Annotated in this window: 52 protein-coding genes, 1 tRNA gene and 1 riboswitch (2 of these 54 running past the window's edge); of the genes, 21 read left to right on the forward strand and 32 right to left on the reverse strand. The window is 71.2% G+C overall.

Annotated features, from left to right (window positions below; translation table 11 throughout):
- From Q9250_RS12065 to Q9250_RS12075, 3 genes are all read right to left on the reverse strand, one after another.
- Positions 1-979: the 5' portion of a hypothetical protein gene (locus Q9250_RS12065; protein ID WP_306232125.1), read on the reverse strand. The gene continues 311 nt to the left of window position 1, outside the view; only the first 979 of its 1,290 coding nucleotides appear in the window; it begins with the start codon at positions 977-979; its stop codon lies off the left edge, out of view.
- Positions 980-1,063: 84 nt separating this feature from the next.
- Entirely contained in the window at positions 1,064-1,723 is a 660-nt protein-coding gene (locus Q9250_RS12070; RefSeq protein WP_306232126.1) for a GNAT family N-acetyltransferase, read from the reverse strand.
- An 80-nt stretch (positions 1,724-1,803) separates the two neighbouring features.
- Positions 1,804-4,095, reverse strand: coding sequence for an LLM class flavin-dependent oxidoreductase (locus Q9250_RS12075; protein WP_306232127.1), 2,292 nt, complete (start codon positions 4,093-4,095; stop codon positions 1,804-1,806).
- 151 nt (positions 4,096-4,246) lie between these two features.
- Between Q9250_RS12075 and Q9250_RS12080 the strand changes: the two genes are divergently transcribed.
- From Q9250_RS12080 to Q9250_RS12090, 3 genes are read left to right on the forward strand one after another with little or no spacing between them, the layout of a single operon-like run.
- On the forward strand, positions 4,247-4,843 hold the full coding sequence (locus Q9250_RS12080; RefSeq protein WP_306232128.1) for a 5-formyltetrahydrofolate cyclo-ligase: 597 nt from the start codon (positions 4,247-4,249) through the stop codon (positions 4,841-4,843).
- Positions 4,844-4,846: 3 nt separating this feature from the next.
- Positions 4,847-5,269 carry an FmdB family zinc ribbon protein gene (locus tag Q9250_RS12085; protein ID WP_306232129.1) on the forward strand — a complete coding sequence of 141 codons (423 nt, stop codon included), beginning with the start codon at positions 4,847-4,849 and terminating at the stop codon, positions 5,267-5,269.
- A 45-nt stretch (positions 5,270-5,314) separates the two neighbouring features.
- Positions 5,315-5,710 carry an MscL family protein gene (locus Q9250_RS12090; protein ID WP_306232130.1) on the forward strand — a complete coding sequence of 132 codons (396 nt, stop codon included), beginning with the start codon at positions 5,315-5,317 and terminating at the stop codon, positions 5,708-5,710.
- A 486-nt stretch (positions 5,711-6,196) separates the two neighbouring features.
- Here the strand turns inward: Q9250_RS12090 and Q9250_RS12095 are convergent, their stop codons facing one another.
- On the reverse strand, positions 6,197-6,514 hold the full coding sequence (locus tag Q9250_RS12095; RefSeq protein ID WP_306232131.1) for a hypothetical protein: 318 nt from the start codon (positions 6,512-6,514) through the stop codon (positions 6,197-6,199).
- Positions 6,511-10,272 carry an AAA family ATPase gene (locus Q9250_RS12100; RefSeq protein WP_306232132.1) on the reverse strand — a complete coding sequence of 1,254 codons (3,762 nt, stop codon included), beginning with the start codon at positions 10,270-10,272 and terminating at the stop codon, positions 6,511-6,513. Before Q9250_RS12100 ends, Q9250_RS12095 begins: the two co-directional genes overlap by 4 nt.
- Before the next feature lie 235 nt (positions 10,273-10,507).
- Here Q9250_RS12100 and Q9250_RS12105 point away from each other — a divergent pair, with 235 nt between their 5' ends.
- Complete coding sequence (locus Q9250_RS12105) at positions 10,508-11,455, forward strand: M23 family metallopeptidase (protein ID WP_306232133.1); 948 nt, start codon at positions 10,508-10,510, stop codon at positions 11,453-11,455.
- A gap of 1 nt (position 11,456) precedes the next feature.
- Here the strand turns inward: Q9250_RS12105 and Q9250_RS12110 are convergent, their stop codons facing one another.
- The 5 genes from Q9250_RS12110 to Q9250_RS12130 all read right to left on the reverse strand — a co-directional run bounded on the left by Q9250_RS12110 (position 11,457) and on the right by Q9250_RS12130 (position 17,070).
- Positions 11,457-12,524 carry a lipid II:glycine glycyltransferase FemX gene (locus Q9250_RS12110; RefSeq protein WP_306232134.1) on the reverse strand — a complete coding sequence of 356 codons (1,068 nt, stop codon included), beginning with the start codon at positions 12,522-12,524 and terminating at the stop codon, positions 11,457-11,459.
- Between the two features lie 128 nt (positions 12,525-12,652).
- Entirely contained in the window at positions 12,653-13,066 is a 414-nt protein-coding gene (locus Q9250_RS12115; protein WP_306232135.1) for a PNPOx family protein, read from the reverse strand.
- A gap of 294 nt (positions 13,067-13,360) precedes the next feature.
- Positions 13,361-15,646, reverse strand: coding sequence for a heavy metal translocating P-type ATPase (locus Q9250_RS12120; RefSeq protein ID WP_422665044.1), 2,286 nt, complete (start codon positions 15,644-15,646; stop codon positions 13,361-13,363).
- Positions 15,647-16,068: 422 nt separating this feature from the next.
- Positions 16,069-16,479, reverse strand: coding sequence for a four-helix bundle copper-binding protein (locus Q9250_RS12125; protein WP_306232137.1), 411 nt, complete (start codon positions 16,477-16,479; stop codon positions 16,069-16,071).
- A 162-nt stretch (positions 16,480-16,641) separates the two neighbouring features.
- Entirely contained in the window at positions 16,642-17,070 is a 429-nt protein-coding gene (locus tag Q9250_RS12130; RefSeq protein WP_306232138.1) for a hypothetical protein, read from the reverse strand.
- Between the two features lie 112 nt (positions 17,071-17,182).
- On the opposite strand from Q9250_RS12130, the gene Q9250_RS12135 reads away from it, so the two are divergent.
- From Q9250_RS12135 to Q9250_RS12150, 4 genes are all read left to right on the forward strand, one after another.
- Positions 17,183-17,572 (forward strand): DUF6153 family protein, encoded by a 390-nt coding sequence (locus Q9250_RS12135; RefSeq protein ID WP_306232139.1) that lies wholly within the window; start codon positions 17,183-17,185, stop codon positions 17,570-17,572.
- A gap of 72 nt (positions 17,573-17,644) precedes the next feature.
- Positions 17,645-18,247, forward strand: a complete 603-nt coding sequence (locus Q9250_RS12140) for a DUF305 domain-containing protein (RefSeq protein WP_306232140.1) — start codon at positions 17,645-17,647, stop codon at positions 18,245-18,247.
- Positions 18,248-18,327: 80 nt separating this feature from the next.
- Positions 18,328-19,176 carry a WD40/YVTN/BNR-like repeat-containing protein gene (locus tag Q9250_RS12145; RefSeq protein ID WP_306232141.1) on the forward strand — a complete coding sequence of 283 codons (849 nt, stop codon included), beginning with the start codon at positions 18,328-18,330 and terminating at the stop codon, positions 19,174-19,176.
- A gap of 68 nt (positions 19,177-19,244) precedes the next feature.
- Positions 19,245-19,517, forward strand: a complete 273-nt coding sequence (locus Q9250_RS12150; RefSeq protein ID WP_306232142.1) for a YHS domain-containing protein — start codon at positions 19,245-19,247, stop codon at positions 19,515-19,517.
- Positions 19,518-19,598: 81 nt separating this feature from the next.
- On the opposite strand, the gene Q9250_RS12155 is transcribed toward Q9250_RS12150, so the two are convergent.
- The 12 genes from Q9250_RS12155 to Q9250_RS12210 all read right to left on the reverse strand — a co-directional run bounded on the left by Q9250_RS12155 (position 19,599) and on the right by Q9250_RS12210 (position 28,640).
- Positions 19,599-20,048 carry a DUF2269 domain-containing protein gene (locus Q9250_RS12155; protein WP_306232143.1) on the reverse strand — a complete coding sequence of 150 codons (450 nt, stop codon included), beginning with the start codon at positions 20,046-20,048 and terminating at the stop codon, positions 19,599-19,601.
- A gap of 53 nt (positions 20,049-20,101) precedes the next feature.
- Positions 20,102-20,332, reverse strand: a complete 231-nt coding sequence (locus tag Q9250_RS12160; protein ID WP_306232144.1) for a hypothetical protein — start codon at positions 20,330-20,332, stop codon at positions 20,102-20,104.
- A gap of 209 nt (positions 20,333-20,541) precedes the next feature.
- Positions 20,542-21,393 carry a macro domain-containing protein gene (locus Q9250_RS12165; protein WP_024355919.1) on the reverse strand — a complete coding sequence of 284 codons (852 nt, stop codon included), beginning with the start codon at positions 21,391-21,393 and terminating at the stop codon, positions 20,542-20,544.
- Entirely contained in the window at positions 21,394-21,903 is a 510-nt protein-coding gene (locus tag Q9250_RS12170; RefSeq protein ID WP_306232145.1) for a TIR domain-containing protein, read from the reverse strand.
- Between the two features lie 80 nt (positions 21,904-21,983).
- Positions 21,984-23,138, reverse strand: coding sequence for an XRE family transcriptional regulator (locus tag Q9250_RS12175; RefSeq protein WP_051137793.1), 1,155 nt, complete (start codon positions 23,136-23,138; stop codon positions 21,984-21,986).
- Complete coding sequence (locus Q9250_RS12180) at positions 23,125-23,907, reverse strand: hypothetical protein (RefSeq protein ID WP_306232146.1); 783 nt, start codon at positions 23,905-23,907, stop codon at positions 23,125-23,127. Before Q9250_RS12180 ends, Q9250_RS12175 begins: the two co-directional genes overlap by 14 nt.
- Before the next feature lie 121 nt (positions 23,908-24,028).
- Positions 24,029-24,334 (reverse strand): helix-turn-helix domain-containing protein, encoded by a 306-nt coding sequence (locus Q9250_RS12185; RefSeq protein ID WP_306232147.1) that lies wholly within the window; start codon positions 24,332-24,334, stop codon positions 24,029-24,031.
- Between the two features lie 240 nt (positions 24,335-24,574).
- Positions 24,575-25,405: a MetQ/NlpA family ABC transporter substrate-binding protein gene (locus tag Q9250_RS12190; RefSeq protein ID WP_306232148.1), complete on the reverse strand. Its 831-nt coding sequence runs from the start codon at positions 25,403-25,405 to the stop codon at positions 24,575-24,577.
- A gap of 51 nt (positions 25,406-25,456) precedes the next feature.
- On the reverse strand, positions 25,457-26,128 hold the full coding sequence (locus Q9250_RS12195) for a methionine ABC transporter permease (protein ID WP_306232149.1): 672 nt from the start codon (positions 26,126-26,128) through the stop codon (positions 25,457-25,459).
- Entirely contained in the window at positions 26,125-26,898 is a 774-nt protein-coding gene (locus tag Q9250_RS12200) for a methionine ABC transporter ATP-binding protein (protein ID WP_306232150.1), read from the reverse strand. The genes Q9250_RS12195 and Q9250_RS12200 overlap by 4 nt, the downstream gene beginning before the upstream one ends.
- 156 nt (positions 26,899-27,054) lie before the next feature.
- Positions 27,055-27,633 carry a PepSY domain-containing protein gene (locus Q9250_RS12205; protein WP_306232151.1) on the reverse strand — a complete coding sequence of 193 codons (579 nt, stop codon included), beginning with the start codon at positions 27,631-27,633 and terminating at the stop codon, positions 27,055-27,057.
- A gap of 74 nt (positions 27,634-27,707) precedes the next feature.
- Complete coding sequence (locus Q9250_RS12210; RefSeq protein WP_306232152.1) at positions 27,708-28,640, reverse strand: aldose 1-epimerase family protein; 933 nt, start codon at positions 28,638-28,640, stop codon at positions 27,708-27,710.
- Positions 28,641-28,850: 210 nt separating this feature from the next.
- Between Q9250_RS12210 and Q9250_RS12215 the strand changes: the two genes are divergently transcribed.
- From Q9250_RS12215 to Q9250_RS12235, 5 genes are read left to right on the forward strand one after another with little or no spacing between them, the layout of a single operon-like run.
- On the forward strand, positions 28,851-29,915 hold the full coding sequence (locus Q9250_RS12215; protein ID WP_306232153.1) for a glycosyltransferase family protein: 1,065 nt from the start codon (positions 28,851-28,853) through the stop codon (positions 29,913-29,915).
- Complete coding sequence (locus Q9250_RS12220; protein WP_306232154.1) at positions 29,912-30,988, forward strand: glycosyltransferase; 1,077 nt, start codon at positions 29,912-29,914, stop codon at positions 30,986-30,988. Before Q9250_RS12215 ends, Q9250_RS12220 begins: the two co-directional genes overlap by 4 nt.
- Positions 30,985-31,992, forward strand: a complete 1,008-nt coding sequence (locus Q9250_RS12225; protein WP_306232155.1) for a glycosyltransferase — start codon at positions 30,985-30,987, stop codon at positions 31,990-31,992. Before Q9250_RS12220 ends, Q9250_RS12225 begins: the two co-directional genes overlap by 4 nt.
- The gene (locus Q9250_RS12230) at positions 31,989-32,969 is read left to right on the forward strand and encodes a glycosyltransferase family 2 protein (protein ID WP_306232156.1); all 981 of its coding nucleotides are present in this window, start codon (positions 31,989-31,991) and stop codon (positions 32,967-32,969) included. The genes Q9250_RS12225 and Q9250_RS12230 overlap by 4 nt, the downstream gene beginning before the upstream one ends.
- Complete coding sequence (locus Q9250_RS12235) at positions 32,966-34,357, forward strand: extracellular solute-binding protein (protein WP_306232157.1); 1,392 nt, start codon at positions 32,966-32,968, stop codon at positions 34,355-34,357. Before Q9250_RS12230 ends, Q9250_RS12235 begins: the two co-directional genes overlap by 4 nt.
- Before the next feature lie 65 nt (positions 34,358-34,422).
- Here the strand turns inward: Q9250_RS12235 and Q9250_RS12240 are convergent, their stop codons facing one another.
- On the reverse strand, positions 34,423-35,394 hold the full coding sequence (locus tag Q9250_RS12240; protein ID WP_306232158.1) for a carbohydrate ABC transporter permease: 972 nt from the start codon (positions 35,392-35,394) through the stop codon (positions 34,423-34,425).
- A gap of 1 nt (position 35,395) precedes the next feature.
- Complete coding sequence (locus tag Q9250_RS12245) at positions 35,396-36,334, reverse strand: carbohydrate ABC transporter permease (protein ID WP_306232159.1); 939 nt, start codon at positions 36,332-36,334, stop codon at positions 35,396-35,398.
- Between the two features lie 149 nt (positions 36,335-36,483).
- Between Q9250_RS12245 and Q9250_RS12250 the strand changes: the two genes are divergently transcribed.
- Complete coding sequence (locus tag Q9250_RS12250) at positions 36,484-37,278, forward strand: helix-turn-helix transcriptional regulator (RefSeq protein ID WP_306232160.1); 795 nt, start codon at positions 36,484-36,486, stop codon at positions 37,276-37,278.
- A gap of 136 nt (positions 37,279-37,414) precedes the next feature.
- Here Q9250_RS12250 and Q9250_RS12255 read toward each other — a convergent pair.
- Positions 37,415-37,488 (reverse strand) — tRNA-Leu (locus tag Q9250_RS12255).
- 29 nt (positions 37,489-37,517) lie between these two features.
- Positions 37,518-37,895 (reverse strand): A1S_2505 family phage non-structural protein, encoded by a 378-nt coding sequence (locus tag Q9250_RS12260; RefSeq protein WP_306232161.1) that lies wholly within the window; start codon positions 37,893-37,895, stop codon positions 37,518-37,520.
- A 34-nt stretch (positions 37,896-37,929) separates the two neighbouring features.
- Here Q9250_RS12260 and Q9250_RS12265 point away from each other — a divergent pair, with 34 nt between their 5' ends.
- The gene (locus tag Q9250_RS12265; protein ID WP_306232162.1) at positions 37,930-38,469 is read left to right on the forward strand and encodes a gamma carbonic anhydrase family protein; all 540 of its coding nucleotides are present in this window, start codon (positions 37,930-37,932) and stop codon (positions 38,467-38,469) included.
- Positions 38,470-38,543: 74 nt separating this feature from the next.
- Positions 38,544-39,038 carry an SRPBCC domain-containing protein gene (locus tag Q9250_RS12270; RefSeq protein ID WP_306232163.1) on the forward strand — a complete coding sequence of 165 codons (495 nt, stop codon included), beginning with the start codon at positions 38,544-38,546 and terminating at the stop codon, positions 39,036-39,038.
- 1 nt (position 39,039) lies between these two features.
- Here Q9250_RS12270 and Q9250_RS12275 read toward each other — a convergent pair whose 3' ends face one another.
- Both Q9250_RS12275 and glyA read right to left on the reverse strand, forming a co-directional pair.
- A complete protein-coding gene (locus tag Q9250_RS12275) occupies positions 39,040-39,927 on the reverse strand; it encodes a bifunctional methylenetetrahydrofolate dehydrogenase/methenyltetrahydrofolate cyclohydrolase (RefSeq protein WP_306232164.1) in 888 nt (295 codons plus the stop codon).
- Positions 39,924-41,270 (reverse strand): serine hydroxymethyltransferase, encoded by a 1,347-nt coding sequence (gene glyA, locus Q9250_RS12280; RefSeq protein ID WP_306232165.1) that lies wholly within the window; start codon positions 41,268-41,270, stop codon positions 39,924-39,926. Before glyA ends, Q9250_RS12275 begins: the two co-directional genes overlap by 4 nt.
- 38 nt (positions 41,271-41,308) lie before the next feature.
- Positions 41,309-41,386, reverse strand: a riboswitch (ZMP/ZTP riboswitch).
- 139 nt (positions 41,387-41,525) lie between these two features.
- Here glyA and Q9250_RS12285 point away from each other — a divergent pair.
- Both Q9250_RS12285 and Q9250_RS12290 read left to right on the forward strand, forming a co-directional pair.
- The gene (locus Q9250_RS12285) at positions 41,526-42,296 is read left to right on the forward strand and encodes an SDR family NAD(P)-dependent oxidoreductase (RefSeq protein ID WP_306232166.1); all 771 of its coding nucleotides are present in this window, start codon (positions 41,526-41,528) and stop codon (positions 42,294-42,296) included.
- Positions 42,297-42,314: 18 nt separating this feature from the next.
- On the forward strand, positions 42,315-42,830 hold the full coding sequence (locus Q9250_RS12290; RefSeq protein ID WP_306232167.1) for a DinB family protein: 516 nt from the start codon (positions 42,315-42,317) through the stop codon (positions 42,828-42,830).
- Between the two features lie 205 nt (positions 42,831-43,035).
- On the opposite strand, the gene Q9250_RS12295 is transcribed toward Q9250_RS12290, so the two are convergent.
- Entirely contained in the window at positions 43,036-46,665 is a 3,630-nt protein-coding gene (locus tag Q9250_RS12295) for a bifunctional proline dehydrogenase/L-glutamate gamma-semialdehyde dehydrogenase (RefSeq protein ID WP_306232168.1), read from the reverse strand.
- A gap of 138 nt (positions 46,666-46,803) precedes the next feature.
- Here Q9250_RS12295 and Q9250_RS12300 point away from each other — a divergent pair, with 138 nt between their 5' ends.
- The gene (locus Q9250_RS12300) at positions 46,804-47,694 is read left to right on the forward strand and encodes a LysR substrate-binding domain-containing protein (RefSeq protein ID WP_306232169.1); all 891 of its coding nucleotides are present in this window, start codon (positions 46,804-46,806) and stop codon (positions 47,692-47,694) included.
- Positions 47,695-47,742: 48 nt separating this feature from the next.
- Here Q9250_RS12300 and Q9250_RS12305 read toward each other — a convergent pair whose 3' ends face one another.
- Positions 47,743-48,966, reverse strand: a complete 1,224-nt coding sequence (locus Q9250_RS12305) for an MFS transporter (protein ID WP_306232170.1) — start codon at positions 48,964-48,966, stop codon at positions 47,743-47,745.
- A 36-nt stretch (positions 48,967-49,002) separates the two neighbouring features.
- Here Q9250_RS12305 and purU point away from each other — a divergent pair, with 36 nt between their 5' ends.
- On the forward strand, positions 49,003-49,854 hold the full coding sequence (gene purU, locus Q9250_RS12310; RefSeq protein WP_306232171.1) for a formyltetrahydrofolate deformylase: 852 nt from the start codon (positions 49,003-49,005) through the stop codon (positions 49,852-49,854).
- A gap of 111 nt (positions 49,855-49,965) precedes the next feature.
- The gene (locus Q9250_RS12315) at positions 49,966-52,509 is read left to right on the forward strand and encodes an ExeM/NucH family extracellular endonuclease (protein ID WP_306232172.1); all 2,544 of its coding nucleotides are present in this window, start codon (positions 49,966-49,968) and stop codon (positions 52,507-52,509) included.
- Between the two features lie 80 nt (positions 52,510-52,589).
- On the opposite strand, the gene Q9250_RS12320 is transcribed toward Q9250_RS12315, so the two are convergent.
- Both Q9250_RS12320 and Q9250_RS12325 read right to left on the reverse strand, forming a co-directional pair.
- Positions 52,590-56,030, reverse strand: a complete 3,441-nt coding sequence (locus Q9250_RS12320) for an error-prone DNA polymerase (RefSeq protein WP_306232173.1) — start codon at positions 56,028-56,030, stop codon at positions 52,590-52,592.
- A gap of 87 nt (positions 56,031-56,117) precedes the next feature.
- Positions 56,118-56,313, reverse strand: the 3' portion of a protein-coding gene (locus Q9250_RS12325) for a hypothetical protein (RefSeq protein WP_306232174.1). It continues 56 nt past the right edge of the window; 196 of the gene's 252 nt are visible here — the last part of the coding sequence; the start codon falls outside the window, past its right edge — the gene reads right to left on this strand; the stop codon is at positions 56,118-56,120.

Genomic DNA, 56,313 nt, shown 5'->3' on the forward strand with positions numbered 1-56,313 from the left:
GCGCCGTCGGCTGCAGGCGCCGCTCGGTCGTCGTCGTCTCGATCTCGCCGGTGACGATCTCCTCGAAGCTCGCCTCGAGCCGCGTCACCCTCGCGAGCGGCCCCGAGATCGCCTTGCGGTCCTCGGCGAGCTGCGCCCGCGCACGCTGCAGCAGGTCGTCGCCGGGGCGCGGCGCGTACTGCACGCGCACGCGCTGCTCGGGCACCGGCCGCGGCGACCACGAGCGCGACGCGAGCGCCTCGTCCGCGGGCGCCTCGTCCGCAGGCACCTTGCCCACCGCCGCGACGACGCCCGTCGTGCGGCGAGCATCCGCTCCCCTGCCGCCCGAGCGCGCCACGACCTCCGCCGTCATGCGCGCCTCGGCCGCCACCGCCTCGGCCGCGACCTGACGCGCCTCGACCAGTGTGCGCACCTGCGGCGCCGTCGTCTCGGCGACCGTGCGCATCCGCTGCGACGACGCGTTGACCGCGATCAGGCCCACCGCACCCAGCACCGCCACCGCGGCACCGACCGCCAGCAGCACCTCGAGCCCCGGCACGATGAAGCCAGCGACGACACCCGCGAGCGCCGCGACGACCAGCGCGAAGCAGGCGAGGCGCGTGCGCCGCAGCCGCTGCGCCCGCGACACCGTCGACTTCACCGCCGCGCGCACCTCGCGCTCGACCGCCTTGATCTGCTCGTCGAGCTCGCGCGCGCGGGCCACGGCCTTCGCGTGCTCGAGCGCCTGCTTGAGCCGCTGCTCCTTCGCGACCGCGCGCTGCTGCACCGCGATCGTGCGCGCGTCTGCCTCGAGGCGCACCTCCTCGGGCGCCTCGGCCGACTCGGCCATGATGCGCAGCGTCTGCTGCAGGCGGATGGCGTTGCGCTCGGTCGCCAGGTACTCGCGCTTCCGGGTCCATACCGGCACGAGGTAGGCGACCCAGAGCACGACGGCGACGAGGAGGACGAGCGACGTCCCGAGACCTGCGAACTCTGGCATGTCCAGCACGGTAGCTTTCGCCGCGCCCCATCTCGGGACGGCGCACGGCAATTCGCCGGTCCGGTCGTCGAGATCGTGCCGCCGCTACCCGTTGCGGTCGGCGCGAGGGTCGCCGCCGACCTCCATCGGGTAGACCGAGCGGTCGAACTTCGGCACCTGACCCTCCAGGTAGCGGGCGAGGATCGGCTGCGGCAGCTCGTCGCGCACGAGCGCGAAGCAGAGGTGGTCGCGCCAGTCGCCGTCGATGTGGATGTAGCGGCGGCGGCAGCCCTCGTAGCGGAAGCCCAGCTTCTCGACCACCCGCAGGCTCGCGAGGTTCTCGGGCCTGATGCAGATCTCGACCCGGTGCAGGCCGCGCGTGAAGAGCAGGTGGTCGGCCACCATCGCCACCGCGATCGTCGTCGCGCCGCGGCCGGCGAAGCGGCGGGCGATCCAGTAGCCGAGCGTCGACGAGGCGAGCGCGCCGCCCGAGATGTTGGCGACGTTCAGCTGCCCGGCGAACTCGCCGTCGACCTCGATCGCGAAGGCGAGGCCCGTGCCGTCGCGGTCGGCCTCCAGCAGCGACCGGATCGACGACTTCGTGTCGAAGTGCCCGCTCGGCCGCGACCCGGGCAGGGTCGCCTCCCAGCGCTCGAGCCAGGGCCGGTTGATCATCAGCTCCTGCTCGAGCGCCTTCGCATCGCGCAGGCGGATGCCGCGCACGGCGACGGCCCCGTACGAGAGCCGAGGGGCGCTGTCGAACACGGGGTCAGCCTACGCGGCGAGGCGGCGCGCGGCGCGCAGCGGCGGCGTGCAACGGCGGCGTCCGATGCGGCCCCGCACGCCTACTCCACGACCGGGTGGGCCACGACCGCGGCGGTCGCGACCACGTTGAAGTTGTCGCGGAAGAGGTTCTCGGGATCGACCTCGGCCTTCAGCGCCCGCAGCCGCGCGAGCGTCGCGGGCGGGAACGCCTCCTCGAGCCGCCCCGGCCGCTGATCGGTCTCGAACGAGAGATAGAGGCCGGATGCGTGGGGCGCGACGAGCGTGTCCCATGCGGCATCGAGGCGCACACGGTCCATCCCGAACGCGATCACCGAGAACTTCGCGTCGCGGTGCGCGAAGGCCGTCTCGTCGCTCGGCACATCGGCGACCGCCCCGCCCATCGCTCGGATCTGGAAGAAGTAGTGCGCGCCCGCGTCGAGGAACCGCGCGAGCCCCTTCGCCACCTCGGGCGTGATCGAGCCGATCAGCGCCGAGCGGGTCGCCGGCTCGCCCTGCCCCTGGTGCGCGCCGCCCGGCGCGTTGTCGATCACGCCGGCATAGCGGGTCCTGATCACCTGCTGCCCGACCAGCGGCGCGATCATCGCGAACGGCTGCAGGTGCTCGACGATCTCCTCGGGGTCGGATGCGTCGACCGCGATCATCGCCTGCGCGACCCTCCCTCGGCCGCTTCCGCCCTGCCCGGGCCGATCGCGGCCAAGCAGCAGGAACGGCGTCACCACGCGGTCGCTCGCCTCGGTCGCCGCGCCCCAGCCTGCGAAGAACTCGGCCGTCTCCCCCGCATCGAAGGCGAGCTGGGCGAACCCGATGTCGCCGACCGGCTGCGCGACGAGCTCGAACGCCACCGCGACGCCCAGGTTGGCGCCCGCGCCGCGCATGCCCCAGAACAGCTCCGGGTGGTCGTCGCGGCTCGCCCGCACCAGGTCGCCGTCGGCCAGCACCACATCGACCGCCTCGAGGTGGTCGATCGTCAGCCCGTGCTCGCGGCCCAGGAACCCGACGCCGCCGGCCGTCGCCAGCCCGCCCACGCCCACGCCGCCGAAGTCGCCCGACGAGATGGCCCAGCCGTGCTCGTCGAGCACGCGCGCCACCTCGCCCCAGGTCGCGCCGGCGCCAATGCGCACGAGGCGACGCGACGCATCCACCACATCGATGCGGTCGAGCGCCCCCACGTCGATGACGATGCCGCCGTCGTTCGTCGAGCGGCCGGAGATGCCGTGCCCGCCCGAGCGCACGCTGAGCGGCACCCTGCCCTCGGCCACGCCCTGCCGGCGCGCGAAGTCGATCGCCTCGGCGACCTGCGCGGGGCTCGTCGGGCGCAGCACGATGCCGGGCGCGCCGCCGCGCAGGTAGGTGTTCTGCCGCTCGGGGTACTCCCAGGAGCCGGGCTCGACGGCGGTGGCGGCGAGGCTCGCGGGCACCGCGGCGTAGTCGAGCGCCGGCGCGCGCTTGGCGAGCGCGGCTGCCGACAGGCGCGGGCCGACCTCGGTGCCGCGCGACGCGCGCTCGGCGGCGACCTGCTCGCGCACCGCCGGCGCCACCTCGGCCATGAAGCGCTGCATGGTGCCCGCGTCGTCGGTCGCGACGATGAAGGTGCTCGTGCCGTGCTCGATCGCCAGCTCGACCAGCTGCTCGACCTTCGCCGGGTCGGCCATGTCGGCGCCGACGTTCAGCAGCCGGCGGATCTCATGCGCGTCGCGGCCGGCACGAGCCGCCGCCTCGTCGATCGTGGCGTTGCCGCGGGCGAGGTCGCCGGGCTGCATGTAGCCGAGGCTCGGCAGCCAGCCGTCGCCGAGCCGACCCGTGAGGCGCAGCATGCGCGGCTTGTAGGCGCCGATGTGGATCGGCACCGGGTGCGCCGGCTGCGGCCCGCGCTTCGCGCCCGACGCCCGGTGGTGCGTGCCGTCGACGCGCACGCCGCCGCGCTCGGCCGTGCTCCAGATCTCGCGGATGATCCTGATCGCCTCCGACAGCGCATCGACGCCCTGCCCGGGCGTCAGCTTCGTGCCGCCCATCGCCTCGATCGCATCCCAGAAGCCGCCCGAGCCGAGGCCCAGCTCGACGCGGCCGCCGGTCAGCAGGTCGAGGCTCGCGGCGCTGCGGGCCAGCACCGCCGGCTGCCGCAGCGGCACGTTCGCGACGTTCGGCGAGAGGCGGATGCGCTCGGTCACCGCCCCGACGTAGCTCAAGAGGGTCCACGTGTCGTGGAAGGCGGGCTGGTACGGGTGGTCCTGGAAGGTGGCCAGGTCGAAGCCGGCCAGCTCGGCCGCCTGCGCCAGCTGCACCGGCTGCTGCGGTGCCTGGTTGGTCGGCGTGATGAAGACCCCGAACTCGATCTCGTGCCCGAAGTCCATCGCCTCACGCCTTCCGCTCCGGCGCCGTGCAGCGCCTCTGGATGCAACCGGGCGGCGGGGTGCGAACATTCCCGCGCCGGGCGCGGTGCGAACATCCCGGTGCGCGGCGGGGGTGCCGGCTCGTTCACCGAAGCGCGCTAGATTCCGGGGCGTGACCGACCAGGAGGCCGCTGCCGAGGAGGCCAAGCGCGCGCTGCGACGCCGGCTGCGCACCGAGCGGGCGGCACGCGGGCCCGCGTTCGCCGCCGAGCGCGCCCCCGGGCTCAGCGCACAGCTGCAGGCGCTCACCGAGCAGCTCGGCGCACGCACCGTCACCGCCTACCTGTCGCTGCCGGAGGAGCCCGACACCCGCGCGTTCCTGCGCTGGGCCGCAGCCTCGGGCATCCGGGTGCTGCTGCCGATCATCCGCAGCGACGGCCTGCTCGACTGGGCCGAGCACGACGGCACCGAGACGATCGAGGCGACCCTCGGCATCCCCGAGCCCACCACCGAGGCGCTCGCGCCCTCGGCGCTCGACGAGGTCGACCTGATGCTGATCCCGGCCACCGCGGTCGGCCGCGACGGATCCCGCCTCGGCGGCGGCCGCGGCTTCTTCGACAAGACGATCGCCAGCATGAGAGAATGTCCTCCGGTCTACGCGGTGGTGCATGACGAGGAGCTGTTCGACTCCGTTCCGCACGCGGCGTACGACCAGCCCGTCGACGGCGTCGTGACGCCGACCGGGATCCACCCCACGCTGAGGAGCTGACCCGTGCCCGTCTACGCCTATGCCTGCACCGACTGCGGCAACGCCTTCGACGTGAAGCAGAGCTTCCACGAAGCCGCCCTCACCGTCTGCGACGCCTGCGGCGGCACGCTGCGCAAGCAGTACGGCACCGTCGGCGTCACCTTCAACGGCTCGGGCTTCTACCGCACCGACTCGCGCGCGGCCGCGAAGGGCGGCTCGGGCTCCGGTGGCTCCGGCTCGGGTGGCTCCGGCTCGGGTGGCTCCGGCTCCGGCAGCTCGGGTTCGGGCGGCTCCGGCTCCGGCAGCTCGGGCTCGAGCAGCGGCTCCGGCTCGGGCAGCTCGGGCTCGAGCAGCGGCTCCGGCTCGACGGGCTCAGGCTCGAGCTCGAGCAGCGGCAGCGCCGCACCCAAGGCCCCCGCCAAGTCCGGCGGTTCCGGCCGGGACTGACCGGCAGGCGCAGACCCGACGAGAGTCACGACCGAGGAGGACCCCATGGAGGGCTTCAAGAAGTTCCTGATGCACGGCAACGTGATCGAGCTGGCCGTCGCGGTCGTCATGGGCACCGCGTTCGGCGCCGTCGTGAGCGCGTTCGTCGACGGCATCATCACGCCGATGATCTCGAGCGCGTTCGGCGCGTCCGAGATCGAGGACGCCACCGTCGGCATCTTCAAGATCGGCCTGGTGCTCGCCGCGCTGATCAAGTTCGTGGCCATCGCCGCGGTCGTCTACTTCACGCTCGTGCTGCCGATGGCCAAGCTGAAGGAGCGCAACGACCGCCGCAAGGGCATCTCGCCCGAGGCGCCCGCCGAGACCGACGTCGACATCCTGGGCGACATCCGCGAGCTGCTGCGCACGCAGAGCGCCCCCGGGGCGGCCCCGCGCGCCTGACCGCAGCCGCGCCCCACTGCGCGCGGCGTCACCGCGTCGCGAAACGCGGACGCATCCGCCGAACGTCACCGAACGCGGACGCATCGCCCGCCTTTGGCGACCGCTCCGCGTTTCGGAACGGCGGCGCCGCGGCCGCCCAGCCCCGCCGCGTCGCGAAACGCGGACGCATCCGCCGAACGTCACCGAACGCGGACGCATCGCCCGCCTTTGGCGACCGCTCCGCGTTTCGGAACGGCGGCGCCGCGGCCGCCCAGCCCCGCCGCGTCGCGAAACGCGGACGCATCCGCCGAACGTCACCGAACGCGGACGCATCGCCCGCCTTTGGCGACCGCTCCGCGTTTCGGAACGGCGGCGCCGCGGCCGCCCAGCCCCGCCGCGTCGCGAAACGCGGACGCATCCGCCGAACGTCACCGAACGCGGACGCATCGCCCGCCTTTCGCGACCGCTCCGCGTTTCGCCACGGAAGGGACCGCAGGGGCGGATGCGTCAGCCCCAGTGCGGCGGGACGTCACCCTTCAGGCGCTGGTCGTTCTCGGACGACTGGTGCTGCTCGCGCGCCGGCTCGCCGATGTAGCCGGGCGCGGGCTCGGTCGAGACGCGGCGGCCGCGACGCTTGATCACGAGCGGGGCCTGCGCGGGCACGGCCTCCCGTGGCTCTACCTGCTCGGGCGAGGCCGACTGCGGCACGACCTCCTCGGGCACGGAACGCTGCGGCTCTACCTGCTCGGAGTCGGCCCCCGCCACCCCGGCGGGCGCCACCCCGACGGGCTCAGCCCCGTCGGCGACCGGATCGTGCGCGGTCACGACCGCGACGCATCCGCCCCGACGAGCTCGGCGATGCGGTCGGCCACGCCCTCGGGATCGGTGAACAGCTCGAAGGCGTGCACGCGCATCGTGTGCCAGCCGAAGCGGCGCAGGATCTCGGGCCGCAGCCGCAGCGCCTCGCGCAGCGTGCGGTCGCCGTCGTCGTGGTCGGCCTCGATCGCGGCGCAGATGCCGCCGTTGGCGACGACCAGCGGCAACTGCCCGTCGTAGGAGACGTCGGCGCGCAGTCCCCGCCGCCGCAGGCGCGTCGCGAGGTCGACCATCAGCGGGTCGCCGCCGAAGAACGACTTCGGCGGACCCTCGGCGGCCGCGTCGAGCAGGATCTCGCGCAGCTGCGCCGCGCCGTGCTCGAGCTTGTCGGGGTCGAGCGCCGCCGCATCGAACGCGGTGACGATCTGCAGCGCCTTGCGCGCGCGGGTCATCGCGACCGCCAGCAGCCGCTCGCCGCCGGGCTGCCCGAGCGTGCCGAAGTCGACGTTGCGGCCGTGCTTCGTGTGGCCGTAGCCGACCGAGAAGATCACCCGGTCGCGGCTCAGCGCGCTCGCGTGGGTGACGTCGACGATGACGAACGGCTCCTCGCGCTCGGCGACGACGAAGTCGGTCAGCGGGTTCGACGACGCGAGCGCCGCCATCACCGCCTGCTGCAGCCGCACCTCGTGCTTCTCGTTGGCCGTGACGACCATGAGCGACTCCTGCGGCCGCGAGCGCGCGTGCTGGGTGACCAGCTGCACGACCCGGTCGACCTCGGCGTCGGGGCTCTCGATGGTCGCCGCGCCCTGCTCGGGCAGTCCGTGCGCGCCGTGCACGATCGAGGCGGTCAGCGACGCGTGCCCGAGGTAGGCGCCCGCCCACGGCAGCGCCTCGATGCGACCCTCGTAGAAGCGGTCGTTCACCGCGGTCGCGAGGTCGGCGCCGCCCGTGCGGTACGAGCGCGTCAGGTGCAGCTTGGGCAGCACCTGGCCGAGCCGCGACAGCGCCGACTCGGCGTGCAGCTCGTCGGGCGTCGAGAGCTCCTCGGTGGGCCGCACGCCCAGCGTCGAGATGCCCACGTCGAACGGCGACGGCGTCTGCGTCACCGAGTCGCCCAGCGCGATCACCTGGCGGGCACGGCTGATGGCGCCCGCGGCCTCGGCGATCGTGATGGCTCCGGCGTCGGCGATGAGCACGGCGTCGAAGGGGATGCGCTTCGGCACCCGGTGCAGGTCATAGGGCGACGACAGCCACACGGGCGCGACCGAGCGGGTCAGGTGCGGCGCGACGCGCTGCAGCTCGTCGGCGTCGACCGCACCGGCCTTGATGAGGCGACGCAGGGCATCCGCCTCGTCTGCGTGGTCCTCGACCGCGAGCCGCCACTGCTGCGCCAACTGGTGCGCGAGGCGGGCACTCGAGGCGTCGACGTGCGCCTCGTCGACGAGCGCGAAATCCTGCTCAAGGCGGCGCAGCACGTCGGTGTTGCCGCGCAGCAGCGCCCGCTCGCGACCGATCATCGCCTGCAGCGCCGACTGCCACCAGGCGAGGTCGAGCTCGTGCTCGACCTGGTCGTCGGCGACGTGCCGGTCGGCGAAGTCGGCCAGCAGCGCGTCGAGGCCGAGCTGCTCGACGCTCGTCATCAGCTCGGCGCGCTCCTGGATGTTCTGCAGCGCGTCGCTCGGCGCCGCGAGCTCGGCGATGCGCTGCTCGAGGTCGGCGAGCGGCAGGTCGATGCTCTTCGTGCCGGGCGTCAGCGCCAGGTCGAGCCGCTCGAGCCTGCGCTCGACGTCGCGCAGCTGCGCGTCGAGCGCGCCGAGGCCGGCCGGCACCGAGGGGATCGAGCCGTCGGGCGCGAACTTCGCCCACAGCCGCCGCTGCTGCTGCGCGGCGAGCAGCACGTCGTGCAGATCGCCCACGTGCGCGCCGGGGCGCACGTACTCCTCGGCGAGCTTGCGCAGCCGCCTGCGCTGCATGCCGCCGAGCGACTGCACGGCCTCGCGGCGCGAACCGGTCGCGGTGATGAGCTCGCCGAGCGGCCGGTCGTAGATCGACGGCGTCATCACGTCGAGCGTCGACCGCACGTCGGTGAGCAGCGCGACCTGGATGCCCAGCTCTGCCAGCGTCGACGCGGGCCGCAGCTTCGTGTCGCCGATGACCTTGCGGGCCGCCTGCAGCAGCGCCTGCAGCTGGCCGCCGGCGAGCTCCTGCGAATCGGTCAGGGCGGCGGATGCGTCGCCAGAGCTCTCGAAGGACGCCCCGTACCAGGGCGTGTCGGAGGGCCCGTAGCGGAACTGCCCGAGCGCTGCGGCCTTGCGCATGGTCGCGGCGATGCGCGGGCGGTCGGTCGCGAGCCTGCGGGTGGCCTGCTCGCTGAGCCGGGCCCTGGTCGACGGAGGCGTCGGCAGCATCGCGAGCCGCGAGAGCTCCTTGAGCGCGTCGAGCACGCTCACCTGCAGCTCGGGGTCGACGCGGCGGAGCGCGGCGCGGTAGTCGAGCAGCACCTTGCGCAGGCGCAGCATCGCCTCGTCGATCTCGGCCGTCTCGGGCCGCGGCGACTGCTCGATGCGGCGGATCGCGGCGATCAGGTCGCGGCGCAGCGTCGCCTCCGACACCGCGAGGCCCTCGAGCTTGGTGCTGGCGAGGCGGTCGCCGATGTCGCGCAGCGTCGCGCGGCGGGGGCTGACGACGAGCACCCGCTTGTCGTCGCCGACGAGCGCGGCGACCACGTTGACGATCGTCTGCGTCAGGCCGGTGCCCGGCAGCGCCTCGACGACCAGCGAGTTGCCGGCGGCGGCCTCGGCGATCACGGCGTCCTGCTGCTGGTCGGCGTCGAGCACGAGCCGGTCGACCTCGGGATCGCGCCGGTCCTGCGGCGTCTCGTCGAGCCCCGAGCGGCCCTCGCGCACGCGCCACGCGGCCTGCTCGTCGCCGCGCACCGCGTCGAGCACGTCGTGCGGGCTCTGCTGCAGGTCGACGGCCATCGGCTCACCGACGTCGGCGAAGGTGGATGCGACCAGTCGCGCCTCGACCGAGAAGCCCGGCACGTGGGCGGCCGCCTGGCGCACCGCGTCGAGCACGGCGTTCGGCGTGCTCGTGCCCTCGCCGCTGGCGAGCTGCGACAGCTGGCGCTCGTCGAGGCGCACGCCGTGGTGGCCGCGCAGGATGCTCGACATGCGCGGGTTCACGAAGGGTCGGCCGAGCAGCTGCAGCTCGAAGTCGCGCCCGCGGCGGCGCACGACCAGCGGGCGCAGCAGCACGGGGCCGAACACGTCGCGATCGCCGTGCGGGAACCGCGCCATGCCGATGCCCAGGTGCACGGCGTCGATCGAGCGGGCGGCGGCCAGCTCGATGCCCTTCGAGGCGATCGCGGCGGCGGCGCCGCGCGCGGCGCGCAGCGCCAGGTCGTCGCGGATCAGGCTCGACAGCGCGGTCGGGCGCCCCGTGATGAACTGCGCAAGGCCCCCCGGATGCGTCGTGGAGAGCTCGATGCGCGTCGCGGTGGTGTCGATGAAGTCGGTGAGGGGGCTGCGCCCGCCGACGCGACGCAGCGCATCCGCCCACGCCTGCCACTCGCCCTCGGGGCGGCGGGGCTCGGGCGCGGGCTCCCGCTCGACCGTGGGCTCGCCGGTGAGCGAGCGGTCGGGACCCGCGCCGGCAGCGCCTTCCGCGGGCCGCTCGCTCCCGCGCTCGTCGGCTGCGGCGGCGGCCTCGTGCGTCGCCTGGCCGACGAGCTCGTCGCCCTGGATCTCCATCTCGTTCTCGCGCACGTCGTCAGGGTAGTCGGGCTCCCGCGGCGCGGCCGGGTGACACTGCGGGAGAGCGCAGAATCGGGCGGCGCGGACCGACGGGCGGACTAACCCTTGCCGAATCGTTATCACGTTGTTATATTTGGTGGCTGGACGTGCGAGGAGCGCACTCCTCGCTGCATCGTCACCGGTGCGTCCGATCGTTCGCGTGCTGGGCAGAGGGGGCCGACGCCGTCACCCCGATCCCCGACGAAAGATGCCCTCCCTCTTGCTGCAGCGCCCGATCCGATCCCGTTCGCCCTACGCCGGCGAGACGCCCCCTCCCGCAGCACCGCGCTCACCGCGCGCTGCACGGGGAGCCGGGCACCTCTCGCGGCAGCTCATCGCAGGAGGATCGCTGCTCGTCACGGCCTCGATGGTGCTCGTGCCCTCGCTGCCTGCCGCGGCCGTGCAGGCGCCCGACCAGCTCGACGCGATCGCCGCCCAGCTCGAGGAGCCGCAGCCGCAGGCGCAGGCCCAGGCCCAGGCCCAGACGCTCGAGCCGACCGCTGCCGAGCCGTCGGTCGAGTTCGCCCGCGACGACATCATCGTGCTCGAGGCTCCTCCCGAGCCCGAGCCCGAGCCCGAGCCAGAGCCCGAGCCCGCGGTCGCAACCGGCGCCGTGACGCCCAGCCAGCTTCCCGACCTGCAGGCGGTCGCCGACTCCGAGACCCCCGGCCCCGCCTACGGCGGCGATCCGGCCTACCCCCGCGTCTGGAGCATGCTCGAGACGAGCTACACCCAGACGCCGTTCCCGGGCATCGCTCAGCTGCCCATCTCGAGCGGCTTCGGCTACCGTTCCGGGGGCTTCCACGGCGGCACGGACATCCCCCTGCCTGCCGGCCAGGAGATCCGGCCGATCGCCAGCGGCGTGGTCACCGCGGTCTACCAGGGCAACACCCCCGGCGGCGGCGGCTACGCGGTGTGGATCGACCACAACATCGACGGCCAGTTCGTGCAGTCGTGGTACCCGCACATGACCGCAGGCTCCATCCAGGTCGAGGTCGGCCAGGTGGTCGACATCAACACCGTCATCGGCCAGGTGGGCAGCACCGGCAACTCGACCGGGCCCCACCTGCACCTCGAGCTGAAGAACAGCGACTACGTGTCGTTCGACCCGATGCTCTGGCTGCAGACGCGCCAGATGCGCCTCGAGTACAACTAGCTCAGAACCAGGCGTCGCCCGTGCGCCGCGTGTAGACCGCCCGCAGCCAGCGGCCCGCCTTCTGCCAGAGCGGGTAGCGGCCGCTGAGCGGCAGCTCGAAGGTGGGCATGTAGCGCACGGGCTCCGGCGCCCAGGCGGTCTTGAACGTGTAGAGGCCGCGGATGTCGCTGGTCTCCCACTCCGCCGGGTCGGGGATGTTCGCGAGCTCGTAGAGCGTGACGCCCTCGGCGTGCAGCTCCTGCATGATCTTCCACTGCATCAGGTAGGGCGCGAAGATCTTCGCGTTCTCGCGGATGCTGCCGGCGTCCTTGTACCAGGCGGTGTGGCCGAAGCGGATCACGAACGCCATCGACTGCACCTCGCCCTCGTAGTGCGCGACGTAGAAGTGGCCCTGGCCGACGGTCTTGTAGACGTCCCAGATGCGCTGGAAGTAGTCGGCGTGGCGGAAGTAGCCGCCCGAGCGCACCTTCGTCTCGTCGATGAGGCGGTGCATCTCGGCCTCGTTCTCGGGCGTCATCTCGGTCTTCGTGACCGTGACGCCGAACTTGTTCTCGGCCGCGCGGTACGAGTTGCGGGCGCGCTTCTTGAAGCGCGCGGCGACCTCGTCGAGCGTGCCCGACAGGTCGACCGCGACCGCGTGCTGGTACTGGCTCGAGGCGGCGGGCACCCAGCCGTTGCGCTCGAAGGCGGCGATCAGCTCGGGGTCCTCGGCCTGGAAGGTCTCCATCTTCAGGCCGAACCAGCGCTTCGGGTAGGCCTTCGCGCGCGCCGTGATCGCGTCGATCGCGGCGACGTCGATGCCCGAGACGCGCGGCAGGAACAGGATCCGCCCGGCGAGCGGCGCCGTGCGCTCGAAGAGCTGGATCGGCAGCTCGCGCGTGCCGCTGCCCGTGGTCGGCACCGTCACGACGTCGCGCAGCGCCCTCCAGGGGCTGTCTTCGCGGGTGCGGGCCCACGCATCCGACTGCATGTAGTGCGCGCGCGACTGGCCCTCGAGCACCTGCTGGTCCCACGCGGCGCCGTCGGTCGCCTTGGCGGGCTTCGGCTGGGCTCCAGCGGTGATGCTCATGCGCTCGCTCTCGTCGGTCGGGTGCGTCGGGGCTCGGATGCGTCGTGGTTCGGATGCGTCGTGCCGCGGATGCGGTCGGGTCGCGGATGCAGATGGTCGCCGCAGGCGCCGCCGCACCACCCTCGATGCTACCCGCGCTCGGTCGCAGCCCCGGGCGCCGCGTGCCCCTCGGCGCGGAGCAGCCGGAACTCGCGGCGGCGCAGCAGCTGCAGCACGAGCCGCCGGACGCCGCCGAACGCGCGCAGCCCCGCGTCGGTGCCGTAGGGCTCGACCGCGACGATCTCGTGCGCGGTCCCGTCGACGACCAGGACGCATCCGCCCGCCCTGACGATGTTGCGGTACCAGTCGACGTCGTCGCCGTAGGTGAGCTCGCAGACGAAGCCCTCGGGCACGCGCGCCACGACGATGGGCGTCTCGAACGCGCGGCCGGAGCGGCGGCCGACGTGCCGCACGATCGAGAACGGGCCGCCCGGGGTGCGGGCGATCCGCATGGTCAGGTGGTTCAGCGTGCGCTGGATGAACCAGAGCCACGCGCGTCGCATGCCGCCCATCCTGCTCTCCTGCACGGGCCGGCGTCGATGGTGCCCGCGCCGCTCGCCTCGCCCCTGCGGGCGGCCCGCCGTCAGCGGCGGCGCGGCATGTCGCTCGGCGTGTCCGCGCTGCCAGACCGGCGGCACCGACCACAGCACGATGCCTCAGAGCCAGAGCGCGGCGATCAGCTGGTGACATCCACCTGGGCCGCGCGAGCTGTCTGGCTTCGTCGGTGATGCAGGCCTACGCTCCCAGATCGCAGACCGCCGCGACGCGTGTCAAGGTTCTCTCCCGTCCCGGAGCGCTCATCGGTGGAGGATGGCCCGTGTGGTGGACTCGGGCCGCAGGTCGAGTCGGCGCAGCAGCTGGGCGTTGAGGGCGACGACGATCGTGGACAGCGACATCAGGACCGCGCCGACCGACATCGGCAGGATGAACCCGATGGGGGCGAGGACTCCGGCCGCGAGCGGGACGGAGATGAGGTTGTAGCCGGCCGCCCACCAGAGGTTCTGCTTCATCTTCCGGTACGCGGCGCGGGAGAGCTCGATCACCGAGAGCACGGAGCGTGGGTCGTCGCTGGCGAGAATGACGCCTGCGGAGGCGATTGCGACGTCGGTGCCGGCGCCGATCGCGAGCCCGACATCGGCCTGAGCGAGTGCCGGGGCGTCGTTCACGCCGTCTCCGACCATCGCGACCTTCCGGCCCTCGTGCTGCAACTGCTGCACCTTCGCGGCTTTGTCCTCCGGGCGAACGCCCGCGAAGTACCGGTCGATGCCCAACTCCTCCGCGACCGAGCGCGCCACTGCCTCGGCGTCACCGGTGATCATGACGACCTGCACGTCGAGCGCGTGCAGCGCTTCGATCGCATCGCGCGACTCCGCGCGGATCTCGTCAGCGAGCTTGAGCGCTCCGATGACCTGGCTGTCCTGGATGACGTGGAGGATGATCGCCCCGTCGGAGCGCCACTGGTCGGCGATGTCGAGCTCCTCTGCTCGCTCCTCGGTGAGCAGGTGCGGTCCGCCGACGCGGACGGTTGCTCCGTCGACGGTGGCGGTGACGCCGACCGCGGGGGAAGAGGAGAAGTTGTTGCTGCCCGGGACGGCGAGGTCTTTGGCGGCCGCCGCGCGGACGATCGCCTTGGCCAGCGGGTGCTCGCTGTCGGCTTCCGCGGCGGCGGCCAGCCCGAGCACGCGATCGGGGTCGTGCCCGTCGACGACGGCGACGTCGGTGACGGTCGGCTCGCCCTTGGTGAGGGTGCCGGTCTTGTCGAACAGCACCGTGTCGACGGTGCGCATGCTCTCAAGCGCGAGGCGATCCTTGACGAGCACGCCGCCGCGGGCAGCACGCTCGGTGGCGATGGAGACCACCAGCGGAATGGCGAGGCCGAGCGCGTGGGGGCAGGCGATGACGAGCACGGTGATCGTGCGGATGACTGCCTGGTCGGGGAGTCCGACAAGCGTCCAGACGACCGCGGTGATCGCTGCCGCGCCGAGCGCGAACCAGAACAGCCAACCCGCGGCTGTGTCGGCGAGACGTTGCGCTCGGGAGGAGGAGCTCTGGGCATCCGTGACCAGCCGTTGGATGCCTGCGAGGGCGGTGTCGTCGCCGGTAGCGGTCACTTCGACGCGCAGGCCGGAATCGGTGGCGACGGTGCCGGCGGTGACGGATTCGCCGATGGTGCGCGTCACGGTCTGCGATTCTCCGGTCACCATCGACTCGTCCATGGATGCGCGTCCATCCACGATCCTGCCGTCGGCGGGCACGCTGCCGCCGGGACGGACGACGATGATGTCGCCGACGACGAGCTCGGATGGTGAGACCGTGACGATCTGGTCGTTCTCGACCCGCTCGGCCTCGTCCGGGAGCAGAGCCGCGAGCGAGTCCAGAGCGCTCGTGGTCTGCGCGAGCGAGCGCATCTCGATCCAGTGGCCGAGCAGCATGATGACGATCAGCAGCGCGAGCTCCCACCAGAAGTCGAGCTCGTGGTGGAGCAGTCCGAGGCTGGCGCCCCAGGACGCGATGAACGCGACGGTGATGGCGAGGCCGATCAGCAGCATCATCCCCGGTTTGCGCGAGCGCAGCTCACTGACGGCGCCGGTCAGGAACGGCTTGCCACCCCACGCGTACATGACCGTGCCGAGCACCGGGGAGACCCAGGCGAGACCAGGGATGTCCGGGAGCCTGTACCCGATGATCGTGGCAAACATGCCCGAGAGCGCGACCGTCGGGACCGCCAGGGCAAGCATGATCCAGAACAGGCGACGGAACTGCCCGACGTGATCCCCGTGATCCCCGTGGTCCCCGTGCCCGCCGTGGGCGCCGTGTTCGTCATCTGTGCCGTGGCGCTCGTGCGACATGCGGCTATCGCCGAGAGCGTCGGCCGAGGCGGCACCATCTGTCGCTGTGGCCGCTTGGCCTCCCATCCGATCGTGCGCACCTGCTGGCCCGTGGTGCTCATGGGGCTGATCGTGACGATGCGGGGCATGGCCCGACACATCGGCTCCGGCAGTTTCCACCGGCGCGGAGGTGTGCTGCGCGTGGCGGTGCTGGGGCTCCGTGTGATCGGGTTGGTGCTCGTGCGGGTGGGTCATGATCTCATCCTCTCGGGTTCGGGTCAGGCGAGCCGATCCGCGGACCGGCTCGACACAGTGCCATCCGGGCCGCGGATCTCATCCGCGCCGCGGCGGCGTGCAGGTACCGCCCGGCGGTCGGCGCCTCGGCGCTGAACGTCACGGTCGGGCCGGCGAGGCCCCGGGCCGCGTTCGTCACTGTGCGCGGGCACGTGCACGTGCAGAATGGCTCACGATCTCTCCTGACTTGATACCCCCGGGGGGTATCTCTCCATCGCACGAGGTATACCCCCGCAGGGTATTCGCTGTCAAGACCACGTACGACCCCACACGACGGCTGTTCGTCGTCAGCGGGACTGCGGTTGCACCGCGGACGCGCACCGGTCGCCACGAGGAGGCTCAGGACAGCTCGCTGCGAGCCGAGATGCTGGTGCGCTGTGATGTCAGTTGAGCGTGGCGAGCAGATTGGCGCACGAGAGCTCGCAGCGCCGACAGGCCTCGGCGCACACACGGCAGTGCTCGTGCATCTCAGCGTGCCGCTCGCACTCATCCGCGCATGCCTCGCACGCCGTCCGGCAAGCCTCCAGGATTGCACGAGCGGTGTTTGCGTCGTAACCCGTCCGGCGCGAGAGCACCCGAGCCGTCGTCTCGCACACGTCGGCGCAGTCGAGATTGATGCGGATGCAATTGGTGAGCTCAGCGACCATGTCCTCCGCCAGGCAGGCGTCGGCGCAGGCGGTGCACGTCTGCGCACACTCGAAGCACGCCGCGATACAAGCCGCGAGCACTTGCTTGTCGATGCCGCCGAGATCCTTCGGGTAGGTGTCGAGCATGGCTTCCACGTGGTGACTCATGGTTCTCTCCTTCGAGCGTCGGTCGGTGGTGCGTCTCATCCAACCCGCCGCTGCGGCGATCGTCACCCCCTGAGTTCTGAGGGCGGGCTCTCGCTGGTCGCTGCGTCGCCGCTGCGGCGGCTATCGACGGATGCGGCGATCCCTGGGAAGATCGCCGGGAGATCAGCGACCCCGTGTCGACCGCTCGACGTTGAGTTCCTGACGGCTTCGCCGCGAGGGATGGAACTGCCGCAGCTCGACCTCGATCGGCACGTCGGCCGCTCCCGGTCCCCCCGAGCGAACGTACTCGCAGAGCGCCGTGTTGACGTCGGAGTCGTTCACATCGCTGACCCACACCTGCTCGCTCTCGAGTGCTTGGGCGCCAGGCACCACGACGACGACGTTCGAGTACTCGCACGCATCCAAGCACTTGCTCGGCAAGACTCGCGCCGCCCCTGCGACCAGCTCCTTCGTCTCGCGGAGCAGCGCGACATGGTCTACACCGGGGTGCTTCACTCGGCTTCCGCAGTCGCCGCCCCGGCACACCACCACCGTCAGTGCCTGCGCATCAACGGCACGCTCCCGACGCTTCTTCTCCGCCCGCGCTGCCACAAGGACACCGTACCGGCGTCGACGAGCCCGTCAGTGTTCGCGATGGCGGGGCGTTGGCGCGGCGCATAGGCTCACCCGGTAGCGTCTCCGATGCAGATCGGAGGAGGTGACCATGGACGCACTGCGTCGCCTGACGCGCGCCCGCACGGTGTTGGCCGTGACGGTCGCCGTGGCCGCCGTCATCGTGGGCCTCCTCGCCATGCATGTCCTTGGCGGGGGACCTCATTCCTCCTCGCATGCGAGCGCGCCTGCTGCCGTCCACACGACGACAGCAGAGCAACCGGGTCCCATCGCGCTCGAATGCGGCATGGAGACGTGCGAAGAACTCAGTCTGATCGTCGTGACCTGTGCGCTTGCTCTGCTGGCCGTCGCGGTGCTCCTCGCCGCGACCCGCGTCCGATGGACGATTCGGCAGGGTGCGCCGCCGCAGCTCACGGCACCCGCCGCGTCCCGCGCAAGGCCAGGGCCGTCGCTCATAGAACTCTCGATCAGTCGGACATGATCGCTCGGCTCGGCTGCACCCGTGCAGCCGATCACCGACCGAACCAACCTCCGACACTGAAAGAGAACCAACATGACGTTCAAGTTCCGTGCGCTCGCAGTGAGCGCGATCGCCGTCCCGCTCGTGCTCACCGGGTGCGCGACAAGCGCCGGCCCTGCGCTGAGCAGCGAGCCGGCAAGCCCCTCCCCCTCCGCGACTGCGACCGCGCAGGCAGCGTTCAATCAAGCGGACGTCGTATTCGCGAGTGGCATGATCGTGCATCACCAGCAGGCGATCATGATGTCCGAGATGCTCCTGGCGAAGGACGACGTCGACCAGGGCGTCGCCGAACTGGCAGAACGGATCCGGGCGGCGCAGCAGCCCGAGATCCAGACGCTCGAAGCGATGCTCGCTGAGTGGGGCGCAGACGCGTCGGAGCACGCCGGCATGGATCACGGCGGCGACAGCGGGATGATGTCCGAATCCGACATGGCACTGCTGGAAGCGACCCCCGGCCCCGAGGCGTCACGGCTCTTCCTCGAGCAGATGATCATGCACCACGAGGGCGCCGTGGAGATGTCGCAGACCGAGCTGACCGAGGGCCAGAACGCCGAGGCGCTCGAGATGGCCCAGCGCATCATCGATGACCAGTCCGCAGAGATCGCCGAGATGGAATCGCTGCTGGCAGGGCTCTGATCCGTTGCGCGGGGCGGCGAGACTCGCCGCCCCGCGCAACCGCGCCTGCATCAATCTCCTCGACGTCAGAAGAACGGATCATGCACACGACTCCTCGAATCGGTCGCCGCCTGCTCGCGGCCGCCGCGCTCTGCACCGCGATCGGCGCACTTGCGTCCTGCGCCGCCCTTGCTCCCTCCGCATCCCTCACCGACGACAACCACGTGCACGAGCTGGCAACCACCGCGGACGGGCAGTCGTTGCTCGTCTCGACGCACGACGGGTTGTTCACTGTCGACTTGACCGACGGGGAGGTAAGTGGTCCCGTCGGCAACCAGAGGATCGACCTCATGGGGCTCACGGTCGCCGACGAGGCGCTCCTCGCTTCGGGCCACCCCGGCACATCCGGAGCCCAGGAGCTCCGCGGTCCCAACGTCGGGCTCATCCGCAGCGACGACCACGGCGAGAGCTGGGATGCCGTGTCGCTCGAGGGCGTGGCTGACTTCCACGCATTGACCTACGACCCCGAGGCCCAGACGATCATCGGATCGCACGCCGCGCAGTTGTACATCAGCGAAGACATGGGCAGCACCTGGCGCGAAGGGGCAGCCACCGATGCATACGATCTGCTCGCCACAGATCAGGGCCTGCTGATGACGAGCTTCGCCGGGCTCTCCAGAAGCCTGGACGGAGGCGGCACCTTCGAGCCGGTCTCCGGCGCTCCGGCGCTCGTGCTGCTGGGTGGCTCCGGCGACGCCGTCGTCGGCGTAGACCAGCAGGGCGCGTTGTGGCAGTCCGGCCCCGACGAGCGCTGGAACGCAGGCGGGACGACTCCGGAGCAGATCTTCGCGCTCACACAGCTGCCTGATGGCGATGTCGTCGTCGCCGGGGCATCGGGTCTCCAGCGCACGAGCGACCGCGGACAGACATGGCAGCCCCTGCTGACATGACCGCGCTGCACCGAGTGTAGACTTCCAAAATACCCCCCGGGGGTATACATCCACGGAAAGGTTCAGTCATGTGCGAAGCGCACTCCAGCCATGCCCGCGGCCACGACCACGGCGACCAGCAGCACGCAGACGGGCACGGCCATGGGCATGGCCTCAGCGCCCCTCCGCCCTCCGATGGCGCCGCGGAGTGCCCGGTGATGCCGGGCAGCACGATCAGCAAGGCGGATGCCGAGGACGCCGGTCTGGTGCGCGACTACGAAGGTCAGCGCTATTACCTGTGCTGCGCCGCCTGCGGGCCGCTGTTCGATGCCGATCCGGCCAAGTACGCGTCAGTCCGCTGACGATGTGATCGGAGAAGACATGGGGGGTTCAGTTCGGCGCGGCCTCGTCGCGGCCGGCACCGTCGGCCCTCTGCTGCACGCTCAGCGCGCCGACTCCTGAGCCTGGTTTCGTCTCCAGCCATGCGGCGTCAGCCCCCGGGGCTTGACGACCGACAACACCAGGGCCGCCGCCAGCACCACGAGCCCACCGATGGAATGCGGCAGCGTGCCCGGCAGCTCTCGTATGTCGGCGCTCGAGAGCGCGGCCGCAGAGAGCGCACGCACTGTGGACACCTCGAACAGCAGCACGATCACCGCGAAGCCCGTCAGCACGAGTTTCGCCAGGACCCAGTAGTGTCTCGCGAGGCCCCACTTCGAACTGAGCGCCAGAAGGGCGCCCACCAGCACCGTGGCAATCGCGAGGGGCACGATCACCGCGGTCGCCAAGAACTCCATCGCAGCATACGAGACGCGCACTGATGCAATCGAATGCCCGAAGGTCGCTGCGATGTCGAATGCGAGGTACGCGAGCAGCGCCCCGAACCAGCCCATCGAGGTCGCGATGTGGACGATGAGCAGCGTTTTTCGCAGGGCCGGGGAGCGTCTCACACCCGAGCGAGCTCCAGAGCAGAAGTCGCGGGCGCGGCGCCCTCACCGAGGTGCCGACCGGGCCCATGATCGCCGCCACTGAGCAGCATCACGGCTGCCGCGACGAGCACGACGATGCCGAGGACGATCACCGACACCTTCACCCAGCGAGGCATCGCCGGCGCGCGCCCGTCGGCGCTACCGGAATCGGTCTGATCTCGGGGTGGCGGCTCGTGTGCGGTGCTCATCCAGTCCCTTCTGCAGTCGCGGCGAAGCGCGTTCGTCGTCTCAGCGCCGATTCACGGAACGAGCCGTGGGGTTGTGCCCCTGGAGGTGTCTGGGTTCATGACATAGGTCTCACTTGATAGGTCCAGCCACCGAGCGGCTACACCACTTTATGGGGCACTACTGCAGAACGCGCACGGCTGCGCGTCAGGAAGCCGAATAGCTGACTCACTCACGACGGCCTCATCGATGACAGGAACGCTTGGAGTTCGAGCCTGTCCAGGCGATCGAAATCCCTCGGATGCACCACTATTCGCAGCTGATCGCACACCTTCTTCGTTCGCGACGCGAACATGAAGGACATCACGATAAAGCGGATCGAGTCTTGCGCCGGCATGACCTGTGACAACCGGGACTGTCCTCCGCCGATGACGGGGACAGCTACCGCAGTTCCGTTCGCGGTCCGCGAGACCTCTTCCCACAACGACGCAAGACTTCGCCAGATCCCATCCGGCGTGCTCTGTGCTTCGTTAGCCTCGTTCATCTCGCTGTACGCCAAGAAGTAGAGGCGGTGAGAACCGTTTCGAAGCGTGGCCACGGCCCCAACGCCGTACTTCTCAGTCTTCCCGTGCTTCTGGATCGTCGCCTTTACCGTCTTGCCCTGCAACGCCGCGGCGAGTTCGCGGTCCAGTTGATCCGTATCGCCACCGTAGAGGCGTTCGAGCGCCTGACCTTGAACGCTGTTCTTCGCGATGATGTTAGGAACGGACGTATCGAACGTGTCGCAGGTACCCACCACGATGTTGCTGTCCTGCGCGAACAAATCGCCCTTCACAATCTCAATCATCGTGTTCGGTGAGTTGTAGTCCTGCCGGATGGGGCGCGGCCAAGCACGGACAAGTCCGTACCCGATCGAAACGACAGCAATGATGATGGCGAGCGGCCACCCCTCGATCGGAAGACTCCCGAAGATGAAGTTGGTCAGTTCGAGCAGAACCGCAAGAACTCCGACTGCGGAGAACGTTTGGATGAGGAACCAACGCCAGAAGCGCCACGTGCGCAGATCGTGTGCAAGGTCTCTCATCTATAGGCCGAGCGTCGCGTAAGTTCCGGACGGATACTGGTGCGGTCCCGAATTATTGCTGGTTCCAAACTGGACTGCGTAGTCGTCAAGCGCATGCTTGATGATCTTAGGCTGGAACGACACTGACACCGTGTAACAGTTTGCGTTCAATAGCGGTGCCGGTATGAAGTTCTTGTTGACGGTACGACCACTATCAAGATTCGCGATGACCACCGGAAGATTGAACTCCATCATCACCTTAATCTCATGCGCGAGAAACGAGACACCGTCTCCGCCTTTTCGTCTAGCGTCACCACTGCCGAGAAGAACCACCTGTTTGGCGTTCTTCATTCGTTCGCGCAGATTACGCTTGATCGTTTCAGGCTGGCTCGTATCGCGCGAAACGTACAGGGTGTGAGCATCATAGAAATTGAAGTCGAAGTTGGGATTTGCTTTCCATGCTTCCATCAGACGGTACTTGCCGATGTCCTCGCTGGCGAAAGCGACATAGGTTTTATTGCGGTAACTCATTGTTTCCTCTTTAAATCTGGAACTGGGTAGGGCTGCGGAAAGATGTAGATAGATCGACGGTCCTGGGTCGATGAGCTGAATCAAACTAGTCTTAGAGTTGGCCGCTCGTCTGCGTCGCCGAGCATGCGGCGGACTTGGGCTGGTTTCCAGGCGAGTTCCTGAGCCAAGGATGCGATGGTGACGCCGTTTGCTTCGGCCATCTCGACGGCGCGGCGAAGGAGCGAAGGAACCTCACCGGGAAACTGGTAAACGGGCTGGGTTGCGATCACACCTTGCTCTGAGAGCTGGTTCAGCTGAATGTATGCGCGCCGAGCGGTGGCGTCGGATAGCAGGCCGACCTCTCTGCTCCTGTAGATGAGGGACTTGATGGATACCCCCCATTGTTCGCTCAACTGGTTCAGCTTTCGAAAGTCGATCCGCCGAGGGAGTAGGTCTTGGATCACCAAACTTGGTGTCAGGAACTCGGCGGCGAATCGGTCCGCTTCTCGTTCCAATGCGGGGTCACCGCCGGCGAGTTCGCCATGCATGACGAGGTGTCCGAGTTCGTGTGCAGCGGTGAAGCGGTGTCGATAGATGTCGTTCGCACGGTCAGGTGACAGGACGATGATCGGTCGCGACAGCGAAAGTGTGGAGAACGCGTCGATGCGGGCAACTTCGTCTTCGGCGAAGGGGACCAAGACTGCGACGATGCCCTGATTCTCGATGGTGCGCACGAGATGCGGGATCGGTTCCGCGCCTAGCCTCCATGCCTTGCGTAGTGCCCGCGCGGCCGCTGTTGGGTCGTTTGGGAATACACCAGGTTCTACCTCACCGCCAACGAAGCCGGGCAGGTTCACGGGTGGCAAGCGGACGTGCTTCTCGACTGCATGAACCAACTCCCACAGTTGCTCCGTATAGGACACTGCCTTGGCGCGCTGTTTCGCCGTCGTGGCTCGAAGGCTCCGGAAGAAGGCATCGGCTGTCTCAAGCCGAGCGAGCGGCCGACCGGCGGCGAAGAACTCTCGCGGAACGTCAAGTTCTCGGGCTAGAAGCGGGATGAGTTCCGCGCGGGGTGGCGTGGCGCCGGATTCATATTGCCCAATAGCGGCTGCCGAGACGCCAAGTGGTTCTGCGAGACTCTGCTTCGTGCGCAACGCGAGTTGTCGAGCTTGCCGCAGACGGTCACCATCGAAGGTCTTTGCGATGTCGAGATCAGTGGGGGGCGCGACCGGTCTGCTCGAATCACGGGAGATCATCTGATGCACCCCCAGTTCCCGTGTCAGGGACGCCCTCGGTCTCCACGTTGGCACTCGGCAGTTCGCCCGGCTTCAGAAGCGTTAGGTCACTCTCAGGAAGAGGTGCGTCATCGAATCGTGCCGAGGAAGGCTCGCCAAGGCCAACCAGGGCAACTCCTTCTCCATCGAGCAGGTGCAGCATCAACTCTTCGCGATAGTGCCAGGTGACGAGCCCGGATGATTCAAGAGTCGCCTCGCCGACATAGACGTGCTGGAGCCCGCCACGAGCGGACACGTCGTAGGCAACGAGGGAGGCCCGCGTAGCGGAGCCGAAGGAACCATCCTTGACAGAGGCGTCTAGGTCACCACCTAGTTCTAGTTCGAACTCCAACTGTTCCTGCATGTTGCGGCTAGCGTCGTCTTCAAGGGAGAAAACTCGGCGACGGAAATCCGAGCGGCCTAGCCTAATTCGGTCAGCGCCGGACGATCCACGTCCACACTTGGCCGGAAAGATCAAGGTGCCATCGAAAACCACCAGGTCGTAACGGCTGCCTGTCGGCCGGATCACCTCGCGCCCAGGCAGGAATGCAAGGTGAGCCGATACCTCCTCAGGCAAGATCACCCAAAACGAGCCGTATGCCTCGTTCGAGGCCAGTTGGCTTCCGGTCTTGGCGTCGAGGGAGCGCTCGTGAGCTGCACGACCGGCCTTAGCGAGCGCAAGCATCACACTCTGGCTGTGCTCTCCGAAGTGACGGTTGAACCACGGAGAAGGTTCGGGCAACTCGTTCATCGACGCTCCTGACGCTAGGTGACACCTCAATCCTAGCACTGGCGCTTTAGAACTGCGCAGAAATCGGTCACTGTGACTTTCGGCGTGTCGAGCCCAGCATCCAAACCTGTTGCCCTTGGTCTCAGGTTGTTGGTCTCCTTCCTCGGGGACGAAGGGTTACGCCTTCAGCAACTACGGCGTTGCGTACGGTCTTCGGGTCGATGCCGAGACGATCGGCGACCTCCTGCAACGTGTGCCCGTCGCGGTAGAGGATGGCCGCGCTCGCACGGCGATCGTTGTTCAGCCCTGTTGACCGCAACTGTCCACCAGAACGTAGGACGAAGGCCGGAACCGTTCCGCGATGCACGCCGTACTTCACGGCGATGATTCGGACGGGCATCCCAGCCTCATAGTCCGCGACCAGTTCCATGCGCTGCTCGATGGTCAATCGTGTTTGAGACTTCGCCGGATTTTTCGCGACCGCGCCTCGCGAATCGTGCCTCTTAGGACTTCGCCCCCTCGGTACGCGCCGCTCGGAACCCCTGAGCACACAGGAAATCAACGATCTCAGCGCCGGGCGCTTGTTTGAGAATCGCTTGGGAAGGCCCACCCATCTGCTCGTGCAGAGCGCCGCACTGTTTCATCCGCTGGTCGTGGGTTCGAGCCCCAGCGGGCCCGCCGCATCGGCTCAGTCGAACGCGACCTCGATCGTCGGGTTCGCCTCGATCACCTCGCGCACCGCGTCGCTCGAGAAGGCGTCGATGAGCGCGGCCGTGGCGTCGGAGTCGGCCTCCTCGCCACGCACCACGAGGTGCAGGGCGAAGGTGTCGTCGAGCTCGGTGATCAGCCCGTCGTCGTCGGGGTTGAGGCCCAGCGCGGCGATGTGCGACGGCCACTGGAAGACCAGGTCGGCCTCCTCGTAGGCGGCGTTCAGCGAGCTGATCGGCACCTGCAGGAACTCGAGGTCCTTCGGGTTCTCCGTGATGTCGTCGACGGTGGATGCGTAGGGGTCGACGGCAGGATCGAGCGTGACGATGCCCTCGCTCGCGAGCAGCTTGAGCGCGCGGCCGGTGTTCGACGCATCGTCGGGGATCGCCACGGTCGCGCCGGTCGGGAGGGCGGCGATGTCGTCGAGCGTCTTCGAGTAGAAGGCGATGACGAAGTTGTAGACCGGCTGCACGGCGGTCAGCGTGCCGTCGTTCGCCTCGTTGAACAGCTCCATGTAGGGCACGTGCTGCGAGAAGTTGGCGTCGACGTCGCCGTCGTTCACGATCGTGTTCGCGGTGACGTAGTCGGAGACCTCGACCAGCTCGATCTCGTAGCCCTCGCCGATCGCGTCGGCCGCGGCCAGCACGACGTCGGTCATCGGAGCGGTGACGGCGGCGACCTCGATGGTGACCGTCTCGGCGGGCGCGCCGCTGGGCTGGGCGGCGCCCGGTGCGGGCTGCGCGGCGCAGCCGGTGAGCAGCAGCGCTGCGGCGAGGGCGGGCGCGAGGGCGCGGGTCGAGGTGAGTCGCATGGTGGTTCCTTGTCTCTGGAGGGGCTTGGGGCCGCAGTGCGGCGGGGCGGGTCAGCGGTGGTCGAGGCGCACCGAGATGCGGTGCCCGACGGCCTGGATCGCGAGCACGAACACGACGATGACGGCGATGGTGAGGTACATGAGCGCGTCGTTGTACTCCTGGTACCCGTAGCGCATGGCGAAGTCGCCGATGCCGCCGCCGCCGACCACGCCGAGCACGGTCGAGAACGACAGCAGGCTGATCGCCGCTGAGGTGAGCGCGTAGAGCAGGCCCGATCGCGCCTCGGGCAGCAGCACCCGGAAGACCGCCTGCGGCAGCGTCGCCCCCATCGAGAGCGCCACCAGCGAGATGCCGGGCGGGATCTCGCGCAGGATCTGCTCGACCAGCCGCGCGTAGATCGCGACCGCGACGAAGCACAGCGGCAGCGTCGCCGCCTGCGTGCCGAAGCTCGTGCCCATCACGGCCCGGGTGAAGGGGATGAGGAACACCACCAGGAGCAGGAACGGGAACGAGCGCACCACGTTGATGTAGAGGTTCGCGATCGACCAGACGGGCCGGTGCTCGGCGATGCCCCCGCGCTGCGTCAGGAAGACCGTCATGCCCAGCGGCAGGCCGATGACCACGGCGGCCGCGAGGGAGACGACGAGCATGTAGCCCGTCTCGGCGAGCGATTCGAGCATGTCGCCGCCGTACTCGGCGAGCAGTTCGGTGAGCCAGGTCACTCCAGCAGCTCCCGTCGCACCTGCTCGGCATAGCTCGGCAGCGACCGGAAGTCGGTCTTCGCCACCGTCAGCACCTCGCGCAGCGCGCCGCGCTCGAGCAGTGCCGCGCGATCGCAGATCGCCTTGACGACGTCGAGGTCGTGCGTGATGACGACCACGGTGGTGCCGAGCTCGTCGCGCGCCCTCGCCAGCACGCGCAGCACCTCGGCGGTGGTGGTGGTGTCGAGCGACGAGGTGGGCTCGTCGCACAGCAGCAGCGCCGGTCGGGCGACGAGCGCGCGGGCGAGCCCGACGCGCTGCCGCTCGCCGCCGCTCAGCTGCGCCGGGAAGCGCTCGGCGCGGTGACCGAGGCCGACGAACTCGAGGATCTCCTCGACCGCGAGCGCCTGCTGCGCACGCGACAACCGGGTCGCGCGGGGCGCGAGCTGCAGGGGCAGGGCGACGTTGGCCGACACGGTGCGGTTGCTGAGCAGGTGGATGCCCTGGAACACCACGCCGATGTCGCGCCGCAGCTCCCGCAGGCCGCGCCGGCCGAGCGCGCCCACGTCACGGCCGTCGACCGTGACCGTGCCCGCCGAGGCTGTGGCGAGCCCGTTGAGGAGCTGCAGCAGCGTCGACTTGCCCGCGCCGCTCTCGCCGATCACGCCGAAGATCTCGCCGCGGTCGATCGTGAGATCGACGGCGTCGAGCGCCGCCCGCTGCCCGTCACCGCGGCGGTAGCGCTTGGTGACGGCGGCGAGCTCGATGATCGCGGTGCCGCTCGCATGCATCAACTCGTCCCGCTCCTGTCACTCGCGGCACCCGCCGATCAGACTTCTTGTACTCAGGTCAACTATAGCCGCAGCCTCGACGCCCGAGCGCCCATGCGCGAATGGCGCCGCGCCGTGCCCGCGCGCCGTCGGAGACCGCCGCCCGTCGGCCGGCCGTCAGTCGACGCGGAGGATCGAGCCGTCGGCGACCGAGACATAGACCTCGAGCTCGTCGTCGAACTTGACCTCCCACGCCTGCCCGTCGGCGTCGTCCTCGAGCGTCGCCGCGGCAAGCGGCGCGCCTGCTGCCGCGGCGACCGCGGCCTCGATGGCGTCGGCGAGCGAGATGCCGGCCGCGTCGAGGGCGGCGCGATCGTCGCCGTCGACCTCGTCGTCGCGCTCGGTCTCGAGCACCGCGGCACCATCGCCGCTGACGTGCACGGTCACCTGCGTGGTGCCGTCGGCGAGCTCGACCTCCCATGACGCGTCATCGTCCTGGTCGTCGAGCTCGTAGGCGACCGCGCCGGTCTCGCTCTCGGCCAGGGCGATGGCTGCGAGCGCCCCCTCCACGCCGTCGTCGGACGCGCTGCCACCTGCCGTCGCCTCCGGCGAGGCCGACGTGCTCGCGGCGGGCCCGCTCGGGGCCGTGCCGCCGGGCGCCGAGGGCGAGGTCGAGCTGCACGACGCCAGCACGATGGTGCCGGCGGCGGCGAGCGTGAGGAGCAGCGGAGTGCGGAGCTTCGGATCGGTGTTCATGCCGCCGACGCTAGCGAGCAGGCGTGAGAGCCGAGTGAGAGGCGAGTGAGCAGCGCTTGGGAGGCGGCGGCGTGCTAGAAGCCGACCGGCGCGATGCCCCACTGGCCGCGCCAGGTCTCGCCCGGCTCGAGCCAGACGAGCCCGTTCCCCGAGTTCAGCGCGTTCGCCGGCGCGCTCATCGGCTCGACGGCGACCGCGTGCCGGTTGCCGTCGACCGACGGGAAGTCGCGCGGCGTGAACACCACCGCGTAGGGGAACGCCGCGTCCTGCCAGAGCTCGACCCCCCTCCCCCGCTCGTCGACGAGCGACGACGTCGCCACTCCGCCGACGAACTCCAGTCCCGCGTAGTTGTGGTCGATGTCGAGCTCCGCCAGGCGACGGCCGGCGCGCAGGTCGGGGGCCGACGCATCCATCGCATCGACGAGCGTCTCCTCCGTCGGGATCAGGTCGACCGCGTTGAACACCCGCGCCGCGGGCACGGTGAGGGTCAGCTGCTCGGCGGGCGTGGCGCCGACGGCGAGATACGGATGCGCGCCGACGGCCCACGGGGCGCGCTCGGTGCCCGCGTTGATCGCCTCGTGCGTGACGGTGAGGCCGTCGTCGGTGAGCTCGTACGCGACGAAGGTGTCGATGAGGAACGGCCAGCCGGACTGGGGGTGGATGGTGGCCTGCAGCAGCAGCTTCGACTCGGTCTGCTCGAGCAGCCGGTAGGGCGAGAAGCGCAGCAGGCCGTGGCTGGCGTTGCCCTTGTCGCGCTCGGTGAGCGCGAGCCGCTGGGTCGCACCCTCGTGCTGCCAGTCGCCGCCCGCGACCCGGCCGCCCCACGGCGCGAGCACGATGCCCTGCGCCTTCGCGGGCCGCGCGTCCTCGGCGAAGGGCTCCACGAGGTCGATGCCGTCGAGCGTGAGCTCGCGCAGGCCCGCCGCGACCTCGGTGATCGCGGCGCGCATCCGCCTGCCGTCGACGTCGCGGGAGATCGTGAACTGCTGTCCTGTGGGCGGTCGCATGGGGCGAGCCTAGAAGACCGGGGCGGCATCGCGCCCGGCCCGGATCCGCTTGTCCCCCGAATCCTCAGCCTCCGCGTGCATACTCCGGAGACATGCGTCTGCAACGGGAGATCCGCTGCGGGGAGCGCCCAACCGCCGCCCAGCGCCCATCCGGCCGCGGGGGCATCCCGGGCTGCTGCCGACCGCCGCCGCACGATCGTCGTGGCGTCGGTGCCTGCTTCGCACGTGTACGTGCAGCACATCACCCCGACCGCCGCCCTCGATGGGCCGCCGGCGATCGAGCGGCTGCTCGACCCCGACCCCGATTCCCCCGACCGCCCGGCCGGCGCCAAGTGGTGGCCGCCGACGATGCTCGAGCCCGAGTGGGTGCTCACGCACCCCGGGTTCGACGTGATGCACCTGCAGTTCGGCTTCGACGCCCGCACGCCGGCGCAGCTGCAGGAGCTGGTGGATGCGCTGCGGCAGACCGCGCGGCCGCTCGTCTACACGGTCCACGACCTGCGCAACCCGCACCACGACACCCGGCACGCGCACGACGCGCAGCTCGACGTGCTCATCCCCGCCGCCGACGCGCTCGTCACGCTCACGGAGGGCGCCGCGGCCGAGATCCGCAGCCGCTGGGGCGCCGAGGCGCGCGTGCTCCCCCACCCGCACGTGGTCGACCTCGCGACCATGGCCCGCGTGGCGGCCACGCGGCCGCGCCGCCGCCACGGCGACCCGCTGCGCATCGGCGTGCACGTGAAGAGCCTGCGCGCGAGCATGAACCCGCTGCCGGTGCTGCGCGCGCTGACCGAGATCGTGGCCGAGCTGCCCGGCGCGGTGCTGCAGGTCAACGGGCACACCGACGTGCTGCACGCCGCCGGCGAGCGCTACGACCGACCGCTCGCCGAGTTCCTGGACGGCGCCGCCGCTGCGGGCCTGCTCGAGCTGCACGTGCACGACTTCCTCGATGACGACGCGCTCTGGGCCTACCTCGCGGCGCTCGACGTCTCGGTGCTGCCCTACCGCTTCGGCACCCACTCGGGGTGGCTGGAAGCCTGCCGCGACCTCGGCACCGCCGTGATCGCGCCAGACTGCGGCTACTACCGCGAGCAGGGGCCGGTCTTCGAGTACCGCAACCACGACGACGACTTCGACCCCGAGTCGCTCCGCTCGGCGGTGCACCGGGCCTACGCCGCCGCATCCCCCGAGCCCTTGAGCGTCGGAGAGCGCGCCGCACAGCGCGACGCGATCGCCCGCGCGCACGCCGAGCTCTACGAGGCGGTACTGCGATGAGCGGCCTGCGCATCTGCCTCATCGCCTCGAGCAGGTTCCCGGTCTCGGAGCCGTTCGTGGGCGGCGTGGAGGCGCCCACCCACACCCTCACCCGCGCGCTGCAGGCTCGCGGGCACTCGGTCACCCTGTTCGCGGGGCACGGCTCCGATCCCGCCCTCGGCGCCCAGCTGCTGACGGCCGAGCCCTTCGAGCCCTCGCACGGCGCGCGTCGCGACCTCGCCGCACCGCCGGTGCAGTGGATGCGTGAGCACCACGCCTATCTCGGGCTGTGCCTCGACCTCGCCGCCACCGGCGCCGCACGCTTCGACGTCGTGCACAACAACTCCCTCCATCACCTGCCCGTGGCCATGTCGAGCGCCATCGGCGTGCCGATGCTCACCACCCTCCACACGCCGCCGACGCCGTGGCTCGAGTCGGCGGTGCGCTTCGCCGCAGACCGCTCGCGCTTCGTGGCGGTGAGCGCCTACACGGCGCAGCAGTGGCGCGGCTCCGTGCGCGCCTCGGTGATCATGAACGGCATCGACACGACGCGCTGGGCGGCCGGCCCCGGCGGCGGACCCGCCATCTGGTTCGGCCGACTCGTGCCCGAGAAGGCCCCGCACGTGGCGATCCGGGCCGCGCTGCATGCCGACATGCCGCTCGATCTCGCCGGGCCCATCCTCGACGACGCCTACTTCGAGGCCGAGGTCGCACCGCACCTCGGCCCGCGCATCCGCTACCTGGGCCACCTCGGCTCCGACGCCCTCGCGCGTCACGTGGGCGGGGCATCCGTCACCGTGGTGACCCCCTCGTGGGACGAGCCCTACGGACTCGTCGCGGCCGAGTCGATGGCGACGGGCACCCCCGTGGCCGCGGTCGCCCGGGGCGGGCTGCGCGAGGTGATCTCGGCCGAGAGCGGGCGCCTGTGCGATTCGGAGGACCCGGCCGAGCTGGCGCGCGCGATGCTGGAGGCCAGCACGCTCTCACGCGCGGAGACCCGGGAGCACGCGGTGGCGCACTGCTCGATCGAGGCGATGATCGACGGGTACGAGCGCTCCTACGCGGCACTGACGGATGAGCGGCGCGCGGCGTGATCGGCTACTACATCCACCACCGCGGGCGGGGCCACCTCTCGCGGGCGCTGGCGATCGCGGCAGAGCTCGAGCAGCCCGTCACCGGGCTCTCGAGCCTTGCCCCGCCGGCCGAGTGGCGAGGCGACTGGCTGCGGCTGCCCGCAGACGGGGCCGAGTCGCCCGTCGACGCAGAGGGGCACGGTCGGCTGCACTGGGCACCCCTCGGCCACGCGGGCCTGCGCACCCGCATGGCGCGCATCGCCGGCTGGATCGACGAGCGGCGGCCGCGGGCGCTCGTCGTCGACGTCTCGGTCGAGGTCGGGCTCCTGGCGCGGCTGCACGGGGTGCCCGTGGTCACGATCGCCATGCCCGGCCAGCGCACCGACGCGGCGCACGAGCTCGGCTTCGCGCTCGCCGACGCCGTCATCGGCGCCTGGCCGCCGCAGGCCACGGGCATGGCGGATGGCCTGCCCGACCTGGGCGGGCGGCTGCACGCCGTCGGCGCGATCTCGCGCTTCGCGCCGGTCGCCGGGCCCGAACCCGAGGGGGGCGTGCGTCGGGGCGGAGCACGCCGCGTCGTCGTGCTCGGCGGTGCCGGCGGCGACACGTTCACGGCGGATGCGGTCGGTCGCGCCCGCGACGCGACGCCCGGCTGGGCGTGGACGCACCTCGGCGCGAACGGGTCCTGGACGGAGGATCCGTGGGCGACCCTCGTCGACGCATCCGTCGTCGTCACGCACGCGGGCGAGAGCGCGATCGCCGAGGTGGCAGCAGCCCGCCGACCGGCGATCGTGATCCCGCAGCCGCGGCCGCACGACGAGCAGCTGCGCACGGCCGCCGTGCTGGCCGATGCGCGCTGGCCCACGACGGTCGTGCCGCGCTGGCCGACCATCGGCTGGCCGGGGCTGCTGCACGCGGCCGACGAGCTCGACGGCGGCGACTGGCAGGCCTGGAACGACGGCGGGGGCGCGCATCGGGCGGCCGCCATCATCGCCGCCACCGCCGACCGGGCGGCGTCGACGTGAGCCGCGTCGCCGTCATCACCATCGCGCACGGTCGGCACGACCACTGGGCGCTGCAGTGCGCGGCGATCGAGCGCTCCTCCCGACGCCCCGACGACCGCATCCTCGTCACGATGGATGATGCCGCGCTGGCGCACCGCGAGCGCCGGGCCGGCGCCGTGCAGGTGGTGGAGACCGACAGCGACGAGCACGCGCTGCCGCTCGCGCGCGCCCGCAACGTGGGCGCAGAGGCGGCGCTCGCCCGCGGAGCCGACGTGCTGGTGTTCCTCGACGTCGACTGCCTCCCCGCACCGACGCTGGTCGACGCGTACGCCGCTGCCGCGAGCGCCGCCCCGACGCGCGACCGGCTGCTGTCGGGGCCCGTGACCTACCTCGACCCGCCGCCCGAGGGCGGCTACTGCCTCGAGGGACTCGCCGCGCTCGACCGGCCCCACACCGCACGGCCGGCGCCCGCGCCGGGCGAGGTCGAGCTGGGCGGCTCGCACGACCTCTTCTGGTCGCTGTCGTTCGCGCTCAGCGCCGATCTGTGGCGCCGCATCGGCGGGTTCCACGAGGGCTACGTCGGCTACGGCGGCGAGGACACCGACTTCGCGTGGACGGCGCGCTCGCTCCGCATCCCGATGGCCTGGGTCGGCGACGCGCGCGTTCCACCAGCATCACCCGGTCGAGGATCCGCCGGTGCACCACGTCGACGCCATCCTGCGCAACAGCGCGCTCTTCCACCGTCGCTGGGGCACCTGGCCGATGCGCGGATGGCTCGACGCGTTCGTCGAGCAGGGGCTCGTCGAACGGTCGGAGAGTGGAGAGTACGAGCGCAGTCGCCGGGCATGAGCGGTCGCCCAGCGTTCGATCGCGGAGCCGCTCGAGGCCGTGCACGCGCATCGCCCGCCATGTTCACGGCTCCAGGGTGTACTTTGCGCCCAATCGCGCGGCGGACACCGGCGTCCGCCGTCCTGGAAGACGTAGAGGCAGGACCATGAGGAGCAAGAGTTCGGTTCGGCGCTTTCCCGCCGCGACGGCAGCAGTCGCGGGAGCCCTCGCGCTGTCCGCGTGCGGCGGCGGCGGCAGCGATCCCGGGGCCGCGGAGTTCTCGGCCGAGTACTCCGGCACGATGGCCGCGTGGGGCTTCGAGAACGCCGACGACGTCGGCCAGTCGCGGCTCGACCTCGCCGAGGGGGTGCTGGGCGAGTCGGACACGACCGTCGAGCTCGACCCGACCTCGTTCGACGCGCAGAAGTTCACCACCCTCGCAGCGTCGGGCCAGGTGCCCGACGTCGTGCAGATGGATCGCAACTTCGTCGCGACCTACGCCGCGCAGGGCCTGATCATGCCGCTCGAGGCGTGCTTCGAGGCGCACGATGTCGATCCCGGCGAGCGCTGGTACGAGCAGGTCGTCGACGACGTGAGCTGGAACGACCAGATCTGGGCGGTGCCGCAGTTCTACCAGCCGCCCGCCATCCTGCTGAACGAGCGCGTGATGGCAGAGGCCGGCGTGAGCGACACTGAGCTGAACCCGGCCGAGCAGGAGGCGATGCTCTCGGCCGTCGAGCGCATGACGGTGCTCGAGGGCAGCACGCCCACCCGGCTCGGCTTCGATCCGCAGGGCGTCTCCAAGGCCGCGCTGTGGATGATGAGCTTCGGCGGCGGCATCATCGACGAGGAGGGCCTGCCGACGCTGGATCGGGCCGAGAACGTCGAGGCGGTGGAGTTCCTGCAGCAGGTCTACGACGCGCAGGGCGGCTACGCCAACGTCAAGAGCTTCCTCGACTCGTTCGACGTCTTCGGCGACGGCAACGCCTACTCGAACGACCTCGTCGGCGCAGCGATCTGGGACCAGTGGTACCCCAACGTGCTGACGCCGTATGCCGGCGAGATCGAGATCAGCGCGGTGCCGATGATGACGCAGGACGGCGAGCCGATCACCGCAGCGTCGGGCTCCTCGTTCGTCATCCCGACGAATGCGCAGAACCCGTCGGCGGGCTGCGCCTGGGCGCTGGAGCTGACCTCGCCGGAGGCCTGGCAGGCCGCCGGTGAGGCGCGCGCCGAGACCACGGCGAACGACCCGGATCGCCAAGGCATCAACACGGGCCTCTTCACCGGCTCGCCGGAGGTCGACACCGACCTGCGCGACCAGTTCACCGACGCGGCCGGATTCGCCGGCTTCGACGAGGCCATCAGCACCTACTACGAAGTGGCCGCCGAGGGCCAGTCGTTCGGGGCATCGCCGGCGGGCCAGCAGATCCAGTCGGAGCTGCAGAACGCGGTGACCTCCGCCCTGCTGGGCGAGGCCGACCCGGCTGACGCGCTGGCGCAGGCCCAGGAGGCTGCGATGCGCGCGCACGACCAGGTGGTCGGCGGCGGCAGCTAACGGTCGGGAGCGCGAAGGAGGGGGTGCCCGACCGGGCACCCCCTCCTTCGTGGCTGCCGCGTCGGTCAGCCCTTGCGACCGGTGGTGGCGATGCCGGTGATGAACGACTTCTGACCGAAGGCGAACAGGATCAGCATGGGGATCGTCACGAGCACCGCGGCGACCATGACGTACTGGTAGTCGCCCTGACCGCCGTTGGTGGGGCTGTACTTCGTCATGGCGCTGGCGATGCCGAGCGGCACCGTGTACCCCTCCTGCGAGCCGGTGTTCAGGTAGATCAGCGCGGCCTGCAGGTTGTTCCAGCTCGCCTGGAACTCGAACAGCAGGATGATCACGAACGACGGCACCGACAGCGGCATCGCGATGCGCCAGAACTGGCCCCACGCGCTCACACCGTCGAGCTTCGCCGCCTCGAACAGCTCGCGCGGCAGGCCGAGGAAGAACTGCCGCTGCAGGAAGATGTAGAACGCCGAGCCGAAGAGGTTCGCACCCCAGAGCGGCACGTTGGTGCCCACGAAGCCGAGCTGGTTCCAGATCAGGTACTGCGGCACGAGCGTCACGGCACCGGGGAGCATCATCGTCGCCAGCACGATGCCGAACAGCACCCCGCGGCCCGGGAACCGGTAGTAGGCGAAGCCGAAGGCGACCAGCGAGCTCGACACCGCGACGAGCACGGCGGCGAGCACAGCGATCCAGATGCTGTTGCCGATCCAGTTCGCGAGCGGCATCTCGTCGAACGCCACCGCATAGTTCTCCGGCATGATCGTGTCGGGGATCAGCTTGTTGTCGAAGACCTCGCCACGGGGCTTCAGGCTCGCCGCCACCAGCCAAGCCAGCGGATACATGAACAGCGCCGCGAAGAGCAGCAGCAGCACCCACCGCACGATCTGGCCGACCCACCCCATGGGCGTCAGCGCCTGGCCGCGGGCGTCGCCGAACCACTTCCGCCGCTTGCGGCGATCGGTGTCGGGCTCGGGTGACTCCGCCGCGATCGCGGCGGCGGCTTGCACGGTCTTGATCGGGGTCTGGGCGACCATCTCAGCGCTCGCTCTCGTAGTAGACGAACCGGTTGCCGACCTTCACCTGGATCAGCGAGATCGCGACGATGATGACGAACAGCAGCCAGCCCATGGCCGAGGCGAATCCGAAGTCGAACTGCCGGAACGCCTGCTGGAACAGGTAGATCGCATAGAACAGCGACGCATCCGACGCCCCCTGCACCTGATCTCGATGGAAGAGCAGGAACGCCTGGTCGAAGATCTGGAAGGCGGCGATCGTCAGCACCAGCACGTTGAAGAAGAGCGCCCCCGAGATCATCGGCAGCGTGATGTTCCAGAACCGCCGGAGGGGCCCGGCGCCGTCGACCTCGGCGACCTCGTAGAGCTCGCGCGGCACGTTCTGCAGCGCGGCCAGGAAGATCACCATCGTGCCGGCGACGCCCCAGAGCGTCATGAGCACGATCGACGGCTTCACCCACGCCGGATCGATCAGCCACTGCGGACCCTCGATGCCGATCGCGGCGAGCCCGCGGTTGATGGCGCCCTGGTTGCCGTTCAGGAGCAGCAGGAACATGGATGCGGTGGCGACCGTCGGGGTCATCTTCGGCAGGTAGAAGACGGTGCGGAAGAAGCCCGCGCCGCGGCGCACGCTGTTCAGCAGCATCGCGAGCCCGAGGGCGAGCACGATCTCGAACGGCACGGCGAGCACGGCGTAGTAGAGCGTGTTGGCCAGCGAGGTCATTACCTTCGGGTCCTCGAACAGCCGCTCGTAGTTCGCGAAGCCGGCAGGGCGCGCCGTGTCGGTGGCCAGCTGGTAGAAGCTGAACGAGATGACCAGGCTGTAGATCATCGCGCCGAGGGTGAAGACCAGGAAGCCGATCACCCACGGCGAGATGAACAGGTAGCCGGCGATGGCCTCCCGGCGGCGGAGCGACGTGCGCCTGCCCGGCTTCGCCGAATCCTTCGCTGCGATCGACATCGAACCCCCCTCTGGGGTCGGATGTGGGAACGGTGCGAGACCCCTGGGAGTGGTGTACCCGACTTCTCTGATGCTTTGCCCAACAGCCTCGAGCCGCGGGAGCGCATCCGCTCTTCCCCCTGCGCGTCGACCGATCTATGCTTCGCGGCATGCGCGCGAACCTCGCCGACGTGGTTGCCGACGTGCTCGACGAGCACGACGTCGACGCTGCGCGCGTGCTGCTGGCCGAGTCGATCCTCGCCGCCACCGGCACCGAGATGGGCACCCGCGTGCGCGTGCAACGGCACCGCTCGGAAGCGATCATGCGCATCCACGGCCACGGCTTCCGGCCCGCCGCCGAGCAGCTGCCCGGCGCTGCGGAGATCCGCGAGCATCCGCTCTACCGGTACCGGATGCACACCGGCGACGAGCGGCCGACGAGGCTCGAGGACGTGCTGCGCGGCGGCTGGACGCTGAGCACCCGCACCCGGCACCTGATCGAGGCGCTGCAGATCACGGTGCACCAGGTCGCCTTCCCCGTCTCGTCGCTCGGCGAGTACGACGGGTGGTCGCTGCTGGCGCCCGAGCCGATCGGCCGGCTGCAGCTGCGACCGCTGGTCGAGCACGCGCGACTGCTGCGCGGCCTCGACGCCCATGTCGAGCTGCTGGCGCGCATCCGCGAGCGCTCCCCCGCCCAGCCGGATGCCGGCGCACCGCTGCTGACGCCTCGCGAGCGCGGCGTGCTGCACCTGATGTACGCGGGCGGCACCGCCGTGTCGATCGGCGCCCGTCTCGGGGTCTCGCCCCGCACCGTGCACAAGCACCAGGAGAACCTGTACCGCAAGCTCGGCGCCCGCGACCGGCTCGAGGCGGTGCTGATCGCGCAACGGGCCGGCCTCCTCCCCACCCACCCAGACGAGGCGGAGGCCGTGCCCACCCGCGCGAGCGGGCTGCGGCGGGACTAGCCGGCGCATTCCCGGGTGCTGAGGTGACCCGAGCCACCACGAGTCTCGCCAGCCGCGCGCGCCGACGGAATGCGCAGAGATGCGTAGACGCGACGGCGGCCGCCCGCGGCACGGCGTCGCCCGTTCGACCACCCGGTGCCCCCGCTGGGATTCGAACCCAGACTGGGCGGAGTTTAAGTCCGCTGCCTCTGCCGGTTGGGCTACGGGGGCCGGGCGCAGGCCCTCCCCCACGGTAGCCCTCAGTCGGCGTCGAGCACGGCAGCGAAGCGCGCCGGCAGCAGCACGTTGTCGCCGGCGCCCCGCAGCAGCGGCGCGACCTGCTCGGGAGTGAAGCCGGCGATGCCGCAGCCGATCTCGGTGACGAGGAACTCGAGCTCCGGATGCGCCGCCGCGAAGGCGAGGAACGTCGCCGCCTCCTCGGCCATCACCGACATCCCGCTCATCGTGTCGATGGCGTACGACTGGCCGTGCAGGCCGTGGCCCTCGCCCCAGACGGCACCGAAGCGCTCCTGGGCGATCCGAGCGGCGCCGCCCCCGTGCATCCCCGACGCGTTCGAGCCGAAGACGAACACCTGGTGCGGCTCGAGAGCCTCGATGCGAGCGGGCGAGGTGTGCATGGGGCCCACGGTACGCCGCGGCTACGCTGAGCGCATGACCGTCCACGAGCGCGCCACGATCATCCCGCTGCCAGGCCGCGTGCCGCACCTGCCGAAGTCGGGCCTGGTCATGCCGGGCGCCGTCGTCGCGGGCGGCGTCTCGCTCGGCGAGCGCGTCGGCATCTGGCCGGGCGCTGCGCTGCGCGCCGAGGAGGAGTCGATCACGATCGGCGACGACTCGAACGTGCAGGACAACTGCTCGCTGCACGTCGACCACGGCTCGCCGCTGCGCATCGGCGCGCGCGTCTCGATCGGCCACAACGCCGTCGTGCACGGCTGCACCGTCGAGGACGACGTGCTCATCGGCATGCACGCGACCGTCATGAACGGCGCCGTCATCGGCTCCGGCAGCATCGTCGCCGCGGGCGCGCTCGTCACCGAGGGCACCGTGATCCCCGAGAACTCGCTCGTCGCGGGCGTGCCGGGCAAGGTGCGGCGCGAGACCACCGACGACGAGCGGCGCGGCATCCAGCGCAACGCCGACGTCTACGCCAAGCGCATCCAGGTGTACGTCGACGCGATCCACGCGCACTGACGCCAGGACGTGCACCCCACGCTGGCGGTGCACAGGGGCGGATGCGTAGGCTCGGCCGCGTCGGAGGGAGCCACATGGCAGTCACAGCGACAGGCACCGTCAAGGTGCACGGCGACGCGGCGGAGCTGTCGCTCGAGCGGCACGTGCCGAAGGACGCGATCGCGGTCTGGCCGTACTTCGCGGAGTCGCGCGAGCTCGGCACCTGGATCGGCTCGTACGTCGGCGACCCCGACTCGGGCGAGGTGGTGCTGTCGATGAACGCGGAGGGCGGCGAGGCGACCAGCGCCGTCGAGATCCTCGACTGCCAGCCGCCCGAGCACCTGGCGGTGCAGACCACCGACGAGTCGGGCCACTGGAGCCTCGAGGTCGAGCTGGTCGACGGCGGGCACGAGGCGGGCTCGGGCACGACGATCCGCTTCACCCACCACGACGTGCCGCTCGCGCAGCTGCCCGACGTCGGGCCGGGCTGGGAGTGGTACCTCGACCGGCTGGTCGCCGCGCTGGCCGGGCAGCCGATGCCGAACTGGGACGACTACTACCCGGCGCTGCGCGAGGCGTACACCCGCTAGCTCAGCGCGAGCGGACCGCCTTCTCGGCCATCTGCACGACGTTGTCGAGCAGCATCACGCGCGTCATGGGTCCGACGCCGCCCGGCACGGGCGACACCCAGCCGGCGACCTCGCGCACGCCCGGATCGACGTCGCCGAGCAGCTTCACCTTGCCGGTCTCGGCCGACAGGCCCCGCGTGATGCCCACGTCGAGCACCGCCGCGCCCGGCTTCACCCAGTCGGCCTTGATCAGCCCGGGCACGCCCACCGCCGCGACGACGATGTCGGCCTCGCGCACCTGCGCGGCCAGGTCGGGCGTGCGCGAGTGGCAGAGGGTCACGGTCGCGTCGATGCCCTTGCGGGTCAGCAGCAGCCCGAGCGGGCGGCCGACGGTGAGGCCGCGGCCGACGACCGCGACCATCGCGCCGGCGATCTCGATCTCGTGGTGGCGCAGCATCTGCACGATGCCCGCGGGCGTGCACGGCAGCGGCGAGTCGATCGGCCCGTCGACGCCCAGCACCAGGCGCCCCAGGTTGACCGGGTGCAGGCCGTCGGCGTCCTTCGCCGGGTCCATCAGCTCGAGCATCGCGTGCTCGTCGTGCCCGGCGGGCAGCGGCAGCTGGATGATGTAGCCGGTCACCTCGCGCGCCGAGTTGAGGTCGGCGATCGCCTTGCGCACGTCGGCGGTCGACGCGCTCGAGGGCAGGTCGACACGGATCGACTCGATGCCTACCTCGGCGCAGTCGCGGTGCTTGCCCTTCACGTACGACTGGCTGCCCGGGTCGTCGCCGACCAGCAGGGTGCCGAGGCCGGGCGTGACGCCCTTGCCCTTGAGCGCTTCGACGCGCTCCCGCAGCTGCGCCTTGATGGCGGATGCGGTGGCGTTGCCGTCGAGGATCCTCGCGGTCATCGGTCGACGCTGCCTCGATCGACGCTGGAGCCCAGCTCGTGCACCATCGCCGGCTGACCCGACGGGCCCACACCGGGGTAGAGGGGGAACCCGTCGGCGAGCTTCGCCACCCGCGCGCGCAGCGCCGGCAGGTCGGCGCCCGGCAGCAGCGCGAGCGCGATCACGTCGGCGACCTCGGTGAACTCCTCGTCGCCGAAGCCGCGCGTCGCGAGCGCCGGCGTGCCGATGCGCAGGCCGCTCGTCACCATCGGCGGGCGCGGGTCGTTCGGCACCGCGTTGCGGTTGACCGTGATGCGGATCTCGTGCAGGAGGTCCTCGGCCTGCTTGCCGTCGATGGCCGCGTCGCGGAGGTCGACGAGCACCAAGTGCACGTCGGTGCCGTCCGAGCGCACCGAGATGCCCGCATCCGCCACGTCCTGCTGCATGAGCCGCTCGGCGAGGAGGTGGGCGCCGCGCAGCGTGCGCTCCTGGCGCTCCTTGAACTCCTCGGAGCCCGCGAGCTTGAACGCCGTCGCCTTCGCGGCGATCACGTGCATGAGCGGGCCGCCCTGCTGGCCCGGGAACACGGCCGAGTTCAGCTTCTTGGCGATGTCGGCGTCGTTCGTGAGGATGAAGCCCGAGCGGGGGCCGCCGATGGTCTTGTGCACGGTCGACGAGACGACGTGCGCGTGCGGCACCGGGTTCGGGTGCAGGCCGGCGGCCACGAGGCCGGCGAAGTGCGCCATGTCGACCCAGAGCAGCGCGCCGACCTCGTCGGCGATCGCGCGGAAGGCGGCGAAGTCGAGCTGGCGCGGATAGGCCGACCAGCCGGCGATGATCACCTTGGGCTTGTGCTCGACGGCGAGGCGACGCACCTCGTCCATGTCGACGCGGCTCGTCTCGGCGTCGACGCCGTAGGCGACGATGTCGTAGAGGCGGCCGGAGAAGTTGATCTTCATGCCGTGCGTGAGGTGGCCGCCGTGGTCGAGCGAGAGGCCGAGGATCGTGTCGCCGGGGCGGGCGATCGCGTGCAGCACGGCGGCGTTGGCGGTCGCGCCCGAGTGGGGCTGCACGTTGGCGAACGCGGCGCCGAAGAGCGACTTCGCGCGCTCGATGGCGAGCGACTCGGCGACGTCGACGTGCTCGCAGCCGCCGTAGTAGCGGCGGCCCGGGTAGCCCTCGGCGTACTTGTTGGTGAGCACCGAACCTGCGGCCTCGAGCACCGCGACGGGCACGAAGTTCTCGCTCGCGATCATCTCGAGGTAGTCGCGCTGGCGGTCGAGCTCGAGCTGCAGCACGGCGGCGATCTCAGGATCGACCTCGGTGAGCGGGCTGTTGAACGTGGAGGGCAGGCGGTCGGTCACGGTTGCTCCTTCGCTGGTGCGCTGGCGCGCGTCGCTGGTTCGGATGCCCAGGCGCGCGGCGGCTGTCGGCCGCTCCCCGGTGGTGCTCCACCTCTGCGCCAGTCACGGCCGCTCTCATCGTAGCCGCGGCACGACGACGACGGCGGATGCGTGCGGTCCGGCAACCCCGTGCAGCGGCTCGAGCAATCGTCATAGTCGCGTCATAGAGAGAGACCGCAGTCTGACGCCAGGCAGTTCAACGACAGAGGAGCACGCATGGGCGTCATCGATCTCACCGGCAAGGTCGCCGTCATCACCGGCGCGGGCAGCGGCATCGGCCGCGCGACCGCGCAGCTGTTCGCCGAGCTCGGTGCGACCGTCGTCGTCAGCGACATCGCCGGGACTGCCGACGAGACCGTCGCGACCATCGAGGCCGCCGGCTGCACCGCATCCGCCGTCATCGGTGACATCGGTGACGTCGCCGTCGCCGATTCCATTGTCGCGGCGGCCGTCGAGCGCTACGGCAAGCTCGACGTGCTCGTCAACAACGCGGGCATCATGGATCGCTTCGCGGGCGCGGCGACCACCGAGGACGATGTCTGGCGGCGCATCATGCGCGTGAACCTCGACGGCCCGTTCTTCCTGACGCGCGCGGCGCTGCGGGTGATGCTGCCGGCCGGTGGCGGCTCGATCGTGAACGTCGCCTCGGCGGCTGGCATCCGCGGCGCGGCTGCCGGAGCCGCGTACACGGCCTCGAAGCACGCCGTCGTGGGCCTCACCCGCAACACGGCCTACACCTACGGCAAGCAGGGCATCCGCGCGAACGCCGTGGCACCCGGCGGCGTCGAGACCAACGTGATGACGGCTGACATCCAGCAGCACATCGACATGGAGAGCATGGGCGCGATCACGCCGGTGCACCAGTCGGCGCTGCGCGTGGCGCAGCCGATCGAGCAGGCGAACCTGCTGGCGTTCCTCGCCTCCGATGCGGCGAGCAATGTGAACGGCGCCATCATCCCGAACGATGGCGGGTGGTTCGCGGGCTGAGCGTGCTTGGATCGGCGCATGGCCGAAGACGACCGCATCCGCTCGCTCCTGCTCGCCGCGCTCGACCGGCAGCGGCAGCACGTGCTCGAGTCGCTCGAGGGCCTCACGGACGCGCAGCTGCGCTCCCCCGCGCTGCCGTCCGGCTGGTCGCCGATCGGGCTCGTGCGGCATCTGACGCTCGGCGGCGAGCGCTACTGGCTGCACACCGTGATGGCCGGTGAGCCGCTCGACTACTGGCCCGCAGACGACGCCGAGCTCGACCAGGGGCGGCCTGCAGACTGGCGAGTCGGCGCCGACGAGGCGACGGATGCGGTGGTGCGCGAGTACCACGACGCGATCGCCCGCTCTGACGAGATCGTCGCCGGGCTCCCGCTCTCTGCGGCGCCGCTGCGACCCGAGCCGGAGTGGCCCGAGGGCCGGTTCGCCGACCTGGCCGCGGTGCTGCTGCACGTGATCCTCGATGCGGCGACGCACGCCGGCCACCTCGATGCGGCGCGCGAGCTCATCGACGGGCGGCAGCACCTGGTGCTGTAGGAGCCCCCGCGCGCCCCGCGTGCGCCCCGCGCGCACTCCGAGCGCGCCCCGCGCGCACTCCGCGTGCGCTCGACCCATTCCACCAATGGTGACCTGGTGCACCGGGTCGCGGTTGGTGGAAGGGGTCCACGAAAAGCGGCGACGTGGGCCGACGCGCACGGGCCCGCCTCACGAGGAGGCGGGACCGTGCGGCGACCGGACTCGCTCAGATGAGCGCGTCGGTGAGGTGGTTCGGCGTGCCGAAGCGGTGCGCCGTGATGGCGATCGCCTGCTCGCGCAGGAACGGCAGCAGCTCGACGCGGCCAGCCTCGGTCACCGGGTGCGCCACGATCGCGAGATCGGGGCGGCCGTCGACCGCCTCGGCCAGCAGCCGCACGCCTTCAGCGACGGTGCCGTCGGCGGCGAGGTAGCGGATGCGTCCCTGCGGCGGGCGCGCCGCCACGGCCCGGAAGGCGGCGTCGTCGTGCACCTCGACGGCGACTCCCGCCGCCGCGAACGCCGCGCGCACCGCGGGAGCGGGCTCGATCGCCGACGAGACGCGCACCTCGGCGCCCGCCCGCAGCGACGCGGCCACGACCCGCGCGAGCTGCGCGATGCGACCGCCCTCGGCCAGCCGGACGACCACGCCCGGCATCGGCAGGTGCCGCAGGATGTCGCGCTCGGCCGACAGCTGCTGCACGTCGAGCGCGACGCCCAGCTCGCTCGCCCAGACCTGCTGGTCGGAGCCGGCCGCGCGGCGGAGCGCAGCCGCCTCGTCGGCCGTCACGGACGCATCGGCCGTCACCGACGCATCCGCCCCCTTCGACGCCCCGGCGCGTGCCAGCGACTCGACCGCGTCGACGATCGTCTGCACCGCGGGCAGCGCGATCGGCGCGACCGAGCGCGCCTCGGCCGTGCGCCAGTCGACGAGCGGCATCAGGTAGCTCGGCCCGCCCGCCTTGGTGGTGGGGCCGACGACCGAGCGCTTCCAGCCGCCGAAGGGCTGCCGCTGCACGATGGCGCCGGTGATGCCGCGATTGACGTAGAGGTTGCCGGCCTCGACCGTGTCGAGCCACCGGCCGATCTCGTCGGGGTCGAGCGAGTGCAGGCCCGACGTGAGGCCGTAGTCGACGGCGTTCACGAGCGCGATGGCCTCGTCGAGCGTCTCGACGCGCATGACGCCGAGGATCGGCCCGAAGTACTCGGTCTGGTGGAACTCGCTGCCCGCCTGCACGCCGGCGCGCACGCCCGGGCTCCAGAGCTTGCCGGAGTCGTCGAGCCGCTGCGGCTCGACCACCCACGACTCGCCTTCGCCGAGGGTCGTGAGGCCCTCGAGCAGCTTGCCCTCGGCCGGCGCGATGACCGGGCCCATCTGGGCGGTCGCCTCCCACGGCATGCCGACCGTGAGCGAGCGCACGCCGTCGACGAGTTGGTTGTGCAGCCGCTTCGAGCGGCCGGCCTGGCCGACCAGGATCGCCAGCGACGCGGCCGAGCACTTCTGCCCCGCGTGGCCGAAAGCGCTCGCCACGATGTCCTTCGCGGCCAGGTCGTAGTCGGCGCTGGGCGTGACGATGATGGCGTTCTTGCCGCTCGTCTCGGCGAGCAGCGGCAGATCGGGGCGGATGCGTCGGAAGGCCTGGGCGGTCTCGAAGCCGCCGGTGAGGATCACGCGCTCGACCCGCGGGTCGCCGATCAGCCGGTCGCCGAGCGAGCGCTCCCCCAGCTGCACGAGCTGCAGCACGTCGCGCGGCACGCCGGCGGCCCAGAGCGCGTCGACCATCATCGCGCCGGTGCGCGCGGTGGCGCGAGCGGGCTTGACGATGACGGATGCGCCGGTCGCGAGCGCCGCGAGCGTCGAGCCTGCGGGAATGGCGATCGGGAAGTTCCACGGCGGGGTGACCGCGATGAGCTTCGCCGGCACCGCGACGGCGCCGTCGACGCGGTCGAGGTCGCGGGCGCGCTCGGCGTAGTAGTGGGCGAAGTCGACGGCCTCCGACACCTCGGGGTCGGACTGGTCGAGGGTCTTGCCTGCCTCGCTGGCCGCGACCTCCATCAACTCAGCGCGGCGCGCCTCGAGCTCGCGGCCGGCGCGGTGCAGGATCTCGGCGCGCTCGTCGCCCGAGAGCGCGCGCCAGGCGTCGTTCGCGGCGATCGCCGTCTCGATCGTCGTCTCGAGCGCGTCGGCGTCGCGCAGGGTCGCGGCCTCGACGAGGTCGACGCCCAGCGTCGAGGTGCGGGCGCGCTCGCGGATGCCCGCGGCCCACGCCTGGTTGGCCGGCAGCGACGGGTCGGTGTCGGGAGCGTTCTCGAACCCGGTCTCCGAGACGTCGGCAGACGCATCCGCCCCCGTCCTGTCCTGGTCGCGGTGCGTGGCGAGCGCCGGCGCCGCGAGCGCGTCGAGCGAGGCGAGGAAGCGGTCGCGCTCGCGCGCGAACAGCCACTCGTCGCTCGCGAGCTCGAAGACGGCCGACATGAAGTTCTCGCGGCTCGCGCCCTCCTCGAGGCGGCGGATCAGGTAGGCGATCGCCACGTCGAACTCGGCGGGGTGCACGACCGGCGTGTAGAGCAGCAGCCCACCCACGTCGCGGCGCACCACCTCGGCCTGGCCCTGCGCCATGCCGAGCAGCATCTCGAACTCGAGGCCCGAGGCCGAGCCCGAGCCCGACTCGATGCCGCGCTGCTTCGCGAGCAGCCACGCGAAGGCGACGTCGAAGAGGTTGTGGCCGGCGACGCCGAGGCGCACGGCGGCGATGCGCTCGGGGGTGAGCGACCACGCGAGCACGCGCTTGTAGTGCGTGTCGCTGTCCTGCTTGGTGTGCCAGGTGGCGAGCGGCCAGCCGTGCAGCGACGCCTCGACGCGCTCCATCGGCAGGTTCGCGCCCTTCACGAGCCGCACCTTGACGGGCGCGCCGCCGGCGGCGATGCGCTCGGCCGCCCACGTCTGCAGGCGCTGCATGGCGCCCATCGCGTCGGGCAGGTAGGCCTGCAGCACGATGCCGCCCTCATAGCCCTCGAGGCCGGGCTCGTCGAGGATCCGCGTGAAGACCGCCATGGTCATCTCGAGGTCCTTGTACTCCTCCATGTCGAGGTTGATGAAGGTCTTCGTCGCGTGCGCGCGGCGGTAGAGCGGCAGCAGTCGCTCGACGACCTCGTCGACGGCGGCGTCGAAGGCGAACGCCTGGTGCGGCGCGGTGGTCGCCGAGACCTTGATCGAGACGTAGTCGACGTCGGGGCGCTCGATGAGCGCGAGCGTGCCGTCGAGGCGGCGGGCGGCCTCGCGGTCGCCGAGCACGGCCTCGCCGAGCAGGTTGACGTTCAGCCGTGCACCGGTGTCGCGGATGCGCTTGATCGCGGCCCCGAGGCGGGCGTCGGTCGCGTCGATGATGAGGTGGCCGACCATCTCGCGCAGCACGCGGCGCGCGATCGGGACCACGATCTGCGGCGCGAGCGGCGCGACCCCGCCGCCGAGCTTGAGCGCCTGGCGCATCGGCCACGGGAGGAAGCCCGGGGCGTCGCCGGCGATGTCGCGCAGCTTGCGCGCGGCGACATGCACATCCTCCGGGCGCACGACGCCGTCGACGAACGCGACGGCGAAGTCGAGGCCCTTGGGGTCGCGAAGCACGCCGGCCAGCTGCTCGGCGCTCGCATCGGCGGGGATGCGCTCGGCGGCCTCCAGCCAAGTGCGCACCTGCGCGACGATCGCGGGAGCGAGCGCTTGCAGGCTCTCGAGCTCGGCCGCGTCGAGGCCGATGTCGGCACCGGTCGCGGTGGCCTCCGCGGCGGCGGCGTCGGCCGCCTTCGCGGTCGCGGCACGCTGCGCCGACGCGGTGGTGGAGGAGGTGGCGGCTGCGCCCATGCGGCTGCCCTTTCGCTGCTGGATCCCTGAGCGCACGGTGGTGCGTCGCGGCAAGTCTGCACCCGCGGATGCATCGCGTACAGTGACGGTTCACGACGGGTATCCGTCGCGAACCGCGATGCTTCTGGAGGCCGCCCCATGCTCGACGTCCGACGCCTGCGGCTGCTGCGCGAGCTGCGGCTGCGCGGCACCATCGCCGCGGTCGCGACCGCGCTCGCGTACGCGCCGAGCGCCGTCTCGCAGCAGCTCTCGGCGCTCGAGCGCGAGGTGGGCGTGCCGCTCACCCGCAAGCAGGGGCGCCGCCTGGCCCTGACCGCCCAGGGTGAGCTGCTCGCCCAGCACGCCGAGGGCATCCTCACCGCCCTTGAGGCCGCCGAGCGCGCGGTCGCGGCCTCGCTCGGGCGATCGCTGGGCACGGTGCGGATCGCGGTGTTCCAGTCGGCGGCGCTCGGCCTCGTGCCGCAGATGCTGCGGCTGCTCGCCGAGACCGCGCCCGAGGTGCGCGTCGAGATGGTGCAGCGCGAGCCCGAGACCGCGCTCTACGACACCTTCGTCGGCGACTTCGACCTGGTCGTCGCCGAGCAGTACCCCGGCCACGCCGCCCCGCAGCACGCGGGCCTCGACCGGCAGCTGCTGATGACCGACGCGCTGCGGCTGGCCGTGCCGCCCGACAGCCCGATCGAGAGGCTGGCGGATGCAGCCGGGTGGCCGTGGGTGATGGAGCCGATCGGTGCCGCCTCACGCCACTTCGGCGAGCAGCAGTGCCGCGTCGCCGGCTTCGAGCCCGACGTGCGCTTCGCGACCGCCGACCTGCAGGCGCAGATGCGGCTGATCGAGACCGGCCACGCGGTCGGCATCATGAATGACCTCACCTGGGCGGGCGAGTCGGTGGGCTTCCGGTTGATCGACCTGCCGGGGGCGCCGCGCCGCGAGGTGTTCACCGCGGCGCGGGCGTCGTCGGTCGGCAACCCCGCGATCGGTGCGGTGCGGGCGGCGCTGCGCGACGCGGTGCCGCAGGGCCTGGCCTGAGGCCGGCCGGCCCGAGCCGCGGCCGCGACCTCGCCGCTGCCGCTCGCGTCAGGCCGTCGGCTGCGTGCGGCGGCGCGCCAGGCCGCGGTCGATCCCGATCAGCACGAGGCTGACCGCGACGCCCGTGAACAGCACCCACGGCAGTGCGCCGGGGCCGAAGGAGTCGAACACCAGCGCGCCGACGAGGGCGCCGGCGCCGATGCCGGTGTTGAACCCCGTCGTGTACCAGGCCATCGCGGGCTGCAGGAAGCGATCCTCGGCGGCGTGCAGCACGCGGGTCTGCAGCAGCGGCGGCAGCGCGCCCATCGCGAAGCCCCACACCAGCACGGCCGCGAAGGTGATCGGCAGCACGGTCGAGAGCGCGAGCGCGACCATCGTGGCCAGCATGAGCACCATGCAGATCACCACTCCCGCGAGCGCGCGGCGGCCGAGCCACACGGCGATGACCACGATCGCGAGCGCCCCCATGACGCCGTAGGCGAGCAGCGCCGGGCTCAGCCATGCCTCGGGCAGCTGCGCGTGCTGCACGAGGTACGGCGAGATGAAGGTGTAGAAGGCGTACTGCCCGGTCATCGCGAGCGTCGTCGAGACGACCGCGATGACGACGCCGCGCACCGACTTGTCGGGGTCGGCGACCGGGATGGCGATCGATCCGGTCTCGGTCGTCGCCACGTCGGCGAGGTGGTCGACGGCCGGCAGCACGCGCCACACCGCGAACGCCGCGACCAGGCAGGCGACGCCCAGCACCGCGAAGGCGGCGCGCCATCCGACGGCCTGCCCGAGCAGGGTCGACAGCGGCAGGCCGAGCACGAACGCCAGCGAGCCGCCCGCGCTCGTGATCGCGACCGCGCGGCCGATCTGCTCCTTCGGCACGAGGTAGGCGGCGTAGGCGCCCACCACCGTCCAGAAGATGCCGTGCGCGAGGCCGCCGACGATGCGCGAGACGACGACCCACTCGTAGGTCGGCGCGAACGCACCGGCCAAGGTCGCGACCGCGAACACCAGCAGCACGCCGATCACGAGCTGATGCCGCGGCAGCCTGCGGGTCAGGCGGATCAGCGGGGTCGACGACAGCACCACCGTGAAGGCGAAGACCGACACGAGCAGGCCGACGGCGCTCTCGGAGACCCCGAGCTCGCGGCTCATCGGCAGCACGAGCCCCATCGGCAGCATCTCGATCGAGATGTTGACGAAGATCGCCAGCGCCAGCACGAGCAGCGCGCCGGTGGGGAACTTCGACGAGCGCTGGTCGGTCGTCGTCTGCTCGCTCACGTCCGAGAGCCTACGCGGGACTCATAGAATCGCCGGGTGAGCGCGAACCACTGGATCCTGTCGTTCGTGTGCGAGGACCGCCCGGGCATCGTGCACGCGATCACGGGCGCCATCGTCGACTGCGGCGGCAACATCACCGAGTCGCAGCAGTTCTCCTCCGCCGACACCGACCGCTTCTTCATGCGGCTGCAGGTCGAGGCCCAGGCCGACCGCGCCGACTTCGAGGCGCGGCTCGCGCCGGTCGTCGAGCGCTACGGCATGCAGTGGCAGCTCGACGACGTGGGCCGCCCGCTGAAGACGCTGGTGCTGGTCTCGAAGGCCGCGCACTGCCTCAACGACATGCTCTTCCGCCAGCGCGCCGGGCAGCTCTCGGTCGACATCCCCCTGGTGATGTCGAACCACGCCGACCTCGGCTCGCTCGCGGCCTTCTACGACGTGCCCTTCGAGCACACGGCGGTGACGGATGCGTCCACGAAGGCCGCGTTCGAGCGTCGCGTGCTCGAGGTGGTCGAGCGGGAGCAGATCGAGCTGGTCGTGCTCGCCCGCTACATGCAGATCCTCTCCCCGGAGCTCTGCGCCGCGCTCGAGGGCCGCATCATCAACATCCACCACTCCTTCCTCCCCGGCTTCAAGGGCGCGAACCCCTACCGCCAGGCGCACGCGCGCGGCGTGAAGCTGATCGGCGCGACCGCCCACTTCGTCACGAGCGACCTCGACGAGGGCCCGATCATCGAGCAGAACGTCGAGCGGGTCGAGCACGCCCAGTCGCCCGAGCAGCTGATCGCCATCGGGCAGGACGTCGAGTCGCGCACCCTGTCGCGCGCGGTGCAGTGGTTCGCCGAGGATCGCGTGCTGCTCGACGGGCAGCGCACCATCATCTTCCGCTGACCCCCTGACGGCTTCAGCAGCCGGTCACCGGATGTTCACGGAAAGGCGTGCATTGCGTCGTCCGCACTGACTAGGTTGTGCGTGACCCCTGCATCACATCGGAGTGGATCTATGCGTGCACGCACCCTGCTCGGCACTGGAACAGTCGCCGCGCTCGCCCTCACGGGCATCGTCGCCTCCCCGGCAGTCGCCGCGGAGCATCCCGTCATCAACGAGTTCTCGGCCGACGTCGACAGCACCGACACGAACGGCGAGTTCGTCGAGCTGCTCGGCGCTCCTGGCACCGACCTCAGCGACTTCTCGCTCGCCATCATCGAGGGCGACAACAACACCAACCTCGGCAAGGTCATCCGCGTCGACGCCGCGCCCTCGCTCGATGCGACCGGCCGCGGCCTCCTGCAGTACCCGCTGAACGGCATCCAGAACAACTCCGCCTCCCTGCTGCTCGTCTCGGGCGCGATCGCCAACGGGCAGGTCGTCGACGCCGACCGTGACGGCGCGATCGACGCGGGGCTCGGCTTCACCGTGATCGACGCCGTGGGCGTCAGCGACGGCGGCGCGGGCGACCTGACCTATGGAGCGGCGCTCGTCACATCGTTCGACGGCGGCACGGCCACCGTTGGCGGCGCCAGCCGCATCCCCGAGGGCACCGACACCGACGCCGCCGCCGACTGGGTGCGCAACGCGTTCTCCGGCGCCGGCATCGAGGGGCGCACCGGCACCCCCGCTCCCGGCCAGGCCTGGAACACCCCCGGCCAGCCGAACCGCGTCGACGAGGTCGAGGAGCCGCCCGCCGATGTCACCTGCGAGTCGGACGCGGTGGCGATCGGCACGGTGCAGGGCACGGGGGCTGCAACCCCCATCGCCGGCCAGACGGTCACCGTGCGCGGCACGGTCGTCGGCGACTGGCAGGTGGGCGGCTTCAACGGCTTCCACCTGCAGGACGCCGGTGACGGCGACGCCGCGACGAGCGATGGCATCTTCGTCTACGCGCCCGGCGCCGTCGAGGTCGCCGAGGGCGACCTGCTGACGGTCACCGGCACCGCCGCCGAGTTCCAGGGCCAGACGCAGCTGACCAACCCGACCGTGCTCGACTGCGGCGACGGCGCGCTGCCGGCGCCGCTCGCGCTCGAGCTGCCGATCGCCGACGAGGAGGCCTTCGAGGGCATGCTCGTCACGCTGACCCAGTCGCTGTCGATCCTCGAGTACTTCAACTACGGCCGCTACGGCGAGGTCGTCGTGGGCACCGACCGCCAGTTCCAGCCGACCGCCGTCGCCGCGCCTGGCTCGGCCGAGGCCGCTGCGATCGCCGCGGCGAACGACGCCAACCGCATCACCATCGACGACGCGCGCTCCTCGCAGAACGCCGACCCCGCCATCCACCCGGGCAACCTCGATGCGTTCACGCTCGAGAACGACTTCCGCGGCGGCGACACGATCACCGGCATCACCGGCGTGCTGGAGTTCCGCAACAGCCTGTGGAAGCTGCAGCCGACCGAGGCGGGCGTCTACACGGCGGTGAACGAGCGCCAGGCTGCGCCCGAGTTCGAGGGCGCATCGCTCGAGGTCGCCTCGTTCAACGTGCTCAACTACTTCACCACGCTGAACAGCCGCGGCGCGGTCACGGCCGAGGAGTTCGAGCGCCAGGAGGCGAAGATCGTCGCCGCGATCGACGAGCTCGACTCGGCCATCGTCGGCCTGCTCGAGATCGAGAACAACGCTGGGCTCGCGCTCGACACCCTGGTCGCCGCGCTCAACGAGGCGGCCGGCCCGAACGCCGACGGCTCCGCGCACTGGGCGGGCATCGACACCGGCCAGCTCGGCACCGACGCGATCACCACCGCGCTCATCTACCAGCCGGCGCTCGTCTCGCCCGAGGGCGCGCACGCGGTGCTCGACTCGTCGATCGACCCCCGCTTCGACACGTCGAAGAACCGCCCCGCGCTCGCGCAGTCGTTCCGCGACCTCGCGACCGGCGGCATCGTCACCGTCGCCGTCAACCACCTGAAGTCGAAGGGCTCCGTGTGCGAGGGCGACTCCGGTGAGCCGGAGCAGGGCAACTGCAACGACGTGCGCACCGCTGCGGCGGCGGCGCTCGCCGACTGGCTCGCCACGAGCCCGACCGGCGTCGACGCTGACGGCTCGCTCATCATCGGCGACCTGAACTCGTACGACCACGAGGACCCGATCACCACCCTCGAGGCTGCCGGCTGGAGCGACCTGCTCAAGGCGTTCGAGGGCGAGGAGGCGTACACCTACGTCTTCGACGGCCAGCTCGGCTACCTCGACTACGGCCTGGCTGACGCCGAGCTGCTGCCGAGCGTCGTGGGCGCGGCCGCCTGGCACGCCAACGCCGACGAGACGAGCCTCATCGACTACACGATGGCGTTCAAGCAGCCCGCGCAGGACGCCCTGTTCGCCCCCGACCCCTACCGCGCGAGCGACCACGACGCCGTCGTGATCGGCCTGGCGTTCGAGGGTGACGAGCCGGAGGAGCCTGGCACCGGCGGTCACCCGGTCTTCGGCGACGACCACCCGGTGCACGGCGACGACCACCCGGGCCGCGGCTTCGACCGCGGCGGCAGCCACCCGGTGTTCGGCGACGACCGCCCGGGCAAGGGCCACGGCCGCGTGGGAGCGCGCACCGCGGTCTGAGCACCGAGCGCACACGGAGGGGTCCGGCCTGATGGCCGGGCCCCTCCGGCGTTCGGGGGCGGATGCGTGGCGCGCGACGGTCAGGCGAAGTCGCGCGAGCGGGGGCTCGGCACGTCGAAGCGGTCGAGCCGGTCGGCGAGCAGCGCGATCACGCCCTCCTCGGTGCGCTGCAGCATGCCCCGCACGATCAGCGCCGGCGCGTGCCGCGCGACCTGCCGCGCGTGCGCCCACAGGCCCTTCGAGACGATCACGTTGAGCATCCCGGTCTCGTCCTCGAGGTTCATGAAGGTCACGCCCTGCGCCGTGCGAGGCCGCTGCCGGTGCGTGACGATCCCCGCCGCCTGCACCCGCCTGCCCGGCTCGGCCGTCGCCAGCCCGGCGATCGGCAGCACGCCGCGCTCGTCGAGCATCGCCCGCGCGTGCCGCACCGGATGGTCGTCGGGCGCGACGCCCGTCGACCAGATGTCGAGCGCCACCTGCTCGGAGGCCGACAGCATCGGCAGCAGCGGCGGCTGCAGGCTCACCTGCGAGCCCTCGAGCTGATCCTCGCGCTCGGTCGAGGCTGGCCCCGCCAGCCACAGCCCCTCACGGCGGTTCACGCCCAGCCCGTCGAGCGCCCCGGCGGTCGCGAGCGCCTCGAGCTCGCCGCGGTCGAGGTCGGCGCGGCGGGCGAGGTCGTGCATGTCGTGCAGCGGCCGCTCCTCGCGCGCCGCCACGATCCGCTCCGCCGCCGCCCGGCCGACGCCCGCGACGCCCGCGAGCCCCATCCGCACCGCGAACCCCGCATCGCGGCGATGCCGGCCGCGCATCGCCCGCGTCTCCGAGGCGACCGGCGGCACCGGCGGCTGGTCGCGCTCCAGGCAGGCGTCGAGTCCGGCCCGCCCAGGACCGGAAGGCACCGCCGCCCCGCGCGTCGTCTGCCGCTCGAGACCCGCGTCGACACCCGAGACGACCACGTCGGGACGCAGGGTCTCGACGCCGTGCCGCAGCGCATCCGCCACCAGCGACTGCGGCGACCAGAACCCCATCGGCTGGCTGCGCAGCAGCCCGGCGAGGAACGCCGCCGGGTAGTGCAGCTTCAGCCACGACGAGGCGTAGACGAGCTTGCCGAACGCGAGCGAGTGCGACTCGGCGAAGCCGAAGCCCGCGAACGCCTCGATCTTGCGGTAGATCGCCTCGCCCGTCTCGGGCGAGATGCCGTTCGCCGCCATGCCCTCGAACAGCTTCGCCCTGAGCGCCTCGATCTTCTCCTTCGAGCGCTTCGAGCCGATCGCGCGCCGCAGCTGGTCGGCCTCACCGGCGTCGAAGCCGCCGACCGCGACCGACATCTGCATCAGCTGCTCCTGGAACAGCGGCACCCCCAGCGTGCGCTCGAGCACCGGCTCGAGCAGCGGGTGCGCGTACGTCACCGGCTCCTTGCCCGCCCGGCGGCGGAGGTACGGATGCACGGCGTCGCCCTGGATGGGCCCTGGACGGATGAGCGCGATCTCGATCACCAGGTCGTAGAACGAGCGCGGCTTCAGCCTCGGCAGCGTCGCCATCTGCGCCCGCGACTCCACCTGGAACACGCCCACCGCATCGCCCTCGCAGAGCATGTCGTAGACGCCCGCCTCCTCGGCGGGGATGGTCGCGAGCGTCCACGTCTCCCCCAGGTGCTCGGCCGCGAGCGCGAGGGTGTGCGACAGCGCGCCGAGCATGCCCAGGCCCAGCAGGTCGAACTTGACCAGCCCCATCCACTCGCAGTCGTCCTTGTCCCACTGCAGCACCGTGCGGTTCGGCATGCGGGCGGGCTCGATGGGGCACACCGAGCCGACCGGCTCCTCGGTGAGCACCATGCCGCCGGAGTGGATGCCGAGGTGCCGGGGCGCGTGCAGGAACTCGGCGGCCAGCAGCGACACCTGCTCGGGGATCGTGTCGACGTCGATCTTCGAGTACGACTCGACCGACTTCGACCAGGCGTTCTGCTGCCCGACGGCGTAGCCGAGCGCCTTCGCGGCGTCGCGCACCGCCGACTTCGGGCGGTAGGTGATGACGTTCGCCACCTGCGCCGCGTTGCGGCGGCCGTAGCGCTCGTACACGTGCTGGATCACCTCCTCGCGGCGGCCGGCGTCGAAGTCGATGTCGATGTCGGGCTCTTCCTCGCGCATCATCGAGATGAAGCGCTCGAACGGCAGCCGGTAGCGAATCGGGTCGACCGCGGTGATGCCGAGGATGAAGCAGACCGCGCTCGCGACCGCCGAGCCGCGGCCCTGGCAGAGGATGCCGCGGCCGTGCGCGAACTCGGAGATCTCGAACACGATCAGGAAGTAGCCGGCGAAGCCCTTCTGCTCGATGAGGCCCAGCTCGTGCTCGAGCCGCTCGGCGACCTCGGGGCGCGGCAGGCGGCCGGCGCCGCTGGGATCGGGCACCGTGTCGTAGACGCGCGGCAGCCGCTCGGCGACCAGCTCGCGCAACCACTCCATCGGCGTCTGCCCGTCGGGCGTCTCGATCACCGGCAGACGGGGGGATGCGGCACGCAGGTCGAAGGCGAGCTCGCGTCCGAGCGCCGCGGCCGTACCGACCGCGCCTGGGAAGGCGCGGAAGCGGCGGGCCATCACGTCGCCCGAGCGCAGCGACGGGACGCCGCCCGCGGGCAGCCACGCGTCGAGCTCGTCGATCGAGCGGTGGGCGCGCACCGCGGCGACCGCGTCGCCCAGCCACTGCCGCTCGGGGGATGCGACGTGGGCGTTGGTGGTGGCGATCACCGGCAGGCTGCGGGCGCGGGCGAGCTCGGCGAGCACGCTGTTGCGCTCGAAGTCGCGCGGGTCGCCGATGTCGCTCAGCTCGACCACGACGCGGTCGCGGCCGAACAGCGACGTGAGGCGGTCGAGCTCGTGACCGGACGCATCCGCCCCCTGCTCGTTCGCGCCGTGGCGGTCGAGCGCCTGGCGCACGGCCCCCTTGCGGCAGCCCGAGAGGATCATCCACTCGCCGCGCGCCGTCTCGGCGAGCCGCTCGAGCGCGAAGATGGGGCGGCCCTTCTCGCCCGGGCCGTGATGGTCGGTCGCGAGGTAGCCGTCGGTGAGCGCGGTGGCGAGCGCCGTGTAGCCCGCGGGGCCGGTCGCGAGCGCCACCAGGTGGCTGCCGTCGGGATCGGGGATGCCGTTCTGCGGCGTCTCGAGACCGAGCGTGAACTCGGTGCCGAAGACCGTCGGCAGCTGCGCCTCGGCGGCCGCCTCGGCGAAGCGCACCGCCCCGTAGAGGCCGTCGTGGTCGACGAGCGCGAGCGCCTCGAGGCCCAGCCGGCGGGCCTCGTTGACGAGCTCGGCCGGGCTCGAGGCGCCGTCGAGGAAGGAGTAGTGCGAGTGCGCGTGCAGCTCGGCGTAGGGGGTCGTCGCGCCCTCGCCGGGCACGCGGATGCGCGGGCGGCGGGCCTCGTCGAGCTCGGCGGCGCGGCCCGTCCTGCCGGCGCTGACGTCGCGGTCGGAGAGGATGCCCTCGAGCTCGCGCCAGGGCATCGACGGGTTGTTCCAGCCGGCCATCAGGCACCCGCCGTCCCCTCGATCTCAACGTGCGAGGTGCGCACTCGGCGCACCACCTGCGGCGAGTGCGCACCTGACACGTTGAGATCAGGCATAGCGGCCCTCCGCCAGCCAGGCGCCGTCGGCGTGGAGCAGCACCCACGCCTCGCCCTCGCCGTCGAGGATCTGCACGCGGTGCACGGTGTCGCCCAGGTCGCGGCGGCGGATCGGCCAGGGCCCCGCCCACGCGACGACCCGGCGCCGCGCGGCGGCGGGCGGCGAGAACATCGCCGGGCTGCCCTCG

Source organism: Agrococcus beijingensis (assembly GCF_030758955.1).
In the GTDB taxonomy this organism is placed as follows: Bacteria; Actinomycetota; Actinomycetes; order Actinomycetales; family Microbacteriaceae; genus Agrococcus; species Agrococcus beijingensis.

Coding starts and splice junctions, on each gene's coding strand:
- Q9250_RS12075 (WP_306232127.1), bottom strand. CDS start 4,095: ATGGACTTCGGGCACGAGATCGAGTTCGGGGTCTTCATCACGCCGACC.
- Q9250_RS12090 (WP_306232130.1), top strand. CDS start 5,315: ATGGAGGGCTTCAAGAAGTTCCTGATGCACGGCAACGTGATCGAGCTG.
- Q9250_RS12105 (WP_306232133.1), top strand. CDS start 10,508: ATGCCCTCCCTCTTGCTGCAGCGCCCGATCCGATCCCGTTCGCCCTAC.
- Q9250_RS12110 (WP_306232134.1), bottom strand. CDS start 12,524: ATGAGCATCACCGCTGGAGCCCAGCCGAAGCCCGCCAAGGCGACCGAC.
- Q9250_RS12115 (WP_306232135.1), bottom strand. CDS start 13,066: ATGCGACGCGCGTGGCTCTGGTTCATCCAGCGCACGCTGAACCACCTG.
- Q9250_RS12120 (WP_422665044.1), bottom strand. CDS start 15,646: ATGACCCACCCGCACGAGCACCAACCCGATCACACGGAGCCCCAGCAC.
- Q9250_RS12125 (WP_306232137.1), bottom strand. CDS start 16,479: ATGAGTCACCACGTGGAAGCCATGCTCGACACCTACCCGAAGGATCTC.
- Q9250_RS12135 (WP_306232139.1), top strand. CDS start 17,183: ATGGACGCACTGCGTCGCCTGACGCGCGCCCGCACGGTGTTGGCCGTG.
- Q9250_RS12140 (WP_306232140.1), top strand. CDS start 17,645: ATGACGTTCAAGTTCCGTGCGCTCGCAGTGAGCGCGATCGCCGTCCCG.
- Q9250_RS12145 (WP_306232141.1), top strand. CDS start 18,328: ATGCACACGACTCCTCGAATCGGTCGCCGCCTGCTCGCGGCCGCCGCG.
- Q9250_RS12150 (WP_306232142.1), top strand. CDS start 19,245: ATGTGCGAAGCGCACTCCAGCCATGCCCGCGGCCACGACCACGGCGAC.
- Q9250_RS12155 (WP_306232143.1), bottom strand. CDS start 20,048: ATGGGCTGGTTCGGGGCGCTGCTCGCGTACCTCGCATTCGACATCGCA.
- Q9250_RS12160 (WP_306232144.1), bottom strand. CDS start 20,332: ATGAGCACCGCACACGAGCCGCCACCCCGAGATCAGACCGATTCCGGT.
- Q9250_RS12165 (WP_024355919.1), bottom strand. CDS start 21,393: ATGAGAGACCTTGCACACGATCTGCGCACGTGGCGCTTCTGGCGTTGG.
- Q9250_RS12170 (WP_306232145.1), bottom strand. CDS start 21,903: ATGAGTTACCGCAATAAAACCTATGTCGCTTTCGCCAGCGAGGACATC.
- Q9250_RS12175 (WP_051137793.1), bottom strand. CDS start 23,138: ATGATCTCCCGTGATTCGAGCAGACCGGTCGCGCCCCCCACTGATCTC.
- Q9250_RS12180 (WP_306232146.1), bottom strand. CDS start 23,907: ATGAACGAGTTGCCCGAACCTTCTCCGTGGTTCAACCGTCACTTCGGA.
- Q9250_RS12190 (WP_306232148.1), bottom strand. CDS start 25,405: ATGCGACTCACCTCGACCCGCGCCCTCGCGCCCGCCCTCGCCGCAGCG.
- Q9250_RS12200 (WP_306232150.1), bottom strand. CDS start 26,898: ATGCATGCGAGCGGCACCGCGATCATCGAGCTCGCCGCCGTCACCAAG.
- Q9250_RS12205 (WP_306232151.1), bottom strand. CDS start 27,633: ATGAACACCGATCCGAAGCTCCGCACTCCGCTGCTCCTCACGCTCGCC.
- Q9250_RS12210 (WP_306232152.1), bottom strand. CDS start 28,640: ATGCGACCGCCCACAGGACAGCAGTTCACGATCTCCCGCGACGTCGAC.
- Q9250_RS12220 (WP_306232154.1), top strand. CDS start 29,912: ATGAGCGGCCTGCGCATCTGCCTCATCGCCTCGAGCAGGTTCCCGGTC.
- Q9250_RS12235 (WP_306232157.1), top strand. CDS start 32,966: ATGAGGAGCAAGAGTTCGGTTCGGCGCTTTCCCGCCGCGACGGCAGCA.
- Q9250_RS12240 (WP_306232158.1), bottom strand. CDS start 35,394: ATGGTCGCCCAGACCCCGATCAAGACCGTGCAAGCCGCCGCCGCGATC.
- Q9250_RS12245 (WP_306232159.1), bottom strand. CDS start 36,334: ATGTCGATCGCAGCGAAGGATTCGGCGAAGCCGGGCAGGCGCACGTCG.
- Q9250_RS12250 (WP_306232160.1), top strand. CDS start 36,484: ATGCGCGCGAACCTCGCCGACGTGGTTGCCGACGTGCTCGACGAGCAC.
- Q9250_RS12260 (WP_306232161.1), bottom strand. CDS start 37,895: ATGCACACCTCGCCCGCTCGCATCGAGGCTCTCGAGCCGCACCAGGTG.
- Q9250_RS12265 (WP_306232162.1), top strand. CDS start 37,930: ATGACCGTCCACGAGCGCGCCACGATCATCCCGCTGCCAGGCCGCGTG.
- Q9250_RS12270 (WP_306232163.1), top strand. CDS start 38,544: ATGGCAGTCACAGCGACAGGCACCGTCAAGGTGCACGGCGACGCGGCG.
- Q9250_RS12275 (WP_306232164.1), bottom strand. CDS start 39,927: ATGACCGCGAGGATCCTCGACGGCAACGCCACCGCATCCGCCATCAAG.
- Q9250_RS12285 (WP_306232166.1), top strand. CDS start 41,526: ATGGGCGTCATCGATCTCACCGGCAAGGTCGCCGTCATCACCGGCGCG.
- Q9250_RS12290 (WP_306232167.1), top strand. CDS start 42,315: ATGGCCGAAGACGACCGCATCCGCTCGCTCCTGCTCGCCGCGCTCGAC.
- Q9250_RS12295 (WP_306232168.1), bottom strand. CDS start 46,665: ATGGGCGCAGCCGCCACCTCCTCCACCACCGCGTCGGCGCAGCGTGCC.
- Q9250_RS12300 (WP_306232169.1), top strand. CDS start 46,804: ATGCTCGACGTCCGACGCCTGCGGCTGCTGCGCGAGCTGCGGCTGCGC.
- Q9250_RS12315 (WP_306232172.1), top strand. CDS start 49,966: ATGCGTGCACGCACCCTGCTCGGCACTGGAACAGTCGCCGCGCTCGCC.
- Q9250_RS12320 (WP_306232173.1), bottom strand. CDS start 56,030: ATGGCCGGCTGGAACAACCCGTCGATGCCCTGGCGCGAGCTCGAGGGC.